This window comes from Mesorhizobium sp. M6A.T.Cr.TU.017.01.1.1 (assembly GCF_004023115.1).
Lineage (GTDB): Bacteria > Pseudomonadota > Alphaproteobacteria > Rhizobiales > Rhizobiaceae > Mesorhizobium > Mesorhizobium mediterraneum.
The window spans coordinates 21277-78947 of sequence record NZ_RZTA01000011.1 but is presented as its reverse complement, the minus strand read 5'-3'; the positions used below and the strand labels follow the sequence as shown (position 1 = coordinate 78947).

General features: G+C 63.1%; 52 protein-coding genes (1 of these 52 running past the window's edge). 27 read left to right on the top strand and 25 right to left on the bottom strand.

Going from position 1 to position 57671, the window contains the following annotated elements; all coding sequences use genetic code 11:
- A protein-coding gene (locus EOB36_RS05730; protein ID WP_095485055.1) for a sigma-70 family RNA polymerase sigma factor crosses the window boundary here: on the bottom strand, positions 1–270 show its start. The gene continues 297 nt to the left of window position 1, outside the view; only the first 270 of its 567 coding nucleotides appear in the window; its start codon is at positions 268–270; its stop codon lies off the left edge, out of view.
- A 498-nt stretch (positions 271–768) separates the two neighbouring features.
- Between EOB36_RS05730 and EOB36_RS05725 the strand changes: the two genes are divergently transcribed.
- The gene (locus EOB36_RS05725) at positions 769–1773 is read left to right on the top strand and encodes an NAD(P)-dependent alcohol dehydrogenase (protein WP_128284491.1); all 1005 of its coding nucleotides are present in this window, start codon (positions 769–771) and stop codon (positions 1771–1773) included.
- A gap of 64 nt (positions 1774–1837) precedes the next feature.
- Here the strand turns inward: EOB36_RS05725 and EOB36_RS05720 are convergent, their stop codons facing one another.
- The 10 genes from EOB36_RS05720 to puuE form a co-directional block, all read right to left on the bottom strand.
- Positions 1838–2677 (bottom strand): alkaline phosphatase family protein, encoded by an 840-nt coding sequence (locus tag EOB36_RS05720; protein WP_095484407.1) that lies wholly within the window; start codon positions 2675–2677, stop codon positions 1838–1840.
- Positions 2678–2684: 7 nt separating this feature from the next.
- Positions 2685–4337, bottom strand: a complete 1653-nt coding sequence (locus EOB36_RS05715) for an ABC transporter ATP-binding protein (RefSeq protein ID WP_128284490.1) — start codon at positions 4335–4337, stop codon at positions 2685–2687.
- Positions 4337–5161 carry an ABC transporter permease gene (locus EOB36_RS05710; RefSeq protein ID WP_095484405.1) on the bottom strand — a complete coding sequence of 275 codons (825 nt, stop codon included), beginning with the start codon at positions 5159–5161 and terminating at the stop codon, positions 4337–4339. The genes EOB36_RS05715 and EOB36_RS05710 overlap by 1 nt, the downstream gene beginning before the upstream one ends.
- Before the next feature lie 10 nt (positions 5162–5171).
- Entirely contained in the window at positions 5172–6131 is a 960-nt protein-coding gene (locus EOB36_RS05705; RefSeq protein WP_128284489.1) for an ABC transporter permease, read from the bottom strand.
- A gap of 16 nt (positions 6132–6147) precedes the next feature.
- Complete coding sequence (locus EOB36_RS05700; protein WP_095484403.1) at positions 6148–7737, bottom strand: ABC transporter substrate-binding protein; 1590 nt, start codon at positions 7735–7737, stop codon at positions 6148–6150.
- A 156-nt stretch (positions 7738–7893) separates the two neighbouring features.
- Complete coding sequence (locus EOB36_RS05695) at positions 7894–9879, bottom strand: CocE/NonD family hydrolase (RefSeq protein ID WP_127289897.1); 1986 nt, start codon at positions 9877–9879, stop codon at positions 7894–7896.
- Positions 9880–9962: 83 nt separating this feature from the next.
- Positions 9963–10556 carry a nucleoside deaminase gene (locus tag EOB36_RS05690; RefSeq protein WP_128284488.1) on the bottom strand — a complete coding sequence of 198 codons (594 nt, stop codon included), beginning with the start codon at positions 10554–10556 and terminating at the stop codon, positions 9963–9965.
- Complete coding sequence (locus tag EOB36_RS05685; RefSeq protein WP_126103942.1) at positions 10556–11059, bottom strand: ureidoglycolate lyase; 504 nt, start codon at positions 11057–11059, stop codon at positions 10556–10558. The genes EOB36_RS05690 and EOB36_RS05685 overlap by 1 nt, the downstream gene beginning before the upstream one ends.
- On the bottom strand, positions 11056–11919 hold the full coding sequence (locus tag EOB36_RS05680; protein WP_126103941.1) for a bifunctional allantoicase/(S)-ureidoglycine aminohydrolase: 864 nt from the start codon (positions 11917–11919) through the stop codon (positions 11056–11058). The genes EOB36_RS05685 and EOB36_RS05680 overlap by 4 nt, the downstream gene beginning before the upstream one ends.
- Positions 11920–11951: 32 nt before the next feature.
- Positions 11952–13382, bottom strand: a complete 1431-nt coding sequence (gene puuE / locus EOB36_RS05675; RefSeq protein ID WP_128284487.1) for an allantoinase PuuE — start codon at positions 13380–13382, stop codon at positions 11952–11954.
- A 175-nt stretch (positions 13383–13557) separates the two neighbouring features.
- Between puuE and uraH the strand changes: the two genes are divergently transcribed.
- From uraH to xdhC, 4 genes are all read left to right on the top strand, one after another.
- Positions 13558–13932 carry a hydroxyisourate hydrolase gene (uraH, locus tag EOB36_RS05670; RefSeq protein WP_128242304.1) on the top strand — a complete coding sequence of 125 codons (375 nt, stop codon included), beginning with the start codon at positions 13558–13560 and terminating at the stop codon, positions 13930–13932.
- 3 nt (positions 13933–13935) lie between these two features.
- Positions 13936–15417 (top strand): xanthine dehydrogenase small subunit, encoded by a 1482-nt coding sequence (gene xdhA, locus EOB36_RS05665; RefSeq protein ID WP_127289903.1) that lies wholly within the window; start codon positions 13936–13938, stop codon positions 15415–15417.
- Positions 15417–17765, top strand: a complete 2349-nt coding sequence (xdhB, locus tag EOB36_RS05660; RefSeq protein ID WP_128284486.1) for a xanthine dehydrogenase molybdopterin binding subunit — start codon at positions 15417–15419, stop codon at positions 17763–17765. Before xdhA ends, xdhB begins: the two co-directional genes overlap by 1 nt.
- A 74-nt stretch (positions 17766–17839) precedes the next feature.
- A complete protein-coding gene (gene xdhC / locus EOB36_RS05655; RefSeq protein ID WP_128284498.1) occupies positions 17840–18841 on the top strand; it encodes a xanthine dehydrogenase accessory protein XdhC in 1002 nt (333 codons plus the stop codon).
- Positions 18842–18892: 51 nt separating this feature from the next.
- Here the strand turns inward: xdhC and EOB36_RS05650 are convergent, their stop codons facing one another.
- From EOB36_RS05650 to EOB36_RS05640, 3 genes are all read right to left on the bottom strand, one after another.
- Positions 18893–20158 (bottom strand): LLM class flavin-dependent oxidoreductase, encoded by a 1266-nt coding sequence (locus tag EOB36_RS05650; protein WP_128284485.1) that lies wholly within the window; start codon positions 20156–20158, stop codon positions 18893–18895.
- The gene (locus EOB36_RS05645; protein WP_127289909.1) at positions 20155–21177 is read right to left on the bottom strand and encodes an LLM class flavin-dependent oxidoreductase; all 1023 of its coding nucleotides are present in this window, start codon (positions 21175–21177) and stop codon (positions 20155–20157) included. Before EOB36_RS05645 ends, EOB36_RS05650 begins: the two co-directional genes overlap by 4 nt.
- A gap of 76 nt (positions 21178–21253) precedes the next feature.
- Positions 21254–22174, bottom strand: a complete 921-nt coding sequence (locus tag EOB36_RS05640) for a LysR family transcriptional regulator (protein WP_095484394.1) — start codon at positions 22172–22174, stop codon at positions 21254–21256.
- A gap of 140 nt (positions 22175–22314) precedes the next feature.
- Here EOB36_RS05640 and EOB36_RS05635 point away from each other — a divergent pair, with 140 nt between their 5' ends.
- The 4 genes from EOB36_RS05635 (at position 22315) to EOB36_RS05620 (ending at position 26689) form a co-directional block, all read left to right on the top strand.
- Positions 22315–23532 carry a urate hydroxylase PuuD gene (locus tag EOB36_RS05635; protein ID WP_128284484.1) on the top strand — a complete coding sequence of 406 codons (1218 nt, stop codon included), beginning with the start codon at positions 22315–22317 and terminating at the stop codon, positions 23530–23532.
- Positions 23533–23534: 2 nt separating this feature from the next.
- The gene (gene guaD, locus EOB36_RS05630; protein ID WP_127289913.1) at positions 23535–24848 is read left to right on the top strand and encodes a guanine deaminase; all 1314 of its coding nucleotides are present in this window, start codon (positions 23535–23537) and stop codon (positions 24846–24848) included.
- Between the two features lie 75 nt (positions 24849–24923).
- Complete coding sequence (locus tag EOB36_RS05625) at positions 24924–25427, top strand: heme-degrading domain-containing protein (RefSeq protein ID WP_127289915.1); 504 nt, start codon at positions 24924–24926, stop codon at positions 25425–25427.
- A complete protein-coding gene (locus EOB36_RS05620; protein ID WP_128242311.1) occupies positions 25424–26689 on the top strand; it encodes a glycerate kinase in 1266 nt (421 codons plus the stop codon). The genes EOB36_RS05625 and EOB36_RS05620 overlap by 4 nt, the downstream gene beginning before the upstream one ends.
- A gap of 2 nt (positions 26690–26691) precedes the next feature.
- Here EOB36_RS05620 and EOB36_RS05615 read toward each other — a convergent pair whose 3' ends face one another.
- The 3 genes from EOB36_RS05615 to EOB36_RS05605 all read right to left on the bottom strand — a co-directional run bounded on the left by EOB36_RS05615 (position 26692) and on the right by EOB36_RS05605 (position 30323).
- Positions 26692–27417: a UdgX family uracil-DNA binding protein gene (locus EOB36_RS05615; RefSeq protein ID WP_281035140.1), complete on the bottom strand. Its 726-nt coding sequence runs from the start codon at positions 27415–27417 to the stop codon at positions 26692–26694.
- Positions 27418–27505: 88 nt separating this feature from the next.
- Entirely contained in the window at positions 27506–28927 is a 1422-nt protein-coding gene (locus tag EOB36_RS05610; protein ID WP_128242313.1) for a glutamine synthetase family protein, read from the bottom strand.
- Between the two features lie 13 nt (positions 28928–28940).
- Positions 28941–30323 carry an aspartate aminotransferase family protein gene (locus tag EOB36_RS05605; protein WP_128284483.1) on the bottom strand — a complete coding sequence of 461 codons (1383 nt, stop codon included), beginning with the start codon at positions 30321–30323 and terminating at the stop codon, positions 28941–28943.
- A 167-nt stretch (positions 30324–30490) separates the two neighbouring features.
- Between EOB36_RS05605 and EOB36_RS05600 the strand changes: the two genes are divergently transcribed.
- Positions 30491–30943: a hypothetical protein gene (locus EOB36_RS05600; protein WP_128284482.1), complete on the top strand. Its 453-nt coding sequence runs from the start codon at positions 30491–30493 to the stop codon at positions 30941–30943.
- A gap of 13 nt (positions 30944–30956) precedes the next feature.
- On the opposite strand, the gene EOB36_RS05595 is transcribed toward EOB36_RS05600, so the two are convergent.
- Together EOB36_RS05595 and EOB36_RS05590 are read right to left on the bottom strand one after the other, a co-directional pair.
- Positions 30957–31931, bottom strand: coding sequence for a WD40 repeat domain-containing protein (locus tag EOB36_RS05595; protein ID WP_128284481.1), 975 nt, complete (start codon positions 31929–31931; stop codon positions 30957–30959).
- 260 nt (positions 31932–32191) lie between these two features.
- The gene (locus EOB36_RS05590) at positions 32192–33256 is read right to left on the bottom strand and encodes a GTP-binding protein (RefSeq protein WP_128284480.1); all 1065 of its coding nucleotides are present in this window, start codon (positions 33254–33256) and stop codon (positions 32192–32194) included.
- Positions 33257–33433: 177 nt separating this feature from the next.
- Between EOB36_RS05590 and EOB36_RS05585 the strand changes: the two genes are divergently transcribed.
- The gene (locus tag EOB36_RS05585; protein WP_127289931.1) at positions 33434–34162 is read left to right on the top strand and encodes an intradiol ring-cleavage dioxygenase; all 729 of its coding nucleotides are present in this window, start codon (positions 33434–33436) and stop codon (positions 34160–34162) included.
- Between the two features lie 220 nt (positions 34163–34382).
- Positions 34383–34853 (top strand): MarR family winged helix-turn-helix transcriptional regulator, encoded by a 471-nt coding sequence (locus tag EOB36_RS05580; RefSeq protein WP_095484383.1) that lies wholly within the window; start codon positions 34383–34385, stop codon positions 34851–34853.
- A gap of 16 nt (positions 34854–34869) precedes the next feature.
- Here the strand turns inward: EOB36_RS05580 and EOB36_RS05575 are convergent, their stop codons facing one another.
- Positions 34870–35748 carry an AraC family transcriptional regulator gene (locus tag EOB36_RS05575; protein WP_127289933.1) on the bottom strand — a complete coding sequence of 293 codons (879 nt, stop codon included), beginning with the start codon at positions 35746–35748 and terminating at the stop codon, positions 34870–34872.
- 35 nt (positions 35749–35783) lie between these two features.
- Here EOB36_RS05575 and EOB36_RS05570 point away from each other — a divergent pair, with 35 nt between their 5' ends.
- The 6 genes from EOB36_RS05570 to EOB36_RS05545 all read left to right on the top strand — a co-directional run bounded on the left by EOB36_RS05570 (position 35784) and on the right by EOB36_RS05545 (position 40788).
- The gene (locus EOB36_RS05570; protein WP_128284479.1) at positions 35784–36191 is read left to right on the top strand and encodes a DUF2000 family protein; all 408 of its coding nucleotides are present in this window, start codon (positions 35784–35786) and stop codon (positions 36189–36191) included.
- Between the two features lie 151 nt (positions 36192–36342).
- A complete protein-coding gene (locus tag EOB36_RS05565; RefSeq protein ID WP_164897455.1) occupies positions 36343–37227 on the top strand; it encodes a DMT family transporter in 885 nt (294 codons plus the stop codon).
- A 69-nt stretch (positions 37228–37296) separates the two neighbouring features.
- Positions 37297–38319: a LacI family DNA-binding transcriptional regulator gene (locus tag EOB36_RS05560; protein ID WP_095484379.1), complete on the top strand. Its 1023-nt coding sequence runs from the start codon at positions 37297–37299 to the stop codon at positions 38317–38319.
- Positions 38316–39296 carry a 2-hydroxyacid dehydrogenase gene (locus EOB36_RS05555; protein ID WP_128242320.1) on the top strand — a complete coding sequence of 327 codons (981 nt, stop codon included), beginning with the start codon at positions 38316–38318 and terminating at the stop codon, positions 39294–39296. The genes EOB36_RS05560 and EOB36_RS05555 overlap by 4 nt, the downstream gene beginning before the upstream one ends.
- 84 nt (positions 39297–39380) lie before the next feature.
- Positions 39381–39767, top strand: coding sequence for a hypothetical protein (locus EOB36_RS05550; RefSeq protein WP_095484377.1), 387 nt, complete (start codon positions 39381–39383; stop codon positions 39765–39767).
- Positions 39768–40113: 346 nt separating this feature from the next.
- Positions 40114–40788 (top strand): outer membrane protein, encoded by a 675-nt coding sequence (locus EOB36_RS05545; protein ID WP_164897454.1) that lies wholly within the window; start codon positions 40114–40116, stop codon positions 40786–40788.
- A 48-nt stretch (positions 40789–40836) separates the two neighbouring features.
- Here the strand turns inward: EOB36_RS05545 and EOB36_RS05540 are convergent, their stop codons facing one another.
- A complete protein-coding gene (locus EOB36_RS05540; RefSeq protein ID WP_095484375.1) occupies positions 40837–41610 on the bottom strand; it encodes a gamma-glutamyl-gamma-aminobutyrate hydrolase family protein in 774 nt (257 codons plus the stop codon).
- A 286-nt stretch (positions 41611–41896) separates the two neighbouring features.
- On the opposite strand from EOB36_RS05540, the gene EOB36_RS05535 reads away from it, so the two are divergent.
- Positions 41897–43006 carry a TRAP transporter substrate-binding protein gene (locus EOB36_RS05535; protein ID WP_126103926.1) on the top strand — a complete coding sequence of 370 codons (1110 nt, stop codon included), beginning with the start codon at positions 41897–41899 and terminating at the stop codon, positions 43004–43006.
- 61 nt (positions 43007–43067) lie between these two features.
- On the opposite strand, the gene EOB36_RS05530 is transcribed toward EOB36_RS05535, so the two are convergent.
- The 4 genes from EOB36_RS05530 to EOB36_RS05515 form a co-directional block, all read right to left on the bottom strand.
- Complete coding sequence (locus EOB36_RS05530; protein ID WP_128284477.1) at positions 43068–44090, bottom strand: zinc-dependent alcohol dehydrogenase family protein; 1023 nt, start codon at positions 44088–44090, stop codon at positions 43068–43070.
- Between the two features lie 19 nt (positions 44091–44109).
- Positions 44110–45873 (bottom strand): TRAP transporter large permease subunit, encoded by a 1764-nt coding sequence (locus tag EOB36_RS05525; RefSeq protein WP_128242371.1) that lies wholly within the window; start codon positions 45871–45873, stop codon positions 44110–44112.
- Complete coding sequence (locus EOB36_RS05520; RefSeq protein ID WP_126103924.1) at positions 45873–46478, bottom strand: TRAP transporter small permease subunit; 606 nt, start codon at positions 46476–46478, stop codon at positions 45873–45875. Before EOB36_RS05520 ends, EOB36_RS05525 begins: the two co-directional genes overlap by 1 nt.
- 246 nt (positions 46479–46724) lie before the next feature.
- Positions 46725–47630 carry a branched-chain amino acid ABC transporter permease gene (locus EOB36_RS05515; protein WP_128284476.1) on the bottom strand — a complete coding sequence of 302 codons (906 nt, stop codon included), beginning with the start codon at positions 47628–47630 and terminating at the stop codon, positions 46725–46727.
- A 101-nt stretch (positions 47631–47731) separates the two neighbouring features.
- On the opposite strand from EOB36_RS05515, the gene EOB36_RS05510 reads away from it, so the two are divergent.
- The 8 genes from EOB36_RS05510 to EOB36_RS05475 all read left to right on the top strand — a co-directional run.
- A complete protein-coding gene (locus EOB36_RS05510) occupies positions 47732–48343 on the top strand; it encodes a CGNR zinc finger domain-containing protein (RefSeq protein ID WP_127204984.1) in 612 nt (203 codons plus the stop codon).
- On the top strand, positions 48336–48869 hold the full coding sequence (locus EOB36_RS05505) for a hypothetical protein (RefSeq protein ID WP_127204983.1): 534 nt from the start codon (positions 48336–48338) through the stop codon (positions 48867–48869). The genes EOB36_RS05510 and EOB36_RS05505 overlap by 8 nt, the downstream gene beginning before the upstream one ends.
- A 215-nt stretch (positions 48870–49084) precedes the next feature.
- The gene (locus EOB36_RS05500) at positions 49085–52564 is read left to right on the top strand and encodes an indolepyruvate ferredoxin oxidoreductase family protein (protein WP_128284475.1); all 3480 of its coding nucleotides are present in this window, start codon (positions 49085–49087) and stop codon (positions 52562–52564) included.
- A gap of 135 nt (positions 52565–52699) precedes the next feature.
- Positions 52700–55012 (top strand): EAL domain-containing protein, encoded by a 2313-nt coding sequence (locus tag EOB36_RS05495; RefSeq protein WP_127204981.1) that lies wholly within the window; start codon positions 52700–52702, stop codon positions 55010–55012.
- A gap of 148 nt (positions 55013–55160) precedes the next feature.
- The gene (locus EOB36_RS05490; protein WP_095484368.1) at positions 55161–55931 is read left to right on the top strand and encodes an acyl-homoserine-lactone synthase; all 771 of its coding nucleotides are present in this window, start codon (positions 55161–55163) and stop codon (positions 55929–55931) included.
- A gap of 127 nt (positions 55932–56058) precedes the next feature.
- Positions 56059–56208: a DUF3096 domain-containing protein gene (locus tag EOB36_RS05485; RefSeq protein WP_065006071.1), complete on the top strand. Its 150-nt coding sequence runs from the start codon at positions 56059–56061 to the stop codon at positions 56206–56208.
- Between the two features lie 193 nt (positions 56209–56401).
- Positions 56402–56626, top strand: coding sequence for an aa3-type cytochrome c oxidase subunit IV (locus EOB36_RS05480; protein ID WP_095484367.1), 225 nt, complete (start codon positions 56402–56404; stop codon positions 56624–56626).
- A 100-nt stretch (positions 56627–56726) separates the two neighbouring features.
- Positions 56727–57671 (top strand): NAD(P) transhydrogenase subunit alpha (locus EOB36_RS05475; RefSeq protein ID WP_245467631.1); only part of this gene is annotated, 945 nt, incomplete at its 3' end.

Genomic DNA, 57671 nt, shown 5'->3' with positions numbered 1-57671 from the left:
CTTGCGCAGCGACGACAGCGCCTTGAAGCGGGCGATGCCGAGCAGCCATGTCGAGACTTCCGAGCGCCCCTCGAAGCCTGGCGCCTGGCGCCAGAGTTCGAGAAACACCTCGTTGGCGATATCATCGGCCATCATTTCCGATCCCGTCTGGCGCACCACGAAGCGGTAGACCCGCGCGTGGTGGCGCATGAACAGGAGCCGCACGGCGGCACGGTCGCCCTTCGCGACCCGGCTGACAAGCGCGCGGTCGGTTTCCGTCGCTGCCGTCATGGCCGGTCGAGCCGCCTGGCTCCTGTCTGCTCTGTCGCCGATCGGCCCAAAAAGGTTCACCGCTTTCCGCCCGGATTTTTGCGGAGGCTAACCGAAGAGCGGAAAGGTTGCCAGAGTATACCGTTGCCCCCCGTTTTTAGGGGTCAGTCTCAGTCAGGGGCACCAAGCAAAAGGCAGCCGTCAGGCTCGCCATGATGGCGGCCACTAGGCGGCTCATCCCAGTCGGCAAGGTGCAGTCGTTCAGCCTCGGGCGGAGCGTCATTGGACGACGCCGCCGCACAGGGGATTCCCGACAGGTTTGTAACTCACCGGTCCGCTGCCGGGCGACTAAGGTCCCGATCGCAAACCGCAACCCTCTGAAGAAGTGAAAGTCATGACCAACAACAGCTTTTCGGCCGCGACTCGTGGATCAGTCGCCGATGGCGGTGTTCGACGCGGTCAATCGTCCATGCGACTGGTGAGGCGCATGAAGCCTTGCGCGATCGGAAGGACCTTTCCATGAGACTGATTAGGCTGAAAGCGCCGGGAGGCTTGGAAAATCTCAAGCTGGTCGAGGAAGATTGTCCGAAACCAGGGCCGGGTGAGTTGCTTGTCAGGATACGAGCGTGTTCGTTGAATTTCCACGACAGCATGGTGGCGCTGGGAAACAAACCGTGCGCCGATGGCCGAATCCCGCTGTCCGATGGCGCTGGACAAGTGATTGCGGCCTCAGACGATGTCCAACAATTCAAGGCCGGAGATGCCGTCGTCAGCACCTATTGGCCCCATTGGCTGGCCGGCGAACCGACGCCAGCCAATAAGACGGGCGAATTGGGAGATGATGTTGACGGCTATGCTCGCGAATATGTGTGCATGCCCTGGCATGCCTTCACAAGGGCACCGGCAGACTTCACGCATATGGAGGCGGCAACGCTTACCTGTGCCGGCGTTACCGCCTGGAAAGCCCTGATGGTGTGCGGCCAGGTGAAGCCCGGTGATACGGTGCTGGTCCTTGGCACGGGAAGTGTATCGCTGTTCGCGCTGCAATTCGCAAAAATTGCGGGCGCTCGCGTTATTGCCACCTCTTCATCGGAGGAAAAGCTGGAAAAGCTGAAGCGGTTTGGAGCCGACATTGTCGTCAATTACAAGGCAGTGCCGGATTGGGGCCAGAAGGTAAGGATTTTGACGGACGGACGCGGCGTCGATCACGTGATCGAGGTTGGCGGGCCGGGCACGTTGGCGCAGTCGATAACAGCTTGCGGGATGGGCGGCCACATCGCCCTGATCGGCGTCCTGACTGGCTTTGCCGGACAAGTTTCGATCCCGGCCCTGTTTTCCAATCAGATTAGGATCAGCGGAATTTCTATTGGCAGCAGGGCAGACCAGGAAGACATGATTCGTGCCATCGAGGCCAACCGTTTGAAGCCAGCTATCGACCGCGGTTTTCCGCTGCAGGAGATCGCCAATGCCTTCAAGTACTACGAATCCCAAAAGCACTTTGGCAAGGTTTGTCTCGAACTTTGATACGACATATGCGTCGCTGCCCTATCGCGCCACGGCGCCTGCAGGAGAGAGGGCCAGCATTCATTCAGTCGAGGAACGGCGTGGCCTTCATCGTCGCAGGCACCGGCACGCCGAGGCGGGCAAGCACGGTCGGCGCAAGCTGCAACTGGTCTAACAGCGTGCCGGCCTCCGGCCCCTCGCCCTGTCCGAAATAATACAGAGCAAAATCCTGCATCTCGTCGTCATGGCCGCCATGATGGCCGCGATCGGTCTGGCCGTGATCGGCTGTGACGATGACCTCGTAGCCGGCTTCCCGCCAGCGCGGCAGGAAGGCTGCGAGCATGCCGTCCATCGCATAGACGGCGTGATCCATCTCATGGCAGTCATGGCCGAAGCGGTGGCCCATCGAGTCCAGCGTGCAGGTGTGCAGGATGCCGTAGTCGATGCGGTGGCGCCTGGTCAGCATGGTCAGCGTCGCGAACAGGTCGACGTCGCTCGGCGTCATCTGGTTGCGGGCGTTGTAGCCGGTCATGGTGTGGAACCGGCCATGCGTGATCGGCCCGCCGGGCTCGTCGAACTCCATGTCCTCGACCAGATCGAACGGATAGGCCCGGAAGAATTCGGACCAGTAGGAATGAGTGACCGCGCCGGTCTTGCCGCCGGCCTTGCTGACCTCCGAAAATATATCCGGTTGCTTGACGCGGAACCGGCTCTCGTTGGTCAGGATGCCATGCACTTGCGGTGCCACGCCGGTATGGATCGACGCATAGCAGCAGGCTGAGGTCGACGGCAGAACGGAGCGCATCTTCCAGACACGCGCTTCGCCCGATTGCACCCAGCCTTCGAGATTGCCCATCAGCCGGCGCCAATTGCGGTAAGGCACGCCGTCGAGGATGATGAGCAGAAGTTTTGTATTCAACGCCACCGGGTGTCTAATTCCCGGCGCTTGCCATGCGCCGTCCCTTGATCGCCTTCTCCAGCCAGCCGATCTCCATTTCGGGCACCGAGGACAAGAGAAGGTCTGTATAGTCGTCGAAGGGCGGCGCCAGCACCTGGCTCTTCGCGCCGTAGCGCACCACCTCGCCGCGATACATCACCGCGATCGAATCGGCGATCGACTTCACCGTGGCGAGGTCGTGGGTGATGAACAGATAGGCGACGTTTTCCTCTTTCTGCAGCTCGAGCAGCAGCTTCAGGATGCCGTGGGCCACCAGTGGGTCGAGCGCCGAGGTGACCTCGTCGCAGATGATCAGCTTCGGCTTGGCGGCAAGCGAGCGGGCAATGCAGACGCGCTGCTTTTGGCCACCGGAAAGCTCGGCCGGGTAGCGGTCGACGAAGCCCTTGCCCATCTCGATCTTGTCGAGCAGCTCGGCGACGCGGGCGTCACGTTGCCTTCCACGCAGACCGAAATAGAATTCGAGCGGCCGGCCGATGATGGTTCCGACGGTCTGGCGCGGATTCATCGCCACGTCGGCCATCTGGTAGATCATCTGCAATTGGCGCAGATCCTCCTTCGGCCGGTCGGCAAGCCGGTTGGCGAGTGGACGTCCGTCGAAGGTGACGGTGCCTTGTTCGGGCGGCAACAGGCCGGTGACGGCGCGCGCCAGCGTCGACTTGCCCGAGCCGGACTCGCCGACCACCGCCAGCGTCTGGCCTGGATAGATGTCGACCGAGACGTTCTTCAGCACCTTGATGTGACTGCGGCCATAGGCGGCGGTGATGTTCTTGACAGACAGGAACGGCGTCGTGCCGGGCTTCTGTTCCTGGTGCTCGATCTCATGCACCGAGACCAGCGCATTGGTGTATTCCTGGCGCGGTTCCTTGATGATCTGACGGGTGCCGCCCCATTCGACCAGCCGGCCGTGGCGCAGCACCATGATCTCGTCCGAGACCTGGGCGACGACGGCAAGGTCGTGGGTGATGTAGAGCGCCGCGACATGGGTGTCGCGGATGGCGTCCTTGATCGCCGCCAGCACGTCGATCTGCGTCGTCACGTCGAGCGCCGTGGTCGGCTCGTCGAAGACGATCAGGTCGGGCTCGGAACAGAGCGCCATCGCCGTCATCACGCGCTGCAGCTGGCCGCCCGACACCTGGTGCGGAAACCGCTCGCCTATGCTTTCGGGGTTCGGCAGGCTGAGCTTCTTGAACAGTGCGACGGCGCGCTTCTCGGCCGCGGCCCGTGTCGCCGTGCCGTGCAGCAGCGTCGCCTCGACCACCTGGTCCATCAGCCTGTGCGCCGGGTTGAAGGCCGCCGCGGCCGATTGCGCGACATAGCAGACCTCGCGGCCGCGCAGCTTGCGAAAGCCCTCCTTGCCGCCCTTCACGATGTCGCGGCCGTTCAGGATGACCTCGCCGCCGGTGATGCGGACGCCGCCGCGGCCATAGCCCATCGAGGACAGGCCGATGGTCGACTTGCCGGCGCCGGACTCGCCGATCAGGCCGAGCACCTTGCCCTTCTCGAGCGTCAGTGAGACGTCGTGGACAAGCACGATGTTCTTGGGCGGCTCGCCTGGCGGGAACACCGTGGCCTCGATGCGCAGATTGCGGATATCGAGCAGCACGGACTTTGCTCGCTGGTCAGCCATCACCCGCGCCCTCCCTTCAGGCTTGTCGTGCGGTTGAGCACCCAGTCGGCGACCAGATTGACTGAAATCGCCAGCATGGCGATCGCCGCCGCAGGGATGAGCGCCGCCGCGATGCCGAAGACGATGCCATCCTTGTTTTCCTTGACCATGCCGCCCCAGTCGGCGCTAGGCGGCTGCACGCCGAGCCCGAGGAAGGACAGCGTCGACAGGAACAGCACGGCATAGATGAAGCGCAGGCCAAGTTCCGAAACCAGCGGCGACAACGCGTTGGGCAGGATTTCGCGGAAAATGATCCACATGCTGCCTTCGCCGCGCAGCTTGGCCGCCTCGACGAAATCCATGACGTTGATGTCGACGGCGACTGCCCGCGACAGGCGGTAAACGCGGGTCGAGTCGAGGATGCCCATGACCAGGATCAGCGTCACCAGATTGGTTGGCAGCACGGACAGCACGACGAGGCCCATGATCAGCGTCGGAATTGACATCAGGAGATCGACAAGGCGCGACATAAGCGTGTCGAACCAGCCGCCGAAAACCGCCGCCGAGAAGCCGAGGATGGCGCCGAGCGAGAAGGACAGGGCGGTGGCCAGCACCGCGATGAACAGCGTGACGCGGGCGCCGTAGATCATGCGCGAAAGGAGGTCGCGGCCGAGATTGTCGGTGCCCAGCCAATGTGTCGCCGACATCGGTGCCCAGACGTCGCCGACGATCTCGCCATTGCCGTACGGCGCGATCCACGGCGCGAAGATCGCCGCCAGCACGAACAATGCCGTCAGCACCAGGCCGATCAGCGCAGGGATGGGGATGCGTTTTATGTCGAGCATGCCCTCTCCCCTATTTCGGGTGTCTGAGACGCGGATTGGCGACGATCGCCGCTATGTCCGCAACGATGTTCAGGCTGATATAAACGGCGGCGAAGATCAGGCCGACCGCCTGCACCACCGGCACGTCACGCTTGGTGACGTGGTCGACGAGATATTGGCCCATGCCCGGATAGACGAAGATCACTTCGACGACGACGACGCCGACGATCAGGTAGGCGAGGTTGAGCATGACGACGTTGATGATCGGCGCAATCGCATTGGGGAAGGCATGCCTGCGAATGACGGCGAATGCCGAAAGCCCCTTGAGCTCGGCGGTTTCCACATACGCCGACTGCATGACGTTGAGGATCGCGGCGCGCGTCATGCGCATCATGTGGGCGAGCACCACCAGCGTCAGTGCCGCCGCCGGCAGCATGATCGCCTGCATGCGCTCGCCGAACGGCATTCCGTCATAGACCGTCGAGATGCCGGGGAAGATCTGGTATTTCACGGCAAAGAAATAGACGAGCACGTAACCGATGAAGAATTCGGGAAACGACGTCGAAGCAAGCGCCAGTCCGGAGATCAGCTTGTCGACCCAGCCATTGCGGTAACGCACTGCGATCAGGCCGAGGATGATCGCCAGCGGCACGGCCACGACCGCCGCCCAGAAGGCGAGGAACAGCGTGTTCCACAACCGCCCCTTGATCGACGTCGCAATATCCTGCCCGCTTGACATGGCAGTGCCGAGATCGCCGGTCACGACGCCGCCGAGCCAGCGGAAATAGCGGATAAAGGCCGGATCGTTGAGGCCGAGCTGCTCGCGCAGATTGGCGAGCGACTCCGGTGTCGCCGACTGTCCGAGGATGGCTTGCGCGACGTCGCCGGGCAGGATCTGGGTGCCGGCGAAGATCAGGACCGATACGGCCAACAGCAGGAGAATGCCCAGCGCAATGCGCTGGGCCACCAGTATCACGATGGGTGAGGACATATCCGCAAGGCCGGGCTCAGGCTTCGAGCCAGCACTTTGCCAGAGCGTACCCGTTCATCAGCTCCTGATGCGGATCGTCGACCCAGCCGGCGACCTTGGCGCCCGTCGCGTCGATGAACTGGTTGAACATCGGCAGGATCAGGCCACCTTCGTCGCGGACGAGCATCGCCATGTCGCGATACATCGCCTTGCGCTTGGCTTCGTCGAGCTCGGCACGCGCCGCCAGCACCATCTTGTCGAAATCGGGACGCTTGAAACGCGTGTCGTTCCAGTCGGCCGTCGACAGGTAAGCAGTCGAATACATCTGGTCTTGCGTCGAGCGTCCGCCCCAGTAGGAGGCGCAGAAGGGCTGCTTGTTCCATACTTCCGACCAGTAGCCGTCGCCCGGCTCGCGCTTGATCTCCAGCGTGATGCCGGCCTTGGCCGCGCTCTGCTGGAACAGTTGCGAGGCGTCGACTGCGCCTGGGAAGGCGACGTCCGATGTCCTGAGCAGGACGGCGCCGTCATGGCCCGACTTCTTGTAGTGGAACTTTGCCTTGTCGGGATCGTATTTGCGCTGCTCGATGTCCTCGGAAAACAGCGGATAGGCCGAGTTGATCGGAAAGTCGTTGCCGAGCGAGCCATAGCCTCTGAGGATCTTGTCGAGCATCTCCTCGCGGTCGATCGCCAGCTTCAGCGCCATGCGCAAATCGTTGTTGTCGAACGGCGCCGTGTTGCAATGCATGATGAAGACGTAGTGGCCAGGACCCGCATGGTTGCGGATGGTAACGCCGGGCAGCCGCTTGATCAGGTCGACGATCTTCGGCTCGACGCGGTTGATCATGTTGACCTGGCCGCCCTGCAAGGCAGAAGTGCGCGCCGTGGCGTCGTTGATGACGATGATCTCGATCTGGTCGGCATGGCCCATCTTGTCGGCCTGCCAGTAATTGGCGAACCGCTCGCCGCCATGGCGCACGCCGGGTTCGTTGGTGGTGATCTTGTAGGGTCCGGCCGAGATGCCGGCGTCGGCCTTGTCCTTGCCGCCATTGGGCTGGATGATCAAATGGTAATCGCTAAGCAGATAGGGCAGGTCGGCATTGGCTTCCTTCAGCGTCAGCACGACTTCCTTGCCGCTGGCCTTGATGCTCTCGATGCCTTTCATGTAGCCGAGCGCGCCCGACTTCGACTTCTCGTCCGAATGGCGTTCGAGCGTGGCGGCCACGTCCTCGGCGGTCACCGTCTTGCCATTGTGGAATTCGACGCCGTCGCGGATCTTCAGCGTCCAGACCTTGGCGTCGTCCGACGAGCCGATCTCCTCGGCGATGCGGTTCTCGAGATTGCCTTCCGGGGAAAGCTCGACGATCAGTTCGCCCCACATCTTGCCGAAGGCGAACGGCACCTGGGTCATGAACAGGGCCGGATCGAGGCTGTTGGTGGACTCGCCGCCGACCAGGCCGGCCTTCAGCGTGCCGCCCTTGACCGGACCCGCGGCGCGCGCCGCACTTGAAAGCAGCGAGTTGGCGAAGGTCGCGGTGACGCCGAGCGCTGCCGCCCGGCCGAGAAAATCACGACGGCTCAGTTTGCCGGACGCGACGCGCCGGCTGAGAAATTCCAGTTCGTTCGACATGTTGAGTTCCTCACTCTGTTGGTTCGACCTTGTGGTCGTTTTTTATCATTTCTTGTGAGGAGAATAATGACCGCAAGGGAACGCCGTAAGCAAGACCGAATGCGACATGCCGTGGCGTAAATCGTACGTCGCAATTGGACCAATCCGCATAAGCGCTCAAAGCAGCGCGCGCGGGATTTTCTCTTCGAAAGAGCGCTCGAAAACCAGTTTCTCGCCTTCATAGGCTTCGATTCTGGCGCTTACCATGAAGCTTTGCGCGTCGGACCGCATTTCGGCTGATGTTTCGGTGCGCACCGACCATCCATTTCGCGACAGCGTCTGCGTCCAGTGCGTCTTGCCCGACGCCGACAGTGGATTGTCCGGATGGATCGCCCATGTCTCACTCGCGATGCTGCCATTGGCAAGGCCATGCTCCAGGTCGCGCACCTCGCCGAAATCGTCGACGATGGAAAGCGTGACGATTCCGGTCTTCTCGTCGCGGTCGACATGACGTTCGGAATTGGCGACGCGGACCGTTTCGGTCGCCCAGAGCGCGGCGGCCTCGGGCGAGGGGAACGTGACTTCATCGCGGTGCGCCAGCGGGCGCAACGGCAGCTTCAGTGTCGCCGCCGACAGGTCGAGCCGGACCGGCTCCGGCGATGGCCAGATCATCGGCCAATAGGCGTTCGAAACGGCAATACGCAGGCGGTGGCCTGATGGCACGCGATAGGCGCACTGGTCGAGCACCACACGGGCGCTGACGGTTTCGCCCGGCACCAGCGCCTCGGGGAATTCGTGCGAGTTGCGATGCGTCAGGTTGAGCACGCCATAGGAGATCAGCTCCGACGCGCCGTCGGGATGCACGTCGCACAGCCGGATCGCGATGTTCGCTTGAGGCCGGTCGGACGAAACCCTGACCAGTGCTTCCGGCGCGCCGACAATGTCGATCGCCTGTGTTAGCACCGGCTGGTCGAAACACACCGATAATGCATCGTCGGGGCGCTGGTCGCCGGGCAATTCCGGGCCGAAGGTGAAGGGAAAGTATTCGCCGCCGGCAAGGCCGCAGCTTTGCGGCGAAGCGACGATTACCGGCTTGGCGCCTTCATGGATCAGCTCGATCTCACGTGTCTCGATTTCGGGCGACGGCCACACCGATTCAGCGACCCAGCGGCCCGGCCGCTCCGGATGCCAGCGCGCGGGGCGCACGCTGTCCATCACATAGGCGCGGTAGGCCGGGTCGGCCTCGACGCCGGTGTCGATGCCCTTTAGCCAGCGGTCCCACCAGCGCAAGGCCTCCTGCAGGAAGCCGATCGCTGGTTTCGGTGCTGCGTAGTGCGGGTACTTGTGGATCCAGGGGCCGACGATGCCCTTGACCGGCGCCTCGATATTGGCGGCGAGATGGGAAATGGTGTTGCGATAGCCGTCATGCCAGCCGCCGATCGACAGCACGGCGGCTTTAATGGCGGAATAGTCCTCGCAGATCGAGCCGCGCTTCCAATAGGCGTCGCGGTGCTGGTGCCTCAGCCACAGCGGCGCCAGGAAGGGCTGGTTCTCCAGCCGGGTCAGCCACAGGTCGCGCCATCTGTTGTCGCCGGCCAGCAGCGGGTCCGGCGGTCGCGACGAATAGGACAGCATGGTCGAGGCCCAGCCGAAGTTCTCGATCAGCAGGCAGCCGCCCTTGTAGTGGATGTCGTCGGCATAGCGGTCGACGGTCGAGCAGAGACTGATCACCGCCTTCAGCGCCGGCGGCTGCTTGGCTGCTGTCTGCAGGCAGTTGAAGCCGCCCCAGGAGATGCCCATCATGCCGACTTTGCCGTTGCACCAGGGCTGGGCCGCCGCCCAGGCGATCACATCACAGGCGTCCTGCAATTCCTGCTCGGAATATTCGTCATCCATAAGCCCTTCGGAATCGCCATTGCCGCGCATGTCGACGCGGATCGAGGCGTAGCCGTGGCCGGCGAAATAGGGATGCGTCAGCTGATCGCGAAAGATCGTGCTGTCGCGCTTGCGGTAAGGCAGATGCTCAAGGATCGCCGGCACCGGATCGTCGCTGGCGTCGTCGGGCATCCACACTCGCGCCGACAGCCGGCAGCCATCCGGCATGACGATCCCCATATCCGGAAATTCGACGACCTTGCGGGGAAATTCAGTGACGGTTTTCATGCTGGGCTCCTAGGTGACTGCATGATGGAGCCCAAGCCTGCCGCGTCGTGGGCCAGCCAACGAATTCGGCTGGTCAATCCGCGTCAACTCAACGGAATGTCGTTCTCGGTCTTGCTCGCCTGGTAAGCGCTGGACAGTTCGTCATAGCGCGCCAAAATGGTGCCGATCCGCGTTTCCAGCCGCAGGCGCTCGGCCTCGGGCAGTGACCGCACCAATTTGCGGATCGAAAAGCTCTTCCAATAGGCGTTCTCGGCATTGTAGCCGCCGGGGTCGAGGGTGAAGACCTCCTTCAGGATTTTCAAATCGTGCGGAATGGCGAAGCTGTCGCGCGAATCCTCGTGGCTGAACAAATAGTAGAAATTATCGAAGCCGGTCCAGGTGATCGCCGACAGGCAGAGCGAGCAGGGTTCGTGCGTGGCGAGGAAGATGGCGTCCTTGGTGTCGACGCGCTCGGCCTTCGGCATTTCATAGAATCGCTTCAGGCAGTGCACTTCGCCATGCCAGAGCGGATTCTCCGTCTCGTTGTTGGTTTCAGCGAGCACCAGCGAGCGGTCGCCCTTTCTCATGATCGCCGCGCCGAACAGCTTATTGCCGTGGGCGACGCCTTCGGCCGTCTTCGGCACGATGTCATGCTCGATGACGTCGAGCAGGCGGTCGATCAGCGAGACGTCGGCCATCATGCGGTCCCATCGGGAAGGTGGATCTCGTAGGCGTGCGAGAAATGGCACTCTTCGAGGTTGGAGCCGTCGCCGCCGCGATCGACGACGAGAAAATCCTGGGCCTCGCCGATCGGCGTCAGCACGCCGTGCCACAGATTGCGCGGATAGTTGACGCCTTGCCCGGGCGCGGTGATGAAGGCGTGCGGCTCGCCTGGACCTTCGTCGCCATCATGGCAGACGATGACCAGGAACGGCCGTGGCGACAGCGGGATGAAGGCCTGGCTGCCGAACGGGTGACGCTCGACCATGGTGAGCTTCAGCGGAAAATCGTAGGGCGCGCCCCGCACCATGGAGATCAGCACGCGCGCATTCGGCCCCAGCGCTTGCGCCGTGGCGAGGTCGTGATAACGCTCGGCCTTGCCGCCATTGATCGGGTAGTGATTGTCGCCGCCCATATCGATGACGTCGCCGAATTCGGCGAAGCTCTCGCGGGTCAGCGGCCGGGCGACAATGCGGCTCATGGCACGCGCTTCGCGATGCCGGCACCGCCAAGCTTGGCGTGCCGATTGACGTCCTTGTAGAGAAGATAGCGGAATTTGCCGGGCCCGCCGGCATAGCAGGCCTGCGGGCAGAAGGCGCGCAGCCACATATAGTCGCCGGCCTCGACCTCGACCCAGTCCTGGTTGAGGCGATAGACCGCCTTGCCTTCCAGCACATAGAGGCCGTGCTCCATGACATGGGTTTCGGCGAAGGGGATAACCGCGCCGGGCTCGAGCGTGACGACGGTGACATGCATGTCGTGGCGCATGTCTTCAGGATCGACGAAGCGCGTCGTCGCCCATCTGCCTTCGGTGCCGGGCATGGGCGTGGGCGCGATGTCCCTTTCGTTGGCAAAAAAGGCCTGCGGCGGATCGATGTCTTCAACGGCGTCGTAGGCCTTGCGGATCCAGTGGAAGCGGACAGCAGCACCACTCTCGTTGCGAACGGTCCATCCGCTGGCCGGCGGCAGGAAAGCAAAGCCACCCGGCTGCAGGACATGTTTCTCGCCAGCCAGCAAGACGCTCAGCTCGCCCTCGACCACGAACAAGACGCCCTCGGCGCCGGCATCCGGTTCCGGCCGGTCGCTGCCGCCGCCGGGCGCGACCTCGACGATATATTGCGAGAACGTCTCGGCGAAGCCGGACAATGGGCGCGACAGCACCCAGACTCGGGTTTTGTCCCAGAACGGCAAGGCGCTGGTGACGATGTCCTGCATCACGCCTCGGGGAATGACTGCATAGGCCTCGGTGAAGACGGCCCGGCCGGTCAGCAGCTCGCTCTGGCCGGGGTGGCCGCCATGCGGCGCGTAATAGGTTCGGTCGGCCATCTTGATCGTATCCATGAGTTCAAGCCTATTGCGGGAGCCAAAGCCCATTACGGAAGTAAGTCCTTGAGGCGAAGCAGCGCGATGCGCTCGACCTGTTTGCAAGCGGTGTCGAATTCGACGCCGCGGGTGTTGCCGCTGCGCGCCTCGAACTCCGCCAGGATTTCCACCTTGGTCTTGCCTTTCACCGCGATGATGAAGGGAAAGCCAAAGGACGTGACGTAGGCGGCATTGAGTTTTGAGAACAGCTCGCGCTCCTTATCGGTCAGTGCGTCGAGCCCGGCTGAAGCCTGCTCTCTGGCCGATTCCGCCGTCAGCCGCTTGGCCTGCGCCAATTTGCCGGCAAGGTCGGGGTGGGCGTTGAGCACGGAGAGCCGCTCGGCCTCGCTGGCGCCGCGAAAGACACGACACAGTGCATTATGGAGGCCGCCGGCGCTGTCATGCGCCGGGCCGAGCTCGAACTCGTAGGCGCGTTCGGCGATCCACGGCGAATGCTCGAACATCCCACCGAATGCCTGGACGAAGGCCTCGAACTCCATTTTCGACGGGCGCAGCGCCGGCCGCCGGAACGGATGGGTCTCCTGCCAGTGCCTGGCGATGTCGATGCGCCGCGCCAGCCATACCTTGTCGTGCGATTTGACGTAGTCGACAAAGCGCTTGAGCGCCGCGACCCGGCCCGGCCGGCCGACGAGACGGCAGTGCAGGCCGATATTCATCATGCGCGGCCGCCCTAGCTTCCCCTCGGCATAGAGCGTGTCGAAACTGTCCCTGAGATAGGCGAAGAACTGGTCGCCCGAGTTGAAGCCTTGCGGCGTCGCGAAGCGCATGTCGTTGGCGTCGAGCGTGTAGGGGATGATGAGTTGCGGCTTTGTCGACCCGTCCGGCCCATCATGCTCGAACCAGTAAGGCAGTTCGTCGTCATAGGTGTCCGACACATAGTCGAAGCCGCCTTCTTCCGCCGCCAGCCGCACAGTGTTGATCGAGGTGCGGCCGGTGTACCAGCCGGTCGGGCGCGCGCCGGTGACTTCGTAGTGCAGCCGGATCGCCTCCGCCATGTCGCGGCGCTCGTCCTCCGGCGCATGATCGCGGTAGTCGATCCATCTCAGCCCATGCGAGGCGATCTCCCAGCCGGCCTCCTGCATCGCTGCGACCTGATCGGGCGAGCGCGCCAGCGCTGTGGCGACGCCGTAGCAGGTCACCGGCACCTCAGCCTCGGTGAACAGGCGCAGCAATCGCCAGAAGCCGGCGCGCGCGCCGTATTCGTAGATCGATTCCATGTTCCAGTGGCGCTGGCCAAGCCACGGTGCGGCGCCAACGATCTCGGACAGGAAGGCCTCCGAAGCCTTGTCGCCATGCAGAACGCAGTTCTCGCCGCCTTCCTCGTAATTGACGACGAACTGCACCGCGACATGCGCGCCGCCAGGCCATTTCGGATCCGGTGGATTGGCGCCATAGCCGCGCATGTCTCGTTCGTAACGCATCGTCACTCCTGCCGGATGGTGTGATCAGGATAGTCGAAAGGGCGGCTTGCGCATTCCCCCGAAAATTTTGAAAGTGTTTTTGCAGCACTCCGCTCGACCGGGACTTATGCATCGCCTTTAATTGGCGCACAATTCGTCAAGTATGTTTCGACTGTACCGGGAATGGGAGCAGCCAGTGGCGGAAACGTCGAAAGCCGAAGGCGGACGTCTGACAACCCATGTCCTCGATACCGCGACCGGCAGGCCGGCGGCGGGCCTGTCCATCGAGCTCTACCGTATCGACGGCGACATGCGGACGCATTTGAAGACGGCGGTCACCAATGCCGACGGCCGCTGTGACGCACCGCTGCTTGCCGACGCACAATTCCGCACCGGCGAATACGAGCTGGTCTTCGCTGCCGGCGACTATCTGCGCCGGCAGGGGTTGAGGCTGCCGGAACCGGCCTTCCTCGACAGCGTGCCGATCCGCTTCGGCATGGCCGAGCCGGTGCACTATCATGTGCCGCTGCTTGTCTCCCCCTACGGCTATTCGACTTACCGGGGGAGCTGAGATATGGCCAAGATCACGGAACGCAATGAGATACGCTTCATCCTCAATGGCGAGAACGTTGCGCTAACCACCGTGGCGCCCGACGAGACCTTGCTCGACTGGTTGCGGCTCGAGCGCTCGCTGCGCGGCACCAAGGAAGGCTGCGCCGAAGGCGATTGCGGCGCCTGCACTGTGCTGGTCGGAAGGCTCTCGGCCGGCCGGTTGGTTTACGAAAGCGTCAATGCCTGTATCCGCTTCCTCGGCTCGCTCGACGGCACGCATGTCGTGACCGTCGAGCATCTGCGCGGCGAGGGCGATAGGCTGCATCCGGTGCAGCAAGCCATGGTCGACTTCCACGGCTCGCAATGCGGCTTCTGCACGCCGGGCTTCGTCATGTCGCTCTATGCGCTGTGGATGCGGTCGCCGGAGCCGTCGGATGCGGCCATCGAAAAGGCACTGCAGGGCAATCTCTGCCGCTGCACCGGCTATGAAGCGATCATGCGGGCGGCGCGTGCCATCTCCAGCTACGGCAAGGCGGCGAAGGACCCGCTGGCGGCGGAGCGCGAGGCCATCACGGCCAAGCTTGCGGCCATGAAAGACGGTGCGCGCATCGAGATCGGCGCCGGCAAGCAGCGGCTGGTCGTGCCGGCCGATGCCGACGATCTCGCCACCGTGCTCGACAAGGAGCCGGGCGCCACCATCGTTGCCGGTTCGACCGATGTCGGCCTTTGGGTAACCAAGCATATGCGCGATATTGCGCCGGCGATTTTCATCGGCAATCTCGACGGTCTGTGCGGGATCTCCGAGGACAAGGGCGTCATCTCGATCGGTGCCGGCGTCACCTATACCGAGGCTTTCTCGACGCTGGCGAAACGCGTCCCGGCGCTCGGGCCGCTTTTCGATCGCATCGGCGGCGACCAGGTGCGCAATATGGGCACGATCGGCGGCAACATCGCCAACGGCTCGCCGATCGGCGACACGCCGCCGCCGCTGATCGCTCTGGGTGCGCGGCTGACACTGCGCCGCGGCAACAAGCGGCGAACCATCCCGCTCGAAGATTTCTTCATCGCCTATGGCAAGCAGGACCGGCAGCTGGGCGAATTCGTCGAGGCCGTGCATGTCCCGGTGCCAGGCCGAGACACCAAATTCGCCGTCTACAAGATCACCAAGCGCCGTGACGAGGACATCACCGCAGCACTTGGCGCGTTCCTGCTGACGCTGGCCAGGGACGGCACGGTGGCGGAGGTGCGTATCGCTTATGGCGGCATGGCGGCAACGCCCAAACGGGCTTTCGGCGTGGAAAAGGCGTTGCTCGGCAAGCCTTGGACCGAGGCGACAGTCGAGGCGGCGATGGCCGAATACGCCAGGGATTTCACCCCGCTGACCGACATGCGAGCGAGCGCCGAATACCGGGCGTTGGCGGCACGGAACCTGCTGTTGCGCTTCTTTGCCGAGACCAGCGGCACCAAGGCGCCGATCCAGGTTTCAAGATACGAGACGGCGTGATGACCAAACATGCCCCAAACCTCAAGGCGCAAAAAATCTCGGGTGGCGTTGCCACCGACCAGCGCCATGATTCCGCGCACAAGCATGTCCGCGGCACGGCCGTCTATATCGACGATATGCCGGAATCATCAGGCACGCTGCATGGCTGCCTCGGACTTTCGACGGCTACGCACGCCACCATCACCAGCCTGGACCTGTCGGCGGTGCGCGCAGCCCCCGGCGTCGTCGACGTGCTGACGGCGAGCGACGTGCCGGGTGAAAACGACATTTCGCCGACCGGCCGTCACGACGAGCCGGTGCTCGCCGACGGCAAGGTGCAGTTTTTCGGCCAGCCGATCTTCTGCGTCATCGCCGAAACCCGCGAGCAGGCGCGCCGCGCCACGAGGCTGGCCAAGTTCGAATACCGGGAATTGCCCTTCGTCGCCGACATCGGCGTGCTCGATCCCCGGAAGGACAAGCTGGTCACCCCGCCGCTGACCTTGAAGCGTGGCGATGCTGCTGCCGCCATCAAAGCGGCGCCGCGCCGGCTGAAGGGAAAAATGCGCATCGGCGGCCAGGACCATTTTTATCTCGAAGGCCAGATCGCCATGGCCGTTCCCGGCGAGGACCAGGACGTCACGATTTATTCCTCGACCCAGCATCCGAGCGAAATCCAGCACATGGTCAGCCATGCGCTCGGGGTGCCGAGCCATGCCGTCACGGTCGAGATCCGCCGCATGGGCGGCGGCTTCGGCGGCAAGGAAACGCAAGGCAACCAGTTTGCAGTATTGGCCGCTATCGCCGCGAAGAAACATCATCGCGCCGTGAAAATCCGACCTGACCGTGACGACGACATGATCGCCACCGGCAAGCGTCATGACTTTCTGGTCGACTACGAGGCCGGCTTCGACGACGAGGGCAATATCCTCGGCGTCGACTTCATGTTCGCGGCGCGCTGCGGCTTCTCGGCGGACCTCTCAGGCCCGGTTACTGACCGCGCGCTGTTCCATTGCGACAACACCTATTTCTGGCCGGCGGTGCACGCACAATCGGCGCCGCTCTACACCAACACCGTGTCGAACACAGCCTTCCGAGGCTTCGGCGGGCCGCAAGGCATGGTCGGCGCCGAGCGTGTCATCGAAGAGGTCGCCTTTGCCGTCGGCAAGGACCCGCTGGAGATTCGCAAGAAGAACTTTTATGGCACCAGCGACCGCAACGTCACGCCGTACCACCAGACGGTCGAGGACAACATCATCCACCGCATCGTCGCCGAGCTGGAGTCGAGTTGCGACTATGCGAGGCGCCGCCGCACGGTTCGTGCCTTCAACGCCAACAGTCGCTTCATCAAGCGTGGATTGGCGCTGACGCCGGTCAAGTTCGGCATCTCGTTCACCGCAACGCACTACAACCAGGCCGGCGCGCTGGTGCATGTCTACACCGATGGGTCGGTGCATCTGAACCACGGCGGCACCGAAATGGGGCAGGGCCTCTACGTCAAGGTGGCGCAGGTGGTCGCGGAAGAATTCCAGATCGACCTCGACCAGGTCAAGATCACCGCAACGACGACCGGCAAGGTCCCGAACACCTCGGCGACCGCCGCATCGTCCGGCTCCGATCTCAACGGCATGGCGGCGCAGAACGCAGCCCGGCAGATCAAGGAGCGGCTGACCAATTTCGCCGCCGAAAAATATCAGGTGCCGCGCGACCAGGTGCTGTTCCTGCCCAACCGGGTGCGCATCGGCAATCAGGAGATCGCCTTCGCCGACCTCGTCAGGCAGGCCTACATGGCCCGCATCCAGCTTTCTGCGGCGGGCTTCTACGAGACGCCGAAAATCCACTGGGATCGTGACAAGGGCGAGGGCCGTCCCTTCTACTATTTCGCCTATGGCGCCTCGTGCTCGGAAGTCTCGGTCGACACGCTGACCGGCGAATACATGGTTGAGCGCACCGACATACTGCACGAGACCGGCCGCTCGCTGAACCGCGCCATCGACCTCGGCCAGGTCGAGGGCGGCTTCATCCAGGGCATGGGCTGGCTGACGACGGAGGAACTGTGGTGGGACGATAAAGGCCGGCTGCGCACCCACGCACCGTCGACCTACAAAATCCCCTTGGCCTCGGACCGGCCGAAGATATTCAACGTGACTTTGGCCGATTGGCCGGAAGCGAGCGAGCCGACGGTCCACCGCTCCAAGGCGGTCGGCGAGCCGCCGCTCCCGCTCGGCATATCGGTGCTGCATGCGCTGTCGGATGCGGTGGCGAGCGTTGCCGATCACCGGATCTGTCCGCGCCTTGACCCACCGGCGACACCGGAGCGGGTGCTGATGGCGATCGAACGGCTGAAGGGTGAGGCCAAGGCCGGCACGTGAACCCTGCCTCGGAATCCCAGAAAGCGTGCAATTCAGGCCGAAAACTCTATATTTCCCGATAGGGAATGCGAATGATGAACGCGAAGGTGCAAAGCTTGAAAGCCTTTCTTGCGCGCGCCGGCCGGGTGGCCCTGGTCGAGGTGGCCGGAACAAAAGGCTCGACGCCACGCGAGAAGGGCGCCTTCATGCTCGTCTCGAGCGCGGCGATTTTTGGCACGATCGGCGGCGGCCAACTCGAATATATGGCGATCGACAAGGCGCGGCAGATGCTTTTCTCCCCCCTTGAGGGGGAGATGGCCGCGGAGCGGCCAGAGGGGGTCGGTAGAGGGAGCGCGCGACCTAAAAAAATGTCGAGCACTGCCGCGGCGACCCCACCCGGCGGCTTCGCCGCCACCCTCCCCTCAAGGGGGAGGGATATCCGAGCTACGCTCGATGTCCCGCTCGGACCCGAAATCGGGCAATGCTGCGGCGGCAGGGTCGAGGTGCTGATCCGGCTGGTCGATGCTGCGTTGGCGCAAGAGCTTGTCGCGGCGGCGGAAGCCGCGGAGGCTCAACTGCCGCATGTCTACATATTCGGCGGTGGTCATGTCGGCCAGGCGTTGGCATCGGCGGTGGCCTTGCTGCCGGTGCGTGTCGCCGTTGTCGAGACGAGGGCCGAGGCGCTGGATGGCATGCCGGACACGATCGAAACCAGCCTGACGCCTATGCCGGAGGCGATGGTGCGCGAGGCTCCGGCCGGGAGCGCCTTCGTCATTCTTACCCACGACCACGCGCTGGATTTCCTGATCGCCACTGAGGCGCTGAAGCGCCGGGATGCCGCCTATGTCGGCATGATCGGCTCGAAGACCAAAAAGGCGACATTCAGGAGCTGGTTCCTGAAGTCGGCGGACGGCAGCGAGGCGGGATTTGCTCGCCTCGTCTCGCCGATCGGCGGCGAAACGGTCAAGGACAAGCGACCGCAAGTGATTGCGGCCTTGGCGGCGGCCGAGATCATGACGGCGCTGGCCGCTCACGCCGTCGCACCAGCGGCTCCGCACCCCGCCTCTCGTGGCAAGGCGATGGCCGCTGACGGCTAACATACTGCCGAGCTGCATTGTTCGTGCAGGCGCGCTTCCATAGCGTGCTGCTCAGATCGGCCGCGTCAGGCCCAGATGGTCGCGCAAGGTGCGGCCTTCGTACTCCGTGCGGAACAGGCCGCGCCGCTGCAATTCCGGCACGACGAGCGCGGCAAAGGCATCGAGTTCACCGGGAAACCAGGACGGCATGACGTTGAAGCCGTCAGCGGCGCCGCCCTCGAAGCGTGCCTCGAGTTCGTCGGCGATCTGAGCCGGCGTGCCGACGACGCGCCAGTGGCCGCGCGCGCCGGCGAAGTGGCGCGCAAGCTGCCGGATGGAGAGCTTGTCCCGGCGCGACTGATCGACGACGAGAGCTTGCCGGCTCTGCATGCCTTCGCTTGCCGGCAGCTCCGGCAATGGTCCATCGATGGGATAGCGCCACAGATCGGAAATGCTGAGATAGCTGGAAAGCAGCGCGATGCCGACATCGTCGGGGATCAACTCCTGCAATTCCTCGTATTTTTCCTGCGCTTCAGCCTCGGTTGCCGCCACGATCGGTGCGACGCCCGGCATGATCTTGATATCATCAGGCTCGCGCCCATAGGTCGCCAGGCGACCCTTGAGATCCTCGTAGAAGGATTTCGCCTCCTCGAATGTCTGCGCCGCTGTGAACACGACGTCGGCGGTGCGGGCGGCAAGGTCCCGGCCAACGTCCGAGGCGCCGGCCTGAACCATCACTGGCGCGCCCTGGGGGGAGCGCGGCAGGTCGAGCGGGTCGCGAACAGAAAAGCTCTGGCCGTCGTGACCGGATCCGGAAGCCCCATCGAGCTTGCCGTGCCAAAGTCCGGTGACGACTTCGGCGAATTCACGCGCGCGCTCATAGCGATCGGCATGCGGGCGCAGGCCGGTCGAGCCGAAATTGGCGGCTTCGATGTGGCTGGCGGAGGTAACCAGGTTCCAGCCGGCGCGCCCACCGCTCAGATGGTCGAGCGACAAGAAGGTCCGCGCCAGCCCGTAAGGCTCGTTGTAGCTCGTCGATGCCGTGGAGACGAGGCCGATGTGGCTGGTCTGGACTGCGAGAGCCGAAAGCAGGCTGATCGGCTCAAAGCCGATCGAGCGCGAGGTCTGGCTAGCGATATTGACATTGGCCTCGCGCACGCCGGCAGCGTCCTCGCAGAAGAGCATATCGAACTTCGCCGCCTCCGCCGTTCGCGCCAGCTGGATGTAGTGCTCGATGTCGACGCCCGCTGTCACATGCGCTTTTGGGTGGCGCCAGGCGGCGATGTGGTGGCCTGTTGCCCAAAGGAAGGCGCCGAGCTTCATCTGACGGGCGGTCATTGTCCCTCCTCCCCGACCAGTCCGAGATGGGAGCGAAGCGTCGCGCCGGGATAATCCGACCGGAGAAGGCCGCGGCGACGAAGCTCCGGCAGCACGTGATCGACGAAATCGTCGAGCACAGACAGCGCCGGCGGCATGAGTATGTTGAAACCGTCGCAGCTTTTCGATCGGAAGGACTCTTCGAGCTTGTCTCCGATCAGGTCCGGCCTGGCGGCCATTTCAGCACTCGGCGCGACGTTCATCAGCACCTTTATCGCGCCAGGACTACGCCCGAACGCAAGTGCGCGGCGCTTCAGATCGTCAGCCTTCGCGCCCACGACCGATGGCTCGTCCAACAGGATGACGTCGGCGACGCGGGCGCCGATATCCATGTCGGCCTCCGACAGGCCAGACATGACGAGCACCGGCATATCCTGCGGCGACCGCGCAACATTCAGCGGGCCGCCCACAGAGAAAAACTCGCCCTTGTGGTCGAGCAGGTGCATCTTTTCGGGATCGAAGAAGCGGCCGCCGCTTTTGTCGAACAGCAGGGCATCCGTATCCCAGCCTTGCCACAAGCCCTGCACGATGCCGATGAATTCCTCTGCACGTCGGCGGAAGTCGTCGCCGGAAAACCCTTCCGGACGGCTGAAATTGGCTGCCTCGCGCGGATCGGGGAACATGCTCGCGTTCCAGCCGGCACGGCCATGGCTGATGACGTCGAGCGAGGCGAAACGGCGCGCCAGATTGTAGGGCTGGTGGGCAACCGTCGACGCGGCGGCGATCAGGCCGATCCTGCTTGTGACCGTCGCCAGCGCCGCCAGCAGGGTCGTCGCTTCGAAGGGCACTTGCCGGTTCGGCGCGTCGCCGCGTGCAGCGGGCGCGGAATCGGCAAGAACCACCATGTCCAAGCCGGCTGCTTCGGCCTTTTGCACGAACCGGGCCAGAAGGCTGAAATCCGGGCCGGCGTCGGACGGATGGGAGGGCGCGGCTTCCGGAACCAGTGAAACGGCAAGATGCATTGTGGCGCCGTCGGCCATCGGTCTTCCCTGGTGAGTGAGATTCCGCAGGAATTATCTTCACCAGCTGGACGGAAAGCAACCGGCCAGTCGGCGATCATTTGCCGGCCAGAATATCCTTGATCAGCCGCTGACAGCGCTCGGCCATGAAGTCGAGCAGCAGCCGCACCTTCGGGTCCTGCAGCTTCTTGTGCGGATAGACGGCGGCGAACTGCACCGGCGTCGGCGGCGTGTCGGACAGGATCACCTTCAGCCGCTGGTCGCGGATGAACGGCTCGACCTCGAATCGCGGCTTGTTGATGATGCCGCGGCCGGACAGCGCCCAGCCGGTCAGCACGTCGCCATCGTCCGTGTCATAGGGTCCGTGCACTTCGAATTTTCGCGGGCCGTCGGCCGTCTGCAGCGTCCAGACGTATTCGCGCGCGCCGGAATAGCGCAGCATCAGGCAGTCGTGCTTCTTGCCGATCAATTCCTGCGGCTCGGTCGGCTCGCCACGCGCCTCCAGATATTTCGGTGCCGCCACCAGCACCCGTTCGCACTCCATGATCCCGCGCATCCTGAGGCTGGAATCTTCGATGATGCCCAGCCGGAAGGCGACATCGATGCCTTCCTTCATAATGTCGACATTGTGGTCTGAAAGTCTCAACCGAACCTCGATATCAGGATATTTGTCGTGGAAATCGGGGATGCCCGACGCCACCAGCCGGCGGCCGAGGCCGAGCGGCGCTGTCACTTTTATGGTGCCGCGCGGCTGGCCGGATAAGGCGCTGACCGCAGCCTCCGCCTCGGTGACCGCCTCCAGCACCTGCTTGGCGCCGGAGTAGAACACGGTGCCGTGCTCGGTCGGCATCAGCTGCCGGGTCGTGCGGTTGAACAGCCTGACACCAAGATGCTTCTCGAGCTCCTTGATGCGGTTGGAGGCGACCGCCGGCGAGATGCGCATGTCGCGGCCCGCCGCCGACAAATTGCCAAGCTCGACGACGCGGACGAAGACGGCGATGTTGTCGAGGTAGGCCATGCGGGTTTCGTGGCTCTCATGCAGCTGCGTGTAACGAGCCTAGTATTTTCCAATTTTTTTTGAAAGTCATCGTGCAGCTCGGCCCTTTCCGTTTGCGCTCCAGCCCGTAAAGTCACCCAATCGGCAGGGACGATCTTTCAATGATGGATTTCGCGATTTTCTGGGACTGGCTGAGTTTTGCCGTGCGCTGGCTGCATGTCGTCACCGGCATCGCCTGGATCGGCTCATCCTTCTATTTCGTCGCACTCGATCTCGGCCTGCGCCAGCGTCCGGGCATGCCCGCCGGCGCCTTCGGCGAGGAATGGCAGGTGCATGGCGGCGGCTTCTACCACATCCAGAAATATCTGGTGGCGCCGGCCGAGATGCCCGAGCACCTGACCTGGTTCAAATGGGAATCCTACGCCACCTGGCTGTCAGGCTTTGCCATGCTGTGCGTCGTCTACTATGCCGGGGCGGACCTCTTCCTGATCGATCCCAATGTGCTTGCCATGTCGGTGCCTACAGGCATCTTGCTGTCGCTGGCGACGATCGGCGTCGGCTGGGTGGTCTATGATCTCTTGTGCCGCTCGCCGCTCGGCAAAAGCGACACCGGCCTGATGCTGGTGCTCTACGCCGTGCTGGTGTTCATCGCCTGGGGTCTTACCCATTTGTTCACCGGCCGCGCCGCATTCCTGCATCTTGGCGCCATCACAGCGACGATCATGTCGGCCAATGTCTTCATGGTCATCATCCCGAACCAGAAGATCGTCGTCGCCGACCTAATCGCCGGTAGGAAGCCAGATCCGAAATACGGCAAGATCGCCAAGCAGCGCTCGCTGCACAACAATTACCTGACCCTGCCTGTTTTGTTCCTCATGCTGTCGAACCACTACCCGCTGGCGTTCGGAACTGAGTTCAACTGGGTGATCGCCTCGCTGGTGTTCATCATCGGCGTGCTGATCCGGCATTATTTCAACACCATGCATGCGCGCAAGGGCAACCCGACCTGGACTTGGCTGGCTGCCGCCGTCCTGTTCGTCGTCATCATGTGGCTGTCGACGGTGCCGAAAGTGCTGACCGGCGAAGCCAAGGCGTCCTCGGCGGCACAAATCTATCTCGCCTCGGCGCATTTTCCCGCCGTGCGCGACACAGTGCTTGGCCGCTGCTCGATGTGTCATGCGCAGGAGCCGTCCTACGAGGGCATCTATCACGCGCCAAAAGGTGTGATGCTCGACACGGACGCCGGTATCGCCGAGCAAGCCCGCGAGATCTACCTGCAGGCCGGCCGCAGCCACGCCATGCCGCCCGCCAACGTCACGCAGATTACCGACAAGGAACGGGCACTGCTGGTGGCATGGTTCGAGGAGGCGGAGAAATAAGCATGATCAGCACACTCCTGCGCGGCCGCACACTGTCCTTTCTGCGCTGGCCTGAGACCGTCGACGACCATCCCGCCTGGCGCTACGAGGAGGACGGCGGCCTGCTGATCCGCGACGGCAGGATCGCAGCCGCCGGCACCTATGCCGAGGTCGAGAAAAAGGCTGATGAAGGCGCAAAAAAGATCGATCACCGCCCACATCTGCTGCTGCCGGGCTTCATCGACGCGCATGCGCATTTTCCGCAGATGCAGGTCATCGCCTCCCATGGCGCGGAACTGCTCGACTGGCTGAACACCTATACTTTTCCTGAGGAAACCAAATTCCAGAACGCCCAGCATGGCCGCCGCATTGCCAGGCTGTTTCTCGATGAGGTGGTGCGTCACGGCACGACGACAGTCGCCGCCTATTGCTCGGTCCACAGGGAGTCCGCCGAAGCGTTCTTCGCCGAGTCGCATGACCGCAACATGCTCAACATCGCCGGCAAGGTGATGATGGACCGTAACGCGCCGGAGGGTGTGCTCGATACAGCGCAATCGGCTTATGACGATAGCAAGGCGCTGATCGCCGATTGGCACGGCAAGGGACGCCAGCATTATGCCATCACGCCGCGCTTCGCCATCACCTCGTCACCCGAGCAGTTGGAAATGGCGGGCGCGCTCTGCCGCGAATATCCTGATCTGCACATGCAGACGCACCTGTCGGAAAACCACGCCGAGATTGCCTTTACGCTGCAGCTCCATCCAAAGGCGCGCGACTATACCGACGTCTACGAGCACTACGGGCTGCTCGGGCGCAAAAGCTTGTTCGGCCACTGCATTCATCTGTCGGAACGCGAGGCGGATTCGCTTTCGGATTCAGGCTCGGTGGTGGTGTTCTGCCCGACCTCGAACCTGTTTCTCGGCTCGGGCCTGTTCGATTATCAGCGCTACCGCACGCGAGACAAAGCTCTCCGCATCGCGGCCGCCACCGATGTCGGCGGCGGCACCAATTACTCGATGCTGCGCACCATGGACGAGGGCTACAAGGTGATCGCGCTGAACGGCGAAAAGCTCAACCCGTTCCAGTCGTTCTGGCAGCTCACCCGCGGCAATGCCGAGGCGCTGTCGGTCGTGGAAAGAATCGGCACGCTGGACCAAGGCAGCGATGCCGATATCATCGTGCTCGACGCCCGCGCCACGCCGGCGATGCGGCTGCGGATGGAGACGGCGGACACGCTGGCGGAGGAATTGTTTATGCTGCAGACGCTCGGCGACGACCGCGCCGTGCGCGAAGTCTATGTCGCCGGGCGGGCGGCGAAGAGCGATATGGCGGTTTAGCTATCCCGCACGTTCCGTCTTGACCGGGCGGCAGCCATCGGTCAAAGCCTGCAGCGAAGTTGACAGGGGAACGACATGGCCGTTGCGGACGACATCGCTCTGATCAAGAAACAGGAAGCCACGCTTGTCTTTCCCGTCTTCGACGAGGCTGTTGCCTTCAAGATCGGCTCGGCGATCCGCGACCGAGCGCTAGCCGAAGACCTGCCGATCATCGTCGACATCAGGACCTTCGACCGGCCGCTGTTCTATGCAGCGATGCCAGGCTCGAACGCCTCCAATCCGGACTGGGCGCGGCGCAAGATCAACGTCGTGCGCCGGTTTTTGAGAAGCACCTACCGCCTGGTGCTGGAGCAACAGCGCCCCGACCGCAGCTTCAAGCCCGGCGAGGGCCTCGACATATCAGACTATGTGCTTGCCGGTGGCGGCTTTCCCGTAACGGTCAAAGGTGCCGGCGTGATCGGTGTGATCGCAGTCTCGGGCTTGCCGGAGCGCGAGGATCACGGCGTGGTCGTCGACGCGTTGTGCAGCCATCTCGGTGTCGACGGGCGCCAATTGGCACTGCCGCCGGAAGCAAAATGACTGAGATCGATCCCAAGACCTTCCTCACCGCCATTTTCAACGCCGCCGTCGCCGCTGCCGATCCCCAGAGAACCATCAGGGATCGTCTGCCGGCAATGCCGAAAGGGCGCACCATCGTCATCGGCGCCGGAAAAGGCTCAGCGCAGATGGCGGCGGCATTCGAAAAAGTATGGGACGGGCCGATCGAAGGGCTGGTCGTCACCCGCTACGGCTATGGCGCGACCTGCCAGCGCATCGAGATCATCGAGGCGGCGCATCCGGTGCCGGACGCAGCCGGTCTCGAAGCCTCGCGCCGGTTGCTCGAAAAGGTGCAGGGGCTGACCGCGGACGATCTGGTCGTGGCGCTCATCTCGGGCGGCGGCTCGGCGCTGCTGCCGTCGCCTGCTGGAGGTCTGACGCTGGCCGACGAAATCGCCGTCAACGAGGCGCTGCTCGCCTCCGGCGCACCGATCGCCGCCATGAACGCCATCCGCAAGCATGTTTCCACGATCAAGGGCGGCAGGCTGGCGGCAGCCGCCTATCCCGCCAAGGTGGTGTCGCTGGTCGTCTCCGACATTCCGGGCGACAATCCGGCGCTGGTCGCTTCCGGCCCGACGGTTCCCGATTCCGGCAGCCGCGAAGACGCATTGGCGTCGATCGCCGCCTATGGCATGAAGCTGCCGGCTTCGGTGATGGCACATATCAGTTCGCCGACCGCAGATGCGCCGCGCGCCGACGATCCGCGTTTTTCGCGCAACGAAGTGCATCTGATCGCCTCGGCCGGCGTGTCGCTGGAGGCGGCTGCGGCCGAAGCCAGGCGCCAAGGTATCGAGGCGGTCATCCTCTCCGATTCCATCGAGGGCGAGGCGCGCGAGGTCGGCGGTGTCCACGCCGCGATCGCGCGCGAGGTCGCGACGCGCAGCCGGCCTTTCCCAAAGCCGGTGCTGATCCTGTCGGGCGGCGAGACGACAGTGACCGTGCGCACAAAAGGCAAGGGCGGTCGCAACAGCGAGCTTCTGCTCGCCTTCGCCATCGGCATCAGCGGCATGGCGGGCGTCCACGCGCTGGCCGCCGACACCGACGGCATCGACGGCTCTGAGGACAATGCCGGCGCCTTTGCCGACGGTTCGACGGTTTCGCGAATGCGGGCGGCAGGCGTCGATGCCAAGGCGATGCTTGCGGGCAACAATGCCTGGACGGCATTCAATGCCGTCGGCGATCTTTTCGTGCCCGGCCCGACCGGGACGAACGTCAATGATCTCCGGGCGATATTGATCAGATAGGTTCAGGCGGCCATCAGCGTCTTCACCGCTTTCATATCCTTCAGGAACCGCTCGCGTTCGGCCTGTTTGTCCGCCGGCTCGCGGATGCGCAGGATGAAGGACGGATGGATCGTGACGAACACACGCAGGCCATCCTCGCGCTCCACGACCGCGCCCCGCATTTTCATGATCGGCACGACTTTGCCGAGCAGTGACTGCGCCGCCGTTGCGCCGAGCGCCACAGCCAGATTGGGCTTTATCAGATCGAGCTCCTTGTCGAGCCACCAGCGGCAGGCCTGCACCTCGCCGGCATTCGGCTTGGAGTGGATGCGCCGCTTGCCGCGCGGCTCGAACTTGAAGTGCTTGACCGCGTTGGTGACATAGACTTTCAGCCGGTCGACGCCGGCATCGTCCAGGATGGCGTCGAAGACCTTGCCCGCCGGCCCGACAAAAGGTTTTCCGGCCAGATCCTCCTGGTCACCAGGCTGTTCACCGACGAAGATCACCTTGGCCTTGTCAGGTCCTTCGCCGAACACGGTCTGTGTCGCATTGCGCCATAGCGGGCAGCGGCGGCAGGCTTTCGCCACCTCACTGAGTTCGGGAATGGTGCTTGCGCCATTCTCTTCCGCCGTCTCGGGCAATTCACGCTTGGGCCAGCGTCTTGCCTGCACCTTGGCGTGGTGTGGCACGGGATTTGTCTGCATCCTGGCGATCATGGCTGATGCGGCCTTGTCCGCTGCTGCGATCAGATGCGGAATGAGCGAAGCCCCGGAAAGGTTCCTTCAAAATAGCCCGGACCCGGCTTTCGCCGGGAGAATGACCGGCGATGCGACCGCCTCACACCTCGTGCAGATAGAGATGATAATCCAGTTCGCTGACCGTGCGCGCCACGCGCAGATATTCGGATTGCTTGATCGCCACAAATGTACGGTGCAGGTCTTCGCCCAGCGCTCCTTTGAGGAACGTCGACGCGCGCGCGGCCTCGATCGCGGCGCGCCAGTCCACTGGCATGGTCGTGCGCGTGATTGCCGATTCGTAGCCATTGCCGGTCGTTTCGGGGCCGGGGTCGAGGCCTTCGTCGAGACCCCTGGTGATGCCAGCCAGCACGGTTGCCGCGACCAGATAGGGGTTGGCATCGACGCCTGACGGCCGGTGCTCGATGCGCCGGTTTTTCGCATCGCCTGCCGGCACGCGCAACGCCACTGAGCGGTTATTGACGCCCCAGGTCGGCGCCACTGGGGCATAGGATTGCGAGACGAAGCGACGCCATGAATTGGCGTGCGGTGCGAACACCAGCATCGATTCGGCCATGGTCTGGATGAGGCCGCCCAGTCCGCGCAGCAGCGGCAAAGACCAGGTCTCGCCGCTGGCTTCAGCGAAGACGTTCTTGCCGGCCTTGTCCTGCAGCGAGACATGGAAATGCATGCCGGAGCCGGCATATTTTTCGATCGGCTTGGCCATGAAGCAAGCGGTGACGCCGTGGCGGCGCGCCTGTGCCCGCACCAGCCGCTTCAGCATGATGAGATCGTCGGCCGCCCGCATCACATCGTTGCGATAATTCAGCGTCAGCTCGTACTGGCCGGGCGCATATTCGGAAATGACCGTCTCGGCCGGGATGCCTTGCACCTTGGCCGCGGCATAGATGTCGGAAAACAGCGGTTCCATGCCGTGCAGATGGTCGACGGAATAGACCTCGGTCTTGGCCGAGCGTCGGCCGTCGAGTACCGCGTTCGCCGGTCGCACCTTACCGTCGGCGTCGCGCTCGTTGGCGAGCAGGAAGAATTCGAGCTCGAAGGCGCCGGCAGGATGCAGGCCCTTGGCCGCCAGTATCTCCACCTGCCGGGCCAGCGCCAGCCGCGGATCGGAGGACATGGGCTGACCGTCGAGATGATACATCGCCATCAGCACCTGGCCGCGCGGCGGCTGTGTACCGAACAGCGGCACCAGCGTGCCGGGGATCGGCCATGCCCGCAGGTCGCCGTCGCCGGTCGTCCAGATCAGTCCGGTCTCGTGAACGTCCTCGCCGGTGATATCGAGGCCGAGGATGGATATCGGCATGTGCCGGCCGCCCTCGAAGATGCTCATCAACTCGTGCCGGCGCACGATCTTGCCGCGGCCGACACCATTGGCGTCAGTCAGCACGATGTCGAACGCTTCGATCTCCGGGTGGGCGTCGAGAAAGGTTTGCGCCTCGGCGGGCGTCGAGCCCGAAGGGGAGGCGATGATGGCGTTCAAAGTTTGCTTGTGCGCTTCTCTCATGCGCTAGCTTGTCTCATGCCGCGAGCCTTGCCGCAACCGCACCGAAGGCGGTGATCAGGCGGTTGACCTGGGCAGCACTCGTCGCCGGCGAGATCAGCATCATGTTGTGGAACGGCGCGATCAGCACGCCGCGATTGACTAGCGCGACATGGACCGCCGCTTCGAGCTCCGGCGCGTGCGCTGTTTCCGCCTCGCCGCCATTCCTCAGCGGGCCAGGCGCGCAGATGAACTCGACGCGTGCGCCGACTCGGGCAACATGCCAGGGCAGGCGGTAGCGGTCGATGACGGCGGTCAGCCCGGCGTCGAGCCGCCGCGCCAGATGGTCCATATGGTCATAGTTCTCTTCGGTCATCACTTCTTCCAGCGTGGCGCGCATCGCCGCGAATTGCAGCGGATTGGCCGAGAGCGTCGTGCCCATGCCGGAATAACCGGGCTGTTTCTGGCTATTATAGGCAGCATAGCGCGCGGCGACGTTTTCGCTCATGCCCCACACGCTGGCCGGCACACCGCCGGCGATCGGCTTGCCGAGCACGAACAGGTCCGGCTCCAAGCCGTGTTTCGGCGTATAGCCGCCGGGACCGGTCGAGATCGTGTGCGTCTCGTCGATCAGAAGCAGGGTGCCGGCCGCGCGGGTGAGACGTCGCAGCGCTTCGTGGAAGCCGGGATCGGGCAGCACCATGCAGGAGTTGGTCAGCACCGGCTCGGTGATGACGCAGGCGATATCCCCGTCCCGGAGCGCGGCCTCAAGCGCCGGCACATCATTGAACTCGATGACATCGGTTGCCCGGGTCAGGTCGCGAAATTCGCCGGCCAGTCCCGGCCGGTTGATCGGTCTGCCGTCGACCAGCCGCACCATCGTCTCGTCGACCGAGCCGTGATAGCAGCCGTTGAAGACCAGGATCTTTTCCCGGCCGGTGATGGCGCGGGCAACGCGCAGCGCAAAGCGGTTGGCATCGGTCGCCGTCGTCGCGATCTGCCAGAAAGGCAGGCCGAAGCGCTGTTTCAGCAGCGGGCCGATGGCGAGTGCATCCTCCGAAGGCAGCATGTAGGTGAGGCCGCGTCCAGCCTGCCGGCGGATGGCGCGGGCGACCGGCGGCGGCGAATGGCCGAACATCGAGCCGGTATCGCCGAGGCAGAAATCGTCGAGCCTGTTGCCGTCGATATCGGTGATGGTGGCGCCCTTTGCGCTGCCGACCAGGATCGGGAACGGCGTCGGCCAGTCGTTCATCCAGTGCATCGGCACGCCGCCGAAGAAGCCCGGCAGACCATTGCCGGCCTTCGCTGCCGATTTCGGCCGTGCCTTGCGGAAGGCTTCGGCCTCGGTCTCGCGCAGATCGGCGATGCGGGCAGTGCTGATGCCGCCGATGGATGTCTTTGAATGGTCGATTGTATGCATGAAGGCCCCTCTCGTACGTCACTCTAGCCAATCGGCATCCGGAACCGCAATTGGCCGCGCGGCCGCCCTGCATTGGTTCAGCGGCCACGATAGAAGAGGACTGGCGCTTGACCTCAGGGCATCCTCCAGCATCAATGCGGGTGGGTATGTGGCTTGGGGGAGAAAAGATGCGGACGATCTTCTGTGTAACAACGCTGCTGCTGTCGGCCGGCACGGCCTTCGCCACCGGCGGCATCTGGTGCTCCGCCGAGGATGCCGCGGTGAAATTCGAGGTCGAAGCCGGCGTCACCAGAGGCATGGGCGGGCCGACCTTCAATTTTCGCGGCGACCTCGAAATTCTTGGCAGGCCCGTTGGCGACGATCTGCGCAAGACCATGTTCGAGGATTCCAACCTCACGCAATACTGGCTCGACGGCAAGGAACTGCGGCTGCTCGTCTATCGTGAGCACGAGGTCGCAAACACCTATAGCTCAGTCGAACTGACGATCCTGACCAAGGCCAGCGAAGAAGGCGTTTATGACGGGCGCTATTCGCTCGCGATCTATGACGGCACGGCTGCCGCGGACAAAGACGGCAAGCCTGTCGAATTGACCGGCAAGGTCTCCTGCGGGGCCGAGTAGAACTCCCGGTTAGTTATGCCGAAATATCGATAACGCCGCAGTCGCCGGCCGCACTGCCGAAGGCGACGCGCCGCTCTTGCCTGTCCCACATCATCGAGGTGATGGCGCCCTTGCCCGGCCGGCGCAGCAGCACTTCCTTGGCGTCGGTGAAGCGCACGGCCATCACCTTGCCGTCATCATAGCCGACGGCGACGACGTCCTGGCTTGGATGGCAAGCGACCGAGGTCACCATGGCGTTGCCGCGCGTGCCGAGCTCCAGCGGCGCTTTGCCCATCGGCCCGTCCTTGCCCGAAAACGGCCAAACGATCGCTGCCGGTGCGCCGGAACTCGCCAGCCATTTTCCCTTGGCGCTCCACGACAGGCTTTTGACCTTGCCGGGATAGCCGCTCATGCGCATGTGCTTGCCGTCGGCCAGCTTCCAGCCATGCAGCGCGTTCTCCTGCATGGTGGTGACGAGGAAGGCGCCGTCCGGCGAGAAGGTGATGCCGGTGTGGGCGCCGGCCCATTCGAGCTCGACAGGCTTGCCGTCGGCCGCCGGGAAATGCAGCGTCGCGCCATTATAGCGGGCAACGCCAAAGCGCATCCCCCTGGGCGAGAACGCTAGCCCCTCGACCGAACGAAGATGCGCAAATTCCCTGGCCTTGCCGTCGGCGAAACGCACGAAGGCGATCTTGCCCGAGGCGTAGGCAATGGCGCCTTGCGGCCCGGCAGCGACGCTGGTGATCCATTTTTTGCCGGCGCTTGCCAGTTCCGCCGCATTGCCGCCGGCGGTGACGGCAAAGACCTTGCCGTCCTCGCCGCCGGTGATCAACCGGTCGTTGGCCGCGTCGTGGAAGGCCGCGAGCAAGCCGTCATTGGCCTGCACAGTCTTGTGGCCATGGTCGAGCCGATGGATGGTGCCGTCGGCCAGGGCAAAGTGCGGCACGTCGTCAAGGAAGACGGCGGCGATGCAATGGCCATCGAGATCAAGCGGGGCGACTGTGGGCATGCGAGCTGTTCCATTAGAGATCGTTGTGGTCGCCTTGCCGCCGCAGAGGAATCGTTAGCGTGGCTAGGTGCGACGCGACCTTCTCCCCTTGTGGGAGAAGGTGGATTGGCGCGCAGCGCCAAGACGGTTGAGGGGTGCTGGACCAAACGCCGTCAGTGCCAAGCTGGAACACCCCTCATCCGACCGAGCTTCGCTCGGCCACCTTCTCCCACAAGGGGAGAAGGAAGAAGGGCCAGCGCTATCGTTATAAGGTTTGGAAATCAAGCGGCCTGGCAGGCGTCAAAACTCTTCTTCAGCCGCTCGGCATCGAGCTCGCGGCCGATGAACACCAGCCGGCTCTCGTGCTTCTCGCCTTCCTTCCAGGCGCGCTGGTGGTCGCCCTCGATGATCATGTGCACGCCCTGGATGACATAGCGCTCGTCATCGCCCTTGAGCGCGATGATGCCTTTCAGCCGCAGGATGTTCGGGCCTTCCATCTGGGTGATCTTCTCGATCCACGGGAAGAATTTCTTCGGGTCCATCTCGCCGCCGCGCAACGAGACCGATTGCACCGTCACGTCATGGATATCGGAAGGGTGCGCGTGATGATGGTGATCGTGCCCGTCGTGATCATGGTGGTGGCCATCGTGATCGTGATGGTCATGTTCATGGTGATCATGATCGTCATGCGCCTCGAGGAAATGCGGGTCGTTCTCCAGCGCCCGCGAAAGATCGAAGGCACCGCGGTCCAGCACCTCGGACAACGCTACGCCGGCGCGCGTGGTGCGGTGGATCCTGGCCGCCGGGTTGATCGCGCGGATCGTCGCCTCGACCTTGCTCAGCTCCTCCGGCGTGACGAGATCGGTCTTGTTGAGCACGACGACATCGGCAAAGGCGATCTGGTCCTCGGCTTCACGGGAATCCTTCAGCCGCAATGGCAGATGCTTGGCGTCGACCAGCGCCACCACCGCGTCGAGCCTGGTCTTGGAGCGCACATCGTCGTCCATGAAGAAGGTCTGCGCCACCGGCACCGGATCGGCGAGGCCGGTCGTCTCGACCACGATGGCGTCGAAGCGGCCTGGCCGGCGCATCAGGCCCTCGACGACGCGGATCAGGTCGCCGCGCACCGTGCAGCAGACGCAGCCATTGTTCATCTCGTAGATTTCCTCGTCGGATTCCACGATCAGCTCGTTGTCGATGCCGATCTCGCCGAACTCATTGACGATGACGGCGTAGCGCTTGCCGTGGTTTTCCGAAAGGATGCGGTTGAGCAGCGTGGTCTTGCCGGCGCCAAGATAGCCGGTGAGAACGGTTACGGGGATCTGCGTCGTCTGTGCATCGCTCATGTTGGGCCTCGAAAAGGATTGTTGGCTCCATATAGGATGTGCGCCTCGCTTTTGCACGCAGCAAACCAATGGGCCAAACAGGTCGCCAACATTGCCGAACTTTCATTAGTGCGGGCTGGCCTCACTGCCTAGATAAGAACAAGGTGAGTTGCTCGACAAGAATGAAGGTGGCGCCGGATGCCCGACAATCCATCCTTATTTCCATTGAACCGGCGTCGGGCGCTCGGCCTCATCGCCGTCACTGCCGGCGGCGGCATTTTCCTTCCAGCTGCAAGGGCCGAAGAAGCCTCGCCCTTTGCCGGGCTTGCCCTGTTCGATAGTGGCGCCGGCGTCTGCGCGATCACGCCGGAGACGACCGAGGGACCGTTCTATTTCGACCCGAAGCTCGAGCGCGCCGATATCACCGAAGGCAAAGCGGGCATTGCCCTCAATGTACGGCTGCAGGTGGTCGACGCGGGCTGCCAGCCGCTTGCCGGCGCGCGCGTCGACATCTGGCATTGCGATGCGCAGGGGCATTATTCGGGCTATCCGGGACAAGGTGACGGCCAGGATGTCGACACGTCAGGCCAGAGTTTTCTGCGCGGCTGGCAAAAGACGGACGACACCGGCATCGTTTCCTTCGCCACCATTTATCCCGGCTGGTATCGCGGCCGCACCACCCACATCCACTTCAAGGTCTTCCCCAACGACAATTCGGTGATGACCGGCCAGCTGTTTTTCCCCGACAGCCTGAGCGAGCAGATATTCACCACTGTCGCGCCCTACACCGACCGGTCCGGCAGGCGGGATACGCTGAATGCCAGGGACGGTATCGCCCGGCGCGCCGGGCCGCTGTCGCAGGCGGCGCTGCGTGAGGTGGCGGACGCCTACCAGGCGTTGATGATCGTCGCGGTAAAGGCTGATTGAGTCTCGTTTCGTGTGTGCGGCGCTCCTGCGGAAAGCTCCCACCTGCACTGAAAAGTCGTTTGTCATCTAACTGAAATAAACATCTGGCATTAGCCACGGCGGACATCGCATTGCTTGCCGGCAAAGCTGTTTTGCAGAGCCGGATCTTTTTGATCGTCGATTGCCAACCGGGCGGCTGCCTCTATGCTGTCCGCACCGGTTCGGCCGAAGAGGGATGACCATGGCCAAGGCGGACAAAACTGCGACAATGAGCCGGCTGCATTCGGCGGCGCGGCTGGCACGTACTGCGCTGGCGGCGCGGCTCCTAGGGCACGGCTTTTATGCCGGCCAGGACCAGATCATGCTGGCGCTCGACCGCGAGGACGGGCAGACGCCCGGCAATCTTGCCGGCCGCCTCGGTGTTCGCCCGCCGACCATCACCAAGACCATCAACCGGCTTCAGGCGCAGGGTTTCCTGGAAAAGCGCGCCTCGGCCGCCGATGCCCGCCAGGCCCATATCTTCCTAACCGACACCGGCCGCGAAATCATTCACGCCATCGAGAAATCGGTGAAGAAGACCGAGAAGCAGGCGCTGAAAGGTCTCGACAAAAAGGACCAGAAGGCGCTGTTCAAGCTGCTCGCCCGCGTTGAGGCGAACCTCTCGAACGGGGAGATGGTTCTCGTCGACGACGAGATCGACGCCGACGAATGATCCGCGGCTGACGCCATCAGGCAGCCGCTGCCGACGACCCATGGATCAGGGCCGACCAGCGGCCCGGCGTGACGCCGAACGCCTTCTTGAAGTGCCTGATAAAATGACTTTGGTCACTGAAGCCGGCCGCAATCGCGATCTGCGCCAATGGTTCGTTCGCCTCGATCATGCGGCGTGCCCGTTGAAGCCGGCGCATCAAGAGAAAGCGATGCGGGCTGGTGGAGAAGGCGGCACGGAAATGCCGCGATAGGGCGTAGCGATCCAGCCCGGTGATCGCCTCCAGCTCCTCGGAACGGACGATACGGAAAACATTTTCTTCCAGATAGTCGCGTGCCAGGCTGGCTGCCCGCCAGGCTGTCCTTGGGATCGGTTTCGCCGGCAGGCCTGCATGCCGTGTCAGGCTTTGCATCAGCTGGGCAATGAAGTCGGCGACAAAAAGATCGTCTAGCTTCTGGTCCAAAGGCCCCAGCGCCGAAAGCAGCCTCGTGCGGAAAACTGGATCCGTCACCACGGCATCCCTGACGAAAGGCAGCGGTGCGTTGATCGTATCGAGGCAGTCCAGGACGACGGACGGCTCCAGATAAAGCATCCTGTAACGCAGGCCGTCTTCGGTGCCGGCACCGCCGTCGTGCAATTCGTCGGGATGCAGCACGATAATCTGGCCGGGCAGGCTGTGATGCGTCGCGCCGCGATAACGGAAGGTCTGCACGCCATGCAGCGTCACGCCGATGGCGTAGGTATCGTGACGATGGAGATCGAAGGCGCTGCCGTGGAACCGTGCCTCGATACGCTCCATGCCGACGGAATCGGGGGCCGAGATAACGCAGTTTTCAGCCACGTCAACGCACAAACGTCCAAGACCCTGAAAGGCCTCGCCATCTAGACCGTGTGACATCGCTTCATTCGCAAACCTTGAATGGTAAATGTCTCATGTTCGATACGAAATTTGCAATCGTGCTGCAGGACGACCTTCCCGTCTGGCAAAAGCTCAATGTCACCGCCTTCCTGACCAGCGGCATCGTTGCGCAGTATACAGAAATCATCGGCGAACCCTATCGCGACCGCGCCGGCAACATCTATAACCCGCTCTCGATCCAGCCCGTCATCGTGCTTTCAGCCGACCGCCCGACGCTCAGTGCGATCCACCGGCGGGCGCTGGAGCGCGGCGTGACGACCTCCCTCTATGTCGACGAAATGTTTTCGACCGGCCACGACGCGGCGAACCGCGCCGCCTTTGCCGAATTCGCACCTGGCGACGCCAAGGTCGTCGGCATCGCGCTGCGCGCCGAAAAGAAGCTTGTCGACAAGATCACCAAGGGCGCCCGTATGCATCCCTAGCGCATCGGCCCGAAAATCGTAGTCGGTCTTTTTGGCTTGCCGGTAGGTGGCAATTCCCGCAAAGGTGGCTCTACCTCACTATCCGGCCTGAAAATTGAGTGCTCCCCCAAGACAAGACGAAAGCGCGACGCCTCCGGCGGCGATCCTTTGCATGCTTTCCGTCTATGTGTTTTTTACCTTTCTGGACACCAGCAGCAAATATCTTGTCCTGGCCGGGGTCTCGGCGTTGATCGTCGCCTGGGCTCGCTTCGCCGTCCACGTCGTGCTTGTCGGTATCTTTCTCCGCGGATGGCGCGAGCCGGCGCGCTTTCGCGCCAACAATTTGCCAGCGCATATCCTGCGCGGCGCCTTCCTGTTCGGATCGACCATTTGCAACGTCATGGCGCTGCGGACCCTGCAACTGGCCGAAACCACCTCGATTTACTTTTTCGCACCGATGGTGATCACAGCACTCGCCGGTCCGCTGCTCGGCGAATGGGCCGGCTGGCGGCGCTGGCTGGCGATCCTGAGCGGCTTCATCGGTGTCCTCATCATCACCCGGCCGGGCATTGGCGTCTTTGGCCTTGGCCACCTCTTCGCGTTAGGCTCGATGCTGTCGAACTGTTTCTACGTCATCATGACGCGGCGCATGTCGGCCACGGAAACCTCGGAGAGCCTCATCCTCTTTTCGGCGCTGGCGCCCGCCGTGCTGCTCCTGCCGATGCTGCCGTTTTCGCTCTCCCTGCCGCAGGATGGCTGGCACTGGTTCATCTTGCTGATGCTTGGCGTCTTCGGCGCAATCGGCCACTGGCTCCTGGTTCAGGCCTATCGTCTCGCCACCACCACGGCACTGGCCCCCTATCCCTATTCGCAGATGATCTGGATGATCATTGCCGGCTGGATTGTCTTCAACCAGTTCCCCGATCGGTGGACGCTCGTCGGCGCGGCCGTCATCGTCGCCAGCGGCCTTTACATCGTCCATCGCGAGCACAGGCTCCGCGTGCGCAATCGCGCCGCCCTCGACGTCGAGATGGAAGCGCTGGCAAAAAAACTTTGATTTGCTCCCGATCGATGGCATAAGAGCCCGCCTTTAAACAGTTTAAAGAAGCTCGGGGAGCGAAGAGCGCTGGCACAGAAGATCAAGCTTTCGACGATCGCGGACGCGCTCAGCGTGTCCACGGCCACGGTTTCGCTAGCTCTGCGCGACAGCCCGCTGGTCGCCGGAACCACCCGTGACCGCATCAAAGAACATGCCCGCGCCATCGGCTATATCTACAATCGCCGCGCCGCCAGCCTGCGCACCTCGCGCTCGGGCATCGTCGGCGTTGTCGTTCACGACATCATGAATCCCTTCTTCGCCGAGATACTGCGCTCGATCGAAAGCGAGCTCGATCGCAGCCGGCAGACCTTCATCCTGTCGAACCATTACGACCAGCTCGAAAAGCAGCGCACCTTCATCGACACGCTTTTGCAACTCGGCGCCGACGGCGTCATCATGTCGCCGGCCATCGGCACGCCGCCCGAAGACATCCTGATGGCCGAGGAAAACGGCTTGCCGGCGGTGCTGATCGCGCGCACCGTTGAAGGCGCCGACGTGCCGGTGTTTCGCGGCGACGATGCCTACGGCACCGCGCTTGCCACCAACCATCTGATCTCGCTCGGGCACAAGCGCATCGCCATGGTAGGGGGCACCGACCAGACCTCGACCGGCCGCGACCGCTACCAAGGCTATGTCAATGCCATGGAGGCGGCCGGGCTGGAGGTCAGGCCGTCCTGGCGCATCGCCGGTCCGCGCACCAAGCAGGCCGGCTTCGAAGCCGCTGGGCAGTTCCTGGCGCTGAAGGACAAGCCTACCGCGGCCTGCTGCTGGAACGACCTCGTCGCCATCGGCCTGATGAACGGCATCGCGCGCGCCGGGCTGGTGCCGGGCATTGACATATCCGTCACCGGCTATGACGATCTCGAGGAGGCCGCGATCGCGACGCCGGCGCTGACCACCGTCTGGAACGGCCAGCGCGAGGTCGGTCGCCGCGCCGCCAGCGCGCTGCTCGACAAGCTCAATGGGCAGATGGTGCGGCCGTCGCAGGAACTGATCAAGCCGGAACTGCATGTGCGCCAGTCGACCGGCAAACCGGTGGAACGTGCATGACAGAAGCCGAACAGCAAACAGTCGCCATTCTGGTGCCGGGCCAATTCAACGACCACGCGGTCGGTCGCATCGACCGGACGTTTAGCCGCGTGGGGATCGAACGGCCCGATGCGTCACTGGTCACCGATGAGCTGCGCCGCTCGGTGCGCGGCATTGCCGCCTTTGGCGGCATAAATGCCGCACTGATGGATGCGTTGCCGAACCTCGAGATCATCGCCAATTTCGGTGTCGGCTATGATTCGGTCGATGTCCGTCACGCCGCGCAGCGAGGCATCATGGTGACCAACACGCCTGACGTGCTGACCGAGGAGGTCGCCGACACGGCGCTCGGGCTGCTGATCAACACCGTCCGCGATCTGCCACGCGCCGAGACCTGGCTGCGCGACGGCAGTTGGAAGCGCAAAGGCAACTATCCGCTAAGCCGGCTGACCTTGCGCGGCCGCGGCGTTGGCATCTTCGGCATGGGCCGCATCGGTCTCGCCATTGCCCGGCGGCTGGAGGCCTTTGGCCTGCCGATCGCCTACCACAACCGGCGCCAAGTCGAAGGCCTGCCCTACGACTATCACCAGACCCTGAAAGGCCTTGCCGAGGCGGTCGACACGCTGATCTCGGTAGCGCCCGGCGGCGCCTCGACCGAAAAAGCGGTCAACGCCGAGATCCTGTCGGCGTTGGGCGCTGACGGCGTCTTCGTCAACATCGGCCGTGGCAGCACGGTGGACGAGGCAGCCCTTGCCGCAGCCCTTGCCGACGGCACCATCGCCGCTGCTGGGCTCGACGTCTTCGCCGACGAGCCGAACGTGCCGCAGGCGCTGCTCGCCGCCCCCAACACCTCGCTTTTGCCGCATGTCGGCTCGGCCTCGGAACATACCCGCCGCGCCATGGCCGATCTGTGCGTCGACAATCTGGTTTCCTGGTTTTCCCGGGGAAAGGCGCTGACGCCGGTGCCGGAGACGGAAAAGGTAAAGGCGCAGAGCTAAGCGGTGACCTTTCATATTTATTAACGTCGGCTTAACGCTTTGAAATCATTCTGTATCTCTCGCCAAATAAGCAGAGAATACAGGATGAAAGCACTTGCCGCATTGATGGCGGCCGCCGCGCTGTTCGGTAGCGTTCAGCTGCTTCGCGGCGGTGGTGGCGAAGCAGCCAGTGAGCCAACGCCGCCGTCCGGCAGCTACAAGCTGGTGGCCAATGGCGACGAAGCGTCCTGCGCGGTCAAGCGCGGTGCCGAAATTTCCGATGGCCTGTCGCTGCTGACGGTCGCTGCGAACTGCCGCCGGATTTTACCCGGCATCGAGCGCGCGAAATTCTGGCGTGAGCAGGATGACGACACGATCGCCTTCAGCGCGAACGGCATCGACCCGATCGTCACTTTCGCCATCGCCGACGGCGACGGTTATGAATCCTACGCACCGGCCCTGCCGCTGATGTCGCTGGCGGCCAGCAACTGAACTATTCCGCGGCAGCGCGCCCGATTTTGCCATAGCTTGTTAGTGTACCACATCGCCGAAGGCGCGGAGTATCTTTGCCGAGACGCTCTCCGACTGTGACGATCGTGCCGTCGGTGGCGGCCGCCTCGATCTGCAGCTTCGGGCCAAGCTAGTCGACCGCCGGCTGCTGATCCCGATGGCGGAAACCGTGTAGGTGAGCATCAAAGGCCTAGCCGGAGAGCGGCATTCGGCAGAAAAGCGTGGCCTTTCTGCAACGCCAGGTTAGAAAGAAGCTTCAGGACACGTAAGCGCTTGCATTGCAACCGAAGCGCGATCGTTATGCCCCATTCAATTAGGGGGCACTTACGTGAAATCGATCCTACTCGCATCGACTATTCTCTTGGCCGTTTCGGGCAGCGCTTTTGCTGCTGACTCGATTGCCGCGGCTCCGGTGGGCTACGAATGGAGCGGCTTCTATGTGGGTGCACAACTGGGGTACGGCTGGGGCGACGTCGATAGTCACGACGTGGATATCTTGGACCCCAGTTTTTCCGACTGGGCTGACTCCTGGAAAACTGACGGAGTGATAGGCGGTATTCACATCGGCTATAATCAGGCCTTCAATTCGATCGTTCTCGGTGTTGAAGCCGATATCGAAGCCTCGGGAGCGAGTGGCTCCGTTGATTCGACCTTTGCCGGCAATATCAAAACCGATATCGACGTTCAGGGTTCGCTGCGGGCGCGTCTCGGCTACGCGATGGGACCGGCCCTCCTGTACGCCACGGGCGGTCTCGCGGTTGCTCACTTCGACACCAAATATGACGATGGCACAACGACTGACAGTTCTTCCCATACGAAGGCAGGGTGGACGCTGGGCGCCGGTGTCGAATATGCCTTCGCGCAAAACTGGACGACGCGCGTCGAGTACCGCTACAGCGATTTCGGCACGTTCACTGACAATCCGGCGACCGACAGTGAATTCCTTTACCCGACCGAAGTGACCACTCAATCTGTTCGCTTCGGCGTCAGCTACAAATTCTGATATGGGTTGATCGCGGGTTCTGCGCCAAGGGCCGGACCCCGCGATCGTCTATTCCGCGGCGGCGCGCGCGCCGGATTTCGCCGCGGCGTGCAGGCGCACGGCGTCGCCGAAGGCACGGAATATCCTTGCCGAGACGCTGTCCGACTTGACCCAGTATTCGGGATGCCACTGGACGCCGACGGCGAAGGCGCGGGCGTCCCGCACCGAAACCGCCTCGACCGTGCCGTCGCTGGCGACCGCCTCTATCTGCAGCTTCGGGCCGAGCCGGTCGACGGCCTGGCGATGCACCGAGTTGACCATTATGTCGCCCGCCCCGAACACACCGGCGAGGCAGCTTCCGGGCTTGATCGAAATGGCTTGGCGGATGGCGAAACGTTCGTCCTGATTGTCGCTCGCCGGCGCGCGATGGTCCAGCGAACCCTCGCGCTCCTGGATTTCGGTCGCCAGCGTGCCGCCCAGCGCCACATTCATCTCCTGGATGCCACGGCAGATGGCGAGCAGCGGCACGCCGCGCTCAACTGCCTTGCGGATCAACGGCAGCGTCGTGGCGTCGCGGGCAGGATCGTAGGGACCATTGGCCTCGCTGGCATCGCCGCCGTAGAGCGACGGATGCACATTGGACTTCGAGCCGGTGACCATGACGCCGTCGACCGATGACAGGAGTTCATCGAAATCGAGCCGGTCGCCGAAGGACGGCACAAGCAACGGGAACACGCCGGCGGCCGAAAGCGCCGCCTCCAGATATTGCTGCGGAGCGGCATGCCAGGTGTAGTTGTCGAACTGGCGGACGTCGGTCGATATGGCGACGAGCGGCTGCTGCATTTTATCCGGGTCCATTCAGTGCAGGGACATATTCTGCCTTTAAAATAGGCGATCCGAACGCGCTTTGCCATGACAAGTTTCGGCATGTCGCATGGGCCACGGAGCGGTCGTTAGACTATAGTTGCAGGAGGCGCGCTCACCTCGCGAATTTCGTGGAAACGCCGCCGGCAAAACCGGCTGCCAAGCTGGACTCGACTTCTTGCCCGTGTATTGTTTGCCGCGAAGCCGATCCGGGGAACAGAGCATTTTCCGTACGTCGGTCTGTTGATCCAATAGGGAGGACTTCATGGATCGTCGATCATTCATCCGCAAGGCCGGCGCGACCGGTGTGGGCGCCGCTGCGGCTACAGCAGCGCTTGCCGCGCCGGCCATCGCTCAATCCAATCCGAAAGTGACATGGCGCCTGGCGTCGTCCTTCCCGAAATCCCTGGACACGATCTATGGCGGCGCCGAGGTCTTTTCCAAGATGCTTTCGGAGGCGACCGACGGCAATTTCCAGGTCCAGGTCTTTGCCGCCGGTGAACTCGTGCCCGGCCTGCAGGTTGCGGACGCCACCACCGCCGGCACCGTCGAGGCCTGCCATACGGTGGCATATTATTATTGGGGCAAGGATCCGACATGGGCACTGGGCGCCGCGGTTCCGTTCTCGCTCAACGCACGCGGCATCAATGCCTGGCATTACCACGGCGGCGGCATCGACCTGTTCAACGAGTTTCTGGCCACGCAGGGTCTTTTTGGCTTGCCGGGCGGCAATACCGGCGTGCAGATGGGCGGCTGGTTCCGCAAGGAGATCAACACGGTCGCCGACCTTTCGGGCCTCAAGATGCGCATCGGTGGCTTTGCCGGCAAAGTGGTGCAAAGGCTCGGCGTCGTGCCGCAGCAGATCGCCGGCGGCGATATCTATCCAGCGCTGGAAAAAGGCACCATCGATGCCGCCGAATGGGTCGGCCCCTATGACGATGAGAAACTCGGCTTCTACAAGGTCGCGCCCAACTATTATTATCCCGGCTGGTGGGAAGGCGGACCGACCGTCCATTTGATGTTCAACAAGGCGAAATACGAAGAGCTTTCGCCGGCTTACAGGGCGCTGGTGCACACCGCCGCGCAGGCCGCCGACGCCAACATGCTGCAGAAATACGACTATCTGAATCCGGCGGCCGTGAGGCGGCTGGTGTCCGGGGGCGCCAAATTGCGCCCGTTCAGCCCGGAAATCTTGGCAGCCTGCTTCGAAAAGGCGAACGAGGTCTATGCCGAGATGGAAGCCTCGAACGCGCCGTTCAAGAAGATCTGGGACTCGATCAAAGCCTTCCGCAAGGAGCACTATCTCTGGGCGCAGGTGGCCGAATACAATTACGACACCTTCATGATGGTCCAGCAGCGCACCGGCAAGCTCTGACAACAGTCACGGCGCCACACGTTCTTCGGACGCGTGGCGCCGTAACATTTCGATTTGCCGATCAGCGCGGCACCACCACCACCTTGACTTCACCTGGCGCAGGCGGGTTGGCGATCACCGCGGCCGCCTCCTCAAGCGTTACCTGCCGTGAGATGAGCTTGTCGATCTCGATCGCACCCGAGGCGATGAGATCGGCGGCCCGGCGATGCGTAAACGGATTGAGGAACGAGCCCAGAACCTTCAATTCCCGGAACAGCAGGTCGAAGGGTTCGAATTCTGCCTTCATGCCTTGAGGCATCACGCCGACGACGACGATTGTGCCGCCGGCCCTGGCGAGCCGCATCGATTGCTCGACCGTCTCTCTTACGCCAGCACATTCGAACACCACATCGACGCCGCCCGGCAGCAGACCCGACGGGCCGCCGACCGTATCGACAATATCGCAAGCGCTGGGGTCGACCGTCGCTGTTGCGCCCAATTCTTCGGCGAGGGCACGCCGCGAGGCCTGGCGCGTCGACAGGATGATTGTGGTCGCGCCGGCAAGCCTCGCCAGTTGCACGGTGAGCAGGCCGATCACGCCGCCGCCAAGCACGGCGACCGAGGAGCCGGGCTTTATCTGGGCCAGGTCCACGCCATGCAGGCAGCAGCCAAGCGGCTCGCAGAACGCGCCATGCGTCGGCTTCAGGTCTTTCGGAAGGAGGAAGGCCTGCTTCTGAGGCAGCACGACATATTCGGCGAAACCGCCGTCGCGGCGGATGCCGATGGCAACCAGATTATGGCAGAGATTGACCCGGCCGGCATGGCATTGCGGGCAGCGCCCGCAGGCGATGTTGGGGTCGCCGGTGACGCGATCGCCGACCGAAAAGCCGGACACTGCAGTTCCAATCGCTTCGACGATCCCAGAGAATTCATGTCCGGGCGTCACCGGCGGCGTACAGGGGAATTCGCCGTGGTAAAGATGCCGGTCGGTGCCGCAGACACCACACGCCTCGATCCGCACCAGGAGGTCGTCCGGCCCGGCGGAAGGTTTGCCGACCTCGCGCAGGGCAATGCTGCCCACGCCCTCCAGCCGCACCGCTCTCATGTCTGTTGGGCCTCCGGCATCAATTGAAACTCGGTGGTTGGGACAGATCGGGTGCCGGCGCTGCTGGCTTGGCAGGCGGCGGTTCACCGAAACTCGGCGGCTGCGACAGATCCGGTGCAGTCGGCGCCGTGCCGCCATCCGCCGGCGGTGCGCCGAGCGGCGACAGGCTTGGCGTTTCCGGCACCTGGTAATCGATCGTGCCCGGATCGACTGGCGTGCCCTTGTAGTGCATCACCATCTGCGGGAAGGCGATGGTCAACCCGATCATGATGACCTGGATGCAAACGAAGGGAACCGCCCCCCAATAGATCTGGCCGGTTGTCACCGGCGCGATCTGCTTGCCGGTGAGGCGGTCGAGATAGGGCACGCGGGCGGCGACCGAACGTAGGTAGAACAGCGCGAAGCCGAAGGGTGGATGCATGAAGCTCGTCTGCATGTTGACCCCGAGCAGCACGCCGAACCAGATCAGGTCGATGCCGAGCTTGTCGGCGGCCGGCGCCAAAAGCGGCACGATGATGAAGGCGAGCTCGAAGAAATCGAGGAAGAAGGCGAGCAAGAAGACGAGGATGTTCACCCCGATCAGGAAGCCGACTTCGCCACCCGGCAGCGAGGTCAGGAGGTGCTCGACCCAGATATGGCCGTTGACGCCGTAGAAGGTCAGCGAGAACACCCGCGCGCCGATCAGGATGAACAGCACGAAGGACGACAGCCGCGTCGTGGACGCCAGCGCCTGCTTGATCACATCCAGCGACAGCCGCCCCTTCATTGCCGCCATGATCAGCGCGCCGACAGCGCCCATGGCGCCGCCCTCGGTCGGTGTCGCAATGCCCAGAAAGATGGTGCCCAACACCAGGAAGATCAGCGCCAGCGGCGGGATCAGCACGATGATCACCTGCTGCGCCAGCCGCGACATCATGTTGATCTTCAGGCGCTGGTCGGCGATCGCCACCACATAGATGAAGATCACGCCGATGGTGGCGCCGAGAATGTCGGCGTTTTGGCCTTGCGAGGGCGCAAGATAGCGATACGCCGCGTAGGAAACCACGACTGCCGCCACCACCGCGAACAGCAGCGACAGGACACCGTGGCCGAGCGTGCGGGCCTCCAGCGGCAGGGCCGGCATCGATTTCGGCCGGACGATCGACATGATCACGATATACATCGTGTAAAGGCCGGTCAGAACCAGCCCCGGAATCAGCGCGCCCGCATACATGTCGCCAACCGAGCGGCCGAGTTGGTCGGCCAGAACGATCAGCACCAGCGAGGGCGGAATGATCTGAGCGAGCGTGCCCGATGCGGCAATGACGCCGGACGCCACACGGCGGTCATAGCCGTAGCGCAGCATGATCGGCAGCGAGATCAGGCCCATCGCGATGACGGAGGCAGCCACTACACCCGTGGTTGCGGCAAGCAGCGCACCGACGAAGATCACGGCATAGGCGAGGCCGCCGCGGATCGGCCCGAACAATTGGCCGATCGTGTCGAGCAGGTCTTCGGCCATGCCCGATCGTTCGAGCACGATGCCCATGAAGGTGAAGAACGGGATGGCCAGCAGCGTGTCGTTCGACATCACCCGGCTGCCGTAGAAATTATCCGGCAGTGCGTGCAGCAGCGGCCAGGCGAGATTGATCGAGCCGCCCGAATAGGGTGACAGGAGGACGCCGATAAAGAAGAACAGCAGGCCGTTGGCGGCGAGCGAAAACGCGACCGGATAGCCGATCAGCATGAAGATGATCAGCGAGGCGAACATGATCGGCGCCATGTTCTGCGCGATGAACTCGATCACGAGCGCACCTCTTCGGCGAGCGCCTTCGCTTCGTCGGCGAGCGCTTTCGCTTCGAGTTCGGCCTGCTCATGCACCGATATGAACGGCGTGGGATCGTCCATGTCGCCGCGCATGATGGCAATCTTCTTGATGATCTCGGAGATGCCCTGGAGCGCGAGCAGGAAAAAGCCTACCAGCAGGATCGCCTTCGCCGGCCAGATGATCAGCCCGCCTGAATTGTTCGACATTTCGCCGCTGCGAAACGACAGCGAAACATAGGGGACGAAATAGATCACCATCAGCGTCACGAACGGCATCAGGAAAAAGAGGTGACCGAGAAGGTCGATCCAATGCTGCACGCGGCGCGAGAACATGCCGTAGACGATGTCGATGCGGATATGGTCGTTCTGCTTCAGCGTATAGGCGGCGGCCAGCATGAAGGCGGCGCCGAACAAATACCACTGCAGTTCCAGCCAGGCGTTCGACGACATGTCGAACGTCTTGCGGATGACGGCATTGGCGGCGCTGACCAGAATTGCCAGCAGGATCAGCCACGACACCCATCTGCCGATGAATTCGTTCACACGGTCAATGGTTCTGGATAGAGCGAGAAGCCCTGCCATGCATTCCTCCCTTTACGCATCGGCCGAAAATCGGTGTCGATTTTCGGAAAGCACGATGCGTGACTCAAAGTGTCAGCGGCGGCTGATTCCCGCTTGTTTTTCGTCGCGCCGCTGTGGCCCAACGGTATGCCGTGCGTGGCCCGGCGGGTCAACACGGCGCAAGCCGAGTAAACAATCTTGTGAGGTGAGCAAGGGCGAAACAGCCGCCTGACCGAGCGTCATGCAACCAAAGTCTACCAAAACGGTTCAGGCAATCTTGCTCTGATCGCGGCCGGCGCCGACCAGCACCAGCATGGCGACGAGGAACAGATACATCCAGGCGTCGCGCCACTCGACCGGGAAATAGCCGGCCCATAGCGATTCGGCCATGCCGAAGGCGGCAGCGCCAAGTGCTGCCCGCAACGGCGAGAGATAGCCGCCCACCGCCGTCACGAAAAGGATTTTCAGCCCGTAGACCAGGCCGGAGCCGAAGCTGATGTTGCCATAATAAAGGCCGGCAAGGACGCCGGCCAGCGCCGCGCAAAGGCCGCCGGCGAGCACTGCGTGCCGAAACACCCCGCGCACATCGACGCCGCACATGGCCGCGGCTTTGGGGTCGTCGGACACGGCGCGCCAGCGCCGGCCGAAGCTAGAGCGGGCGAACATCCAGGCGGCGAGCCCTATGGTTGCCGCGACGACTGCGCAGTCGAGCAACTGGATGAGCGTCAGCGTGGCATTGAAATTGGCTCCCCGCGCAAAAATGATGGGCTGGGCCAGCATTGGCGGCAGCCACAGGTCGTGGGTATTGGCGGCGATGCGGCTTACCTCTGACAGGAGCAGCAATATGCCCAGCGTCGTCACCACAATCGCGTTGGGAGTGCGGTCGACCAGCGGCTCGAAGATGCTACGCGACAGGACATGGCTGATCAGCGCCGCATACAGGAACGCAGCGACAATGCCGAGCGCGACGGCCGCGAACAGGGTCAGCCACAGGGCCTGATAGCCGAAGGCTGCGGTGAGGATCATCGTCTGTCCGCAAAAGGCGAACAGCGCGCCGTAGGCGAGGTTCGTCCGGTGCAGAATGCCGTTGGTCAGCACATAGCCGAAGGCGAGCAGCGCATAGAGCGCGCCGGAATGCAGTCCGTTCAGGACCTGCTGGAAGAAATAGAGCATGCGAACGTCCTTGGATCGCGGAAAACCGCGTCCATGCGAAGCAGATTTGCATCGGGTAATCTAACTTGTCAAATGCGATTTATCGGTTAGAAATGGCGCTCATGACGGTTTCCTGGACTCCGCACCGCTTCACTGGTGGCCTTCTCGCACTCGATACGGCGAACACCGTCGTGCTGCGTGGCGATCCCCAGAAAACCTTCGACCGGCTCAAAGATCCGGCAGAGATCGCCCGTTTCGCCGACGCGGCAAGCGTCTTTCGCGCCGCCGAGCTTGGCGGCAGGCGGCTCGAAGCGCCGTTGCCGGGTAAGATCGCGCCGGTCGTGCTGGCGATCCGCGAGACGACCGACCGGCTGTTTCGTGGTGCGGCGTCGAAAGGCGCGGTCGCCACGGGCGATCTGCCTGACTTCCTGGAGGCCTGCGCCGAGGGTCTCGCGCACAGCCGCACCGAAATCCGTGCGCCGGGACGGCCATTCGGCGATCCGGCGACGCCTATCGCCTTCGAGGCGGCACTGGCGGTTTCGGCACTGTCGCTGCTACAGGGCGACACCGTCGCTAGGTTGAAGGTCTGCCCCAACTGCACTTGGCTGTTCCTCGACCGAAGCCGCAATTCCAGCCGTCTTTGGTGCGACATGGCGGTGTGCGGCAACCGCCAGAAGGCGAGCCGCCATTATCGTCGCCGCCGAACGGCAGCCGGAGGGACGGCCAATGTCTAGGAAAATCTTGCGTCTGGTCGGCGCCGCGCTCGTGGCAGCGACGATGCTCAGCGCCTGCCGCGATACCGGCAGGGACGGCGAAGGCAGATTGTTCGAGATCTCCGGCAAGCTGTTCGTCTTCAACTACCGCCTCGCAAGGGCGACCTATGTCGTCACGCTGAGACCGTTGCAGCCTATGCAGGAAGGGCAGGTCGCGGTCGCCAGCTTCCAGAATCCGGCTGGCGGCGAGCCGTTGGTCGTCGAGCAGAAAGTCTGGCCGAAGCTCGGCAAGGTGTCGCTCGAGAGCCCGGCGCTTTTCTGCATCGTCAAGGACAAGCCCTATGCGATTGCGATCAGCATCAAGGATGCCGACGGTGCGGTTCTCCAGAAGATCGACACCACGCTGATGTCGACGCAGGACCAATCGGTCCTGCCCGACCGGCCGCTGGTCATCGACCAGCTTTATACGCCCAATCCCGAGCTTGCCGGCCATCCTGACGGCAAGCTGCCGGGCGCGCCTAAGCCCGACTGTTCGAAGACCGGCTGACGCGTCGCCGCCGGTATCGGCTGCGGCCGGAATTTTCATGCGCTGGCGAGCAACCGATGTGCGGTTTCTTACGCCATCGGGCGCGGACCGGATCGTTTGTTGCGCTTCGCCTTGGTATCTTCGATTTTGTTTGACCTGCCCGGCAAGGGAAGAAACACTGTAGCATCCGACCCCGACGTTGGCTGTGCTTGCGGCCTCCGCAGAGGAAATGCCTAATGACGCTGCATGATGTCGCGCTCGACGACAAGTTCGATTTGGGAAAGGAGCGCATCTTCCTTTCCGGCGCGCAGGCGGTCATCCGTATGCTTCTGATGCAGCGCGAGCGCGACCGGCGGGCTGGCCTGAACACTGCCGGCTTCGTCTCGGGCTATCGCGGCTCGCCGCTCGGCGGGCTCGACATGCAGCTTTGGAAGGCCAGGAAGCAGCTCGCCCAGTCGGACATCGTCTTTCAGCCCGGTCTCAACGAGGAACTGGCAGCCACCGCCTGCTGGGGATCGCAGCAGGCCGAATTGCTCGGCGAGGGCACGCATGACGGCGTCTTTTCAGTCTGGTACGGCAAGGGACCGGGCGTCGACCGCTCCGGCGACGTGTTCCGCCATGCCAATCTCGCCGGCTCGTCTAGATATGGCGGCGTGCTTGCCCTGATGGGCGACGACCACATGGCCGAATCCTCGACCAACGCGCACGCCACCGAATTCCTGTTCGTCGACACCATGGTGCCGATTCTCAATCCGGCCGGGGTTCAGGAGATCATCGACTACGGGCTCTACGGCTTTGCCATGTCGCGTTTCGCCGGCACCTGGGCGGCGATCAAATGCGTCAAGGACAACATCGAATCGACGGCTTCGGTCGATGCCGCGCTCGAACGGCTCGATATCGTCGTCCCGGACTTCGACATGCCGCCCGGCGGTCTCAATATCCGCAACGAGATCGACATGCTCGGCCAGGAAGAGCGGCTGCATGAATACAAGCGCGCCGCCGCTTCGGCCTTTATCCATGCCAACGGGCTGAACCGGATCGTCTATTCCGGTGGACGTGCCCCGAAGCTTGGCATCGTCACCATCGGCAAGAGCTATCTTGACGTTCGCCAGGAGCTGGAAGACATCGGCGTCGACGAGGTCGCCGCCAACCGCATCGGCATCAGGCTGTTCAAGGTCGGCTGCCCGTGGCCACTTGACCTGCAGCACATCGCCGACTTCGCTCGCGGCCTCGACACCATTGTCGTCGTCGAGGAGAAACGCTCGCTGATCGAGGTGCAACTGCGCGAGAACCTTTACGGCACCGCCACGCAGCCGGTCATCGTCGGCAAGAAAGACGAGCGCGGCGACGGGCTGTTCCCGGCCAAGGGCGCGCTCGATCCCAACGACATCGCCATAGCACTCGGCGAGAGGATCTTGCGGACGATCGGCCCGTCGGACGAGATTGCCGCGCGGGTGGCGAAACTTCGCCAGTTCCAGGCGATGCTCGCCGATACGTCAGACATCGCCTCGCGCACGCCCTTCTTCTGCTCCGGCTGCCCGCACAATTCCTCGACCAAGGTGCCGGACGGCTCGCTCGCCGCCGCCGGCATCGGCTGCCATTTCATGGCGCTTTGGATGGACCGCAACACCGTTGGTTTCACCGCCATGGGTGGCGAGGGCGCGCAATGGGTCGGCCAGGCGCCGTTTTCGAAGCGCGACCACATCTTCCAGAATCTTGGCGACGGCACCTACAACCACTCCGGCGCGCTGGCGATCCGCTTTGCGCTGTCGACCGACGCCAACATCACCTACAAGATCCTCTACAACGACGCCGTCGCCATGACCGGCGGCCAGCCGCACGAGGGCGGCCTGACGGTGGACATGATCGCCAGGCAGGTGCGGGCCGAGGGCGTCGAGCGCATCGCCATCGTCACCGACGAGCCGGACAAATATGCCGGCAAGGTCGAATTCCCCGCCGGCGCCACCATCCATCATCGCGACGACCTCGACCTCGTCCAGCGCGAATTGCGCGCGGTCAGGGGCACATCCGTGCTGATCTACGACCAGACCTGCGCCGCCGAAAAGCGCCGCCGCCGCAAGCGCGGCACCTTCCCCGATCCCGACAAGCGCGTCTTCATCAACGAGCTGGTCTGCGAAGGCTGCGGCGATTGCGGGGTGCAGTCGAATTGCGTGTCGATCCAGCCGGTCGAGACCGAATTCGGCCGCAAGCGCAGGATCGACCAGTCGAGCTGCAACAAGGATTTCTCCTGCATCAACGGGTTCTGCCCGTCCTTCGTCACCGTGCATGGCGCCAAGATCAGGAAGGCCGAGGGTATGGCCGGCACGACCGATCCGCTCGACGGCGTGCCCGCGCCCGCCGAATTTCCGCTCGGCGAACAAGGCTGGGCGGCGATCATCGACGGCGTCGGCGGCACCGGCGTCGTCACCATCGGCGCGGTGCTCGGCATGGCGGCCCATCTCGAAGACAAGGGCTGCGGCATGATCGACATGGCCGGCCTTGCCCAGAAGGGCGGCTCGGTGTTCACCCATGTCCGCATCGCGCAGAGCCCGGACGATATCCATGCCATCCGTGTTTCGGCCGGGAAGGCCGACCTCGTGCTAGGCTGCGACCTCGTCGTGTCGGGCGCCCAGAAGGTGCTCGCCGCGGTGCGCGAAGGCCACACGATCTTCCTCGCCAACACCGCCGAGATCATGCCCGGCGAGTTTACCCGTTCGGCGGATTTCTCGCTGCCTGTCGAGCGGCTGAAAAAGGCGATCCGCACTGCCGCCGGCGAGGATAAGGCGCATTTCTTCGATGCCACCCGCACCGCCACCGCGCTGTTCGGCAGCTCGCTCGGCGCCAACATGTTCATGCTTGGCTTCGCCTTCCAGCATGGCGGCTTGCCGCTGTCAGCCGAGGCAGTCGAAAAGGCGATCGAGCTCAACGGCCAGGCCGTGGCGATGAACGTCTCAGCCTTCCGCTGGGGCCGCCGTGCCGCCCACCAGCCGGATTTCGTGCGCGGCCTCGTTGCCCAGCCGGGCAAGACTGCACAGACGGCCGCTGTCGCCGAAACGCTGGACGACATCATAGCCCGCCGCGTCGCCTTCCTCACCGCCTATCAAAGCGCCGCCTATGGCAAGCGCTATGCCGACAGACTGGCCGCGCTGCGCAAGGCTGAAGCCAAGGCGGTGCCCGGTTCGACCAATGTGACCGAGGCCGCCGCGAGGAACCTGTTCAAGCTGATGGCGATCAAGGACGAATACGAGGTGGCGAGGCTCTATACCGACGGCTCCTTCGCCGCCGAGCTGGGCAAGCAGTTCCAGAGCTACGACAGCCTGGAATTTCATCTCGCGCCGCCAATCATGGGCAGGCGCGGCAAGGATGGCAAGCCGAGGAAATCGAGCTTCGGTCCCTGGATGATGAAGGGGTTTCGCCTGCTGGCAGCGATGAAAGGATTGCGCGGCACGGTCTTCGATGTGTTCGGCTACAGCACCGAGAGGCGTATGGAACGGCAGCTTCTTGTGCAGTACGAGGCTGACCTGGAGCTTGTCGCCGCAGCACTCGCGCCGGGCAAGGTCGAGGCCGCCGCAGCGCTTGCCTCGGTGCCGGCGCTCATTCGTGGCTATGGTCACGTCAGGCAGGCCAGTGCCGAAAAGGCCGCTGGCGAGCGCCAGAGGCTGCTCGATCGGTTGGCAAAGACGCCGGTACGGCGGGAACTCCAGGCCGCCGAGTGATCGATATGCCCTATTTACCTGAAACCTGCCTCACGTTGGGTCAACGGGGTTGGTGGCGGGGCCCGAAACGGCCTCTCTAAACCTTTCTTAAGGCGAATGTGACACAGCTTGGCTCCCCAGGGTTGGGATTCAAGCGTGAATCTAAGAAGAAAGAACGAGATCCCGGTCGACGTCTACATTCCGTTCGTGGAAACTCTGTTTCGCGACGGTTTCACGCTGTCGATTGGTCTCGTCGCGCAGACGCTCCTCGTCATTCTGGTCTACTGGAAGACCATGGACGTGACGTATCTTCTGGTCGCCGCTGGGCTGATCATCGTAGGCACGCTGCGCCTTCGCAATATCAAAAAGTATTTGCGGCGTCCTTCCCCGACGACTTGGGAGGAAGCGCGCGCCCGCGAAAACGACTATATCATTTATGGTTCGATGCACGGCTTCATGCTTGGTGCTTTCTGTTTCGTCGGCATCTATCTGGCACACGACAGCTATGCCGAAATAGCCGCTGTCTGCGTTACGCTGGCATCGGTCACGTCGATCGCCGGCCGCAACTATGGCTCGCCGCGGATGGTCATGATCTTCATCATGACCACCACATGGCCGATATCACTGGGTTTCATCCTGCGTGGCGATGTCTACCATGTCATACTTGGTCTGATGTCGGCTCCCTTCCTGTTCGCTATCAAACGGTTTGCCGATATCGTCCGCGAAGTCCTGTTTACCGCTCTGTCCGAGGAGAAGAAGGCGAATCGCATCGCCCAACGCTTCAATCGGGCGTTGAACACCATGTCGCATGGCCTTGTCATGCTCGGCCCCGACGGCCGAGTGGCGGTGGCCAATGCCGAAGCCGCGCATCTGATGTCGCTCAAGTCCCCCGACGCGCTGCTCGGGCGGTCGATCCACGGTCTGCTGATGCGCGGCGTTGCCGGCGGCATGCTGGCGCCGAAAGACTGCCGCTACATCGAAGCCCAGCTTACGCGCGCCCTGCGCGAAGGGCGCGACCGCAAGGTTCTCGTCTCGCTCGCGAACGGTCAGCATTACGAGTTCTCGGCGCGCGAGGGTAGCCAGGAACTGGGCGTCATCACCTTCGAGGACGTGACGGCCCGCGTTGAGGCGGAAGACAAGATCCGCTTCATGGCGCGTTACGACAGCCTCACCGGCCTGCCCAATCGCGCTTATTTCCACGAGCTGATCGGAGAGGCGATGGCGTCCGGCGACCTTGAGCGCCTTTGCGGGCTCGCCGTGCTTGATCTCGACGACTTCAAAAACGTCAACGACACCCTTGGTCACCCGGTCGGCGACGGATTGATCTACGCCGTCGCGGAGCGGCTGGCGGCGGTCGCCGGCCCAGGCATCACCATCAGCCGTTTCGGCGGCGACGAGTTCATGATCTTCTTCGACCGTGTCGAGGACGAAAGTCATCTGATCGGCCAACTCGACGGGATTTTCGTCGACTTGCAGGGCGAGGTCGACGTAGCCGGCCATGGACTGCGCATCCAGGCCAGCGGTGGCGCCGTGCTGTCGCGGGTCAAGGATACCGATGTCGACGCCATGATCGTCAAGGCGGATCTCGCGCTCTACAAGGCCAAGGAACTCGGCAAGAACACTTGGCGATTGTTCGAAGCGTCGATGGACGCCGCTTTCCGGAACCGCCAGCTGATGAAGGCGGATCTGCGCACCGCAGTGGAAAGCAAGGGGTTGCGGGTGGTCTACCAGCCGATCGTGGCGATGAGCACGATGCGCATCGTCAGTTGCGAGGCGCTGTGCCGTTGGGACCACCCCGAGCTCGGACCGATTTCGCCCAGCATCTTCATTCCGCTGGCGGAAGAAATGGGCATCATTTCCGAGATCAGCACCTTCGTCCTGCATGCCGCGTGCACTGAATGCGCCAAATGGCCCGCGCAGACCAGTGTCTCGGTCAATCTCTCGGCCAAGGACTTCCGCAACCGCGACGTTATCCAGAAGGTTCGCGATGCGCTCGCCAGTTCCGGTCTCGCCGCCGGCCGCCTGGAGATCGAAGTCACCGAGACGGCATTGCTCGACGACAAGTCGCTGACGCGTCAGTACATCGAGGAATTGAAACGGCTTGGCGTGCGCATCGCGCTCGATGATTTCGGCACCGGCTATTCGAGCCTGAGCTATCTCCACAAACTGCCGCTCGACAAGATCAAGATCGACCGTTCGTTCCTTATAGACGTCACCCAGAACAGCCGTTCGCTCGAATTGCTCAAGGGCATCGTCAATCTGTCACGGCCGCTGGGGCTTTCGGTGACCGTCGAGGGCGTCGAAACCTTCGAACAGCTCAAGATACTCTCGTTGCAGGTCAAGCCGGACCTGGTCCAGGGATTCCTGTTCGGCTCAGCGCTCAGCGCATCCGGCATCGAGACCATGTCGAGCACGGTCTGGCCCTTTGCTAAGGACATCAAGACGGGCAGGAAGGCGACACGCCGCTAATTCCTGACGAAAAATCTCGTACTTTAGTATAATTTTACCTATTATTAAGGTTAATGACTGGTAAATGACCCCTATCCAGTTTTCATCTTTACATCGTACGACCCCGCCGTAGTGTTGCTCGCGGGGGCAGTTTGCGGGGTTTGAGTTCATGGTTGTTGAGTTGACTTCGCCTCGCCAGGCGGCGGGCGCTGAACATGAGAATATGTCTACTTTCGCGCGTCACGTTTATGCGCTCCTCGACCGGACGGAATACCGCCGCTGTGAAACCGGCGAGGATTTCGAAAGTATCTACAGGTTGCGCTACAACGCCTATCGGATGAACGCGCTGGTACCCGAGAATGCTTCCCGCGAGGTCCATGACGAGTTCGACGAGCTGCCGAACTGCCATACGTTCGGCATCTACATAGACGGGCGGCTGGTCAGTACGATGCGCCTGCACGATGTGTCCGCCGACAACCCAGCGTCGCCGGCTCTAAGCGTCTACAAGGACCTGTTGACGCCGCGTCTGGCGGCTGGCGAGCTCTTTATCGACCCAAGCCGTTTTGCCGTAGACGCCGAGTGGTCGCGGGTTTATCCGCAGATCCCTTACGTTACGCTGCGCTTGGCCGGCATGGCGTGCTTCCACTTCCACGCGCCTTATTGCATATCCATGATCCGCGAAGATCATGCCGCCTTTTACAAACGTATCTATCGGGCACGGCCGATCGGCGACGCGCGTCCTTATGCTGGCGTGATCAACTGTTTTGCGCTGCTCTATCAAGCCGATGTCCTGGCGATCAAGAACGAGACCTACGCCCGGTTCCCATTTTTCCGGTCGACGCCGATGGAACAGCGCCTGATGTTCGGCAAGCCGCCGGCCGGAGAACTCGCGCCGCTGACCATCCTGCCGACAGCCAAATACTATCGCGAAGCCGCCTGACATCTGGCAAATTTAGAGCGCGGCTGGAGCTTTCCGGCCGCTTCGGCGTTCTGGGAGGCGCGCGGGTGGCGCGTGGACGACGTCAATCTGCATCGCTCCGGCGGCAATTCTATCGAAAGGAACCGACATGACCATTTCCACGCTCGCACTCACTCCACTGATCTCGCTGATTGCCGGCGTGCTGATCCTGGTGATGCCGCGGCTCCTCAACTACATCGTCGCGCTCTATCTGATCGTCGTCGGCCTGCTCGGGTTGTTTCCACAGCTCGCCGGCTGAAAATGCCGGCTGGCGCGGCGAGCGTTAGCCGGCAAGCAAGCGCAAGGCGGCTGCAACGGTCGCCTCCGGAACATCCTTGGCGGCTTCAACTTTCCTTTGAGGCTGTTGTCTCCGGCGATGCGGCAATAGCGCCATTGCCCTCGGCCCGGCTTTTCGCTATGTGCCTCAAAGATGTCTTCGAAGGGGTATTCCTATGGCTGATCACACGCCGACCGGTCCTGTCGAACTGGGCGCGAAGATGGACTATGCCGAGCACGACCGCACCTATGCCGGCTTTGTCATGCTCGCCAAATACGGATCGCTCTTTTGCGCCGCCGTGCTCTTGGCAATGGCTTTCGGCTTCTTTGCGGGCGGCTTCTTCTCCGGGTTTATCCTGTTCGTTCTGATCCTCGCCGTCGGCGCCTTCATTCTCCGGTAAATTCTTCAAAACCCCTTGCCCTTCAAACCCTTGCCCGCGACATCGCCGGAAGTCCGGCCGGCGTCCTGCGCAGACAGGTTCCAGCCGAAAGGATCATGCGGTGGGACAGACGGTTTTCATCCCTCGTGAGCTCGATGCGAACGAGCCGCGCGTTGCCGCCTCGCCGGATACGGTGAAGCGGCTGGCGGGGCTGGGGTTCGACGTGATCGTCGAAAGCGGGGCCGGCACGGCATCGCGCATTCCCGACGAGGAGTTTTCCAAGGCGGGCGCTGCGATCGGCAAGGCCGGCGATGTCGCCAAGGCCGATGTGGTGCTGAAGGTGCGCCGGCCTAGTGAAGCGGAGCTGAAGGCCTATCGCCGGGGCACAGCGGTCATCGCCATCATGGATCCCTACGGCAACGATGCTGCCGTCGATGCTCTGGCAAGGGCCGGCGTCACCGCCTTCTCGATGGAGTTCATGCCGCGCATCACCCGCGCCCAGTCCATGGATGTCCTGTCCAGCCAGGCGAACCTCGCCGGCTATCAGGCGGTGATCGACGCGGCTGCCGAATATGACCGGGCGCTGCCGATGATGATGACGGCGGCTGGCACAGTGCCGGCGGCGAAAGCCTTCATCATGGGCGTGGGCGTTGCCGGCCTGCAGGCCATTGCGACGGCAAGACGGCTTGGCGCCGTCGTCACCGCCACCGACGTGCGCCCCGCCGCCAAGGAACAGGTCGCCTCGCTGGGCGCAAAGTTCCTGGCGGTCGAGGACGAGGAGTTCAAGGCCGCCGAGACCGCTGGCGGCTATGCCAAGGAAATGTCGAAGGAGTATCAGGCCAAGCAGGCGGCACTGACCGCCGAGCACATTGCCAAGCAGGACATCGTCATCACAACGGCGCTGATTCCCGGCCGTCCGGCGCCAAAGCTCGTTTCGGCCGCGATGGTCGCCTCGATGAAGCCGGGCTCGGTGATCATCGACCTCGCGGTCGAGCGCGGCGGCAATGTCGAGGGCGCCATGCCCGGGCAGGTGGTGACCACGGCCAACGGGGTAAGGACCGTCGGC

Bases quoted from the DNA above. Each gene is read 5' to 3' on its own strand.
- EOB36_RS05645 (WP_127289909.1), bottom strand. From the start codon at position 21,177: ATGGCCGACGGCGCCACAATGCATCTTGCCGTTTCACTGGTTCCGGAA.
- EOB36_RS05535 (WP_126103926.1), top strand. From the start codon at position 41,897: ATGGATCGTCGATCATTCATCCGCAAGGCCGGCGCGACCGGTGTGGGC.
- EOB36_RS05685 (WP_126103942.1), bottom strand. From the start codon at position 11,059: ATGAGCCGCATTGTCGCCCGGCCGCTGACCCGCGAGAGCTTCGCCGAA.
- EOB36_RS05580 (WP_095484383.1), top strand. From the start codon at position 34,383: ATGGCCAAGGCGGACAAAACTGCGACAATGAGCCGGCTGCATTCGGCG.
- EOB36_RS05590 (WP_128284480.1), bottom strand. From the start codon at position 33,256: ATGAGCGATGCACAGACGACGCAGATCCCCGTAACCGTTCTCACCGGC.
- EOB36_RS05635 (WP_128284484.1), top strand. From the start codon at position 22,315: ATGATGGATTTCGCGATTTTCTGGGACTGGCTGAGTTTTGCCGTGCGC.
- EOB36_RS05725 (WP_128284491.1), top strand. From the start codon at position 769: ATGAGACTGATTAGGCTGAAAGCGCCGGGAGGCTTGGAAAATCTCAAG.
- EOB36_RS05625 (WP_127289915.1), top strand. From the start codon at position 24,924: ATGGCCGTTGCGGACGACATCGCTCTGATCAAGAAACAGGAAGCCACG.
- EOB36_RS05690 (WP_128284488.1), bottom strand. From the start codon at position 10,556: ATGGCCGACGTCTCGCTGATCGACCGCCTGCTCGACGTCATCGAGCAT.
- EOB36_RS05530 (WP_128284477.1), bottom strand. From the start codon at position 44,090: ATGAGAGCGGTGCGGCTGGAGGGCGTGGGCAGCATTGCCCTGCGCGAG.
- xdhB (WP_128284486.1), top strand. From the start codon at position 15,417: ATGACCAAACATGCCCCAAACCTCAAGGCGCAAAAAATCTCGGGTGGC.
- EOB36_RS05550 (WP_095484377.1), top strand. From the start codon at position 39,381: ATGAAAGCACTTGCCGCATTGATGGCGGCCGCCGCGCTGTTCGGTAGC.
- EOB36_RS05710 (WP_095484405.1), bottom strand. From the start codon at position 5,161: ATGCTCGACATAAAACGCATCCCCATCCCTGCGCTGATCGGCCTGGTG.
- EOB36_RS05610 (WP_128242313.1), bottom strand. From the start codon at position 28,927: ATGAGAGAAGCGCACAAGCAAACTTTGAACGCCATCATCGCCTCCCCT.
- EOB36_RS05605 (WP_128284483.1), bottom strand. From the start codon at position 30,323: ATGCATACAATCGACCATTCAAAGACATCCATCGGCGGCATCAGCACT.
- EOB36_RS05510 (WP_127204984.1), top strand. From the start codon at position 47,732: ATGACGGTTTCCTGGACTCCGCACCGCTTCACTGGTGGCCTTCTCGCA.
- EOB36_RS05585 (WP_127289931.1), top strand. From the start codon at position 33,434: ATGCCCGACAATCCATCCTTATTTCCATTGAACCGGCGTCGGGCGCTC.
- EOB36_RS05600 (WP_128284482.1), top strand. From the start codon at position 30,491: ATGCGGACGATCTTCTGTGTAACAACGCTGCTGCTGTCGGCCGGCACG.
- EOB36_RS05695 (WP_127289897.1), bottom strand. From the start codon at position 9,879: ATGAAAACCGTCACTGAATTTCCCCGCAAGGTCGTCGAATTTCCGGAT.
- EOB36_RS05505 (WP_127204983.1), top strand. From the start codon at position 48,336: ATGTCTAGGAAAATCTTGCGTCTGGTCGGCGCCGCGCTCGTGGCAGCG.
- EOB36_RS05570 (WP_128284479.1), top strand. From the start codon at position 35,784: ATGTTCGATACGAAATTTGCAATCGTGCTGCAGGACGACCTTCCCGTC.
- EOB36_RS05595 (WP_128284481.1), bottom strand. From the start codon at position 31,931: ATGCCCACAGTCGCCCCGCTTGATCTCGATGGCCATTGCATCGCCGCC.
- EOB36_RS05650 (WP_128284485.1), bottom strand. From the start codon at position 20,158: ATGACCGCCCGTCAGATGAAGCTCGGCGCCTTCCTTTGGGCAACAGGC.
- puuE (WP_128284487.1), bottom strand. From the start codon at position 13,382: ATGCGTTACGAACGAGACATGCGCGGCTATGGCGCCAATCCACCGGAT.
- EOB36_RS05500 (WP_128284475.1), top strand. From the start codon at position 49,085: ATGACGCTGCATGATGTCGCGCTCGACGACAAGTTCGATTTGGGAAAG.
- EOB36_RS05555 (WP_128242320.1), top strand. From the start codon at position 38,316: ATGACAGAAGCCGAACAGCAAACAGTCGCCATTCTGGTGCCGGGCCAA.
- EOB36_RS05565 (WP_164897455.1), top strand. From the start codon at position 36,343: ATGCTTTCCGTCTATGTGTTTTTTACCTTTCTGGACACCAGCAGCAAA.
- EOB36_RS05520 (WP_126103924.1), bottom strand. From the start codon at position 46,478: ATGGCAGGGCTTCTCGCTCTATCCAGAACCATTGACCGTGTGAACGAA.
- EOB36_RS05575 (WP_127289933.1), bottom strand. From the start codon at position 35,748: ATGTCACACGGTCTAGATGGCGAGGCCTTTCAGGGTCTTGGACGTTTG.
- EOB36_RS05680 (WP_126103941.1), bottom strand. From the start codon at position 11,919: ATGGATACGATCAAGATGGCCGACCGAACCTATTACGCGCCGCATGGC.
- EOB36_RS05640 (WP_095484394.1), bottom strand. From the start codon at position 22,174: ATGGCCTACCTCGACAACATCGCCGTCTTCGTCCGCGTCGTCGAGCTT.
- EOB36_RS05490 (WP_095484368.1), top strand. From the start codon at position 55,161: ATGGTTGTTGAGTTGACTTCGCCTCGCCAGGCGGCGGGCGCTGAACAT.
- EOB36_RS05700 (WP_095484403.1), bottom strand. From the start codon at position 7,737: ATGTCGAACGAACTGGAATTTCTCAGCCGGCGCGTCGCGTCCGGCAAA.
- EOB36_RS05705 (WP_128284489.1), bottom strand. From the start codon at position 6,131: ATGTCCTCACCCATCGTGATACTGGTGGCCCAGCGCATTGCGCTGGGC.
- EOB36_RS05540 (WP_095484375.1), bottom strand. From the start codon at position 41,610: ATGCAGCAGCCGCTCGTCGCCATATCGACCGACGTCCGCCAGTTCGAC.
- EOB36_RS05715 (WP_128284490.1), bottom strand. From the start codon at position 4,337: ATGGCTGACCAGCGAGCAAAGTCCGTGCTGCTCGATATCCGCAATCTG.
- EOB36_RS05485 (WP_065006071.1), top strand. From the start codon at position 56,059: ATGACCATTTCCACGCTCGCACTCACTCCACTGATCTCGCTGATTGCC.
- EOB36_RS05620 (WP_128242311.1), top strand. From the start codon at position 25,424: ATGACTGAGATCGATCCCAAGACCTTCCTCACCGCCATTTTCAACGCC.
- EOB36_RS05515 (WP_128284476.1), bottom strand. From the start codon at position 47,630: ATGCTCTATTTCTTCCAGCAGGTCCTGAACGGACTGCATTCCGGCGCG.
- xdhC (WP_128284498.1), top strand. From the start codon at position 17,840: ATGAACGCGAAGGTGCAAAGCTTGAAAGCCTTTCTTGCGCGCGCCGGC.
- guaD (WP_127289913.1), top strand. From the start codon at position 23,535: ATGATCAGCACACTCCTGCGCGGCCGCACACTGTCCTTTCTGCGCTGG.
- EOB36_RS05480 (WP_095484367.1), top strand. From the start codon at position 56,402: ATGGCTGATCACACGCCGACCGGTCCTGTCGAACTGGGCGCGAAGATG.
- xdhA (WP_127289903.1), top strand. From the start codon at position 13,936: ATGGCCAAGATCACGGAACGCAATGAGATACGCTTCATCCTCAATGGC.